The sequence below is a fragment of the Shewanella benthica KT99 genome (genome assembly GCF_000172075.1).
Lineage (GTDB): Bacteria > Pseudomonadota > Gammaproteobacteria > Enterobacterales > Shewanellaceae > Shewanella > Shewanella benthica_A.
The window spans coordinates 1-57,671 of sequence record NZ_ABIC01000008.1 but is presented as its reverse complement, the minus strand read 5'-3'; the positions used below and the strand labels follow the sequence as shown (position 1 = coordinate 57,671).

Genomic DNA, 57,671 nt, shown 5'->3' with positions numbered 1-57,671 from the left:
GCCTAGGCATGCTGCTACTCACCGCCTTAATGACCTCATCTCTGGTAGCAACCTGTGGTGGCATCGGCTTTGTCGGCCTGATGATCCCCCATGTGGTGCGGATTTTGACTGGCTCGGCGAGTGCGAGTTCACTCATCACTACCGCCCTGCTGGGCGCGGTGCTCATGGTTTGGGTCGACTTATTGGCTCGGCAGATATTACCGTCTCAAGAGTTACCGGTCGGAGTGATGACGGCCATGTTGGGTAGCGTCTTCTTCATTGGTTTACTGATTAAACGTAGACATAGGCTAAGAAAATGAAACAGTTAATCATAGGTGGTGCTCGTTCAGGAAAGAGCCGTCTCGCGCAAGAATATGCCCTCGACTGGCAGGCGCGCACCTCGGGTGAGGTTATCGTTATCGCGACCGCAGAAGTCACCGCGGGCGAGATGGCAAAGCGGATCGCACATCATAAAATAAACCGACCTCAAGACTGGAGGCTGGTTGAAACCACGCTGGATCTCACGGTCGCACTGCAGCAGTCAAGTCGCGCCGATAACCTGATTTTAGTTGACTGTTTGACCTTATGGTTATCGAACACTCTATTGAGCGATCGGAACTGGGCACAGGCTAAACAAGACTTACTCGATGTCGTCAGTCAACTTGCTGGTGAAGTGATTTTTATCAGTAATGAAGTGGGTCAGGGGGTGGTACCTCTGGGAGAATTATCCCGCGAGTTTGTCGATGAGTCGGGATGGCTCAACCAAAGCTTAGCGAGCAAGCTTGACCGAGTCACCACCGTCATTGCCGGGTTACCTCTCATATTCAAGTCCTTTGTCGAGGGAGAAAGATGAAAACAATATGGATCATATTGCTCGGACTGCTGAGTTACAGTGTCGTGGCCAAACCGCAACGCTTAGTGGCGTTATCGCCTAGTTCCGTAGAGATGCTGTTTGTCATTGGGGCCGGTGACGGCATCATAGGTACAGTTGCCTATGCCGATTACCCTGAGGTGGCAAAACAGATCCCTCGTATTGGTCGACATGACTTTCTCGACTTCGAAGCCATGCTGTTACTTAACCCGGATGCTGTGGTGCTCGATTCAACTTCGGTCTCACAGTTATTAACGAATCGTCTGCAAGCGCTTGGGTTTAAGCTTATTGATACCCGGGTCACTGAGCTAGAACAAATTCCACAGCGTTTACTGCAACTGGGTTCGCAAACGGGGCACGAAGAGCAAGCATCTCGTGTTGCACGGGAGTTTAGCCAGACGCTGGCGGCACTCAAACGCCAATATCAACACCTAGCCGTGGTGGATGTTTTTTTACAGATATGGCCCGAGCCACTCACGACCTCAGCCAGTAGCTGGATGAATGAGATCATCCAAGGTTGTGGCGGCAACAATGTCTTCGCCAATAGTGTCAATGAATACCCTCAAGTAAGCGTAGAGCAGGTATTAGCAAGATTGCCCGAAGTGATCATCAAACCCGTTCATGGTGACAGGAGTCAAGCCGATACCAAGTGGCAAGCATGGCCGGAAATCCCCGCAGTCGCTAACCATCAAATCGTCAACATTGATGGCGATTTAATCTATCGTACCGGTCCTAGAGTGTTGCAAGGCATGACGCAAATATGTGAAATTATCGACGCCGCTCGTCGGCAGCTCCAACATGATTAGCCTATATATTGGTGGTGCCCGCAGCGGCAAGTCCTCCTTGGCTGAAAAAGAAATTGGCCAATTACGGCAGGCCACAACCTATATAGCGACCGCATTAAACAGTGCCAGCATGCAGGCTCGAATTACACTACATCGGCATCAACGCCCCAGTGAATGGACCACGAGAGAAGTGCCTGTCGAGCTCAGTGATACGCTGCGGGACATTGATTGTGCTAATAGCTGCATCATTGTCGACTGTCTAACGCTGTGGCTCACCAATCAACTCATGGCAAAGGCGTGTTTAGATAGCGAAATAGATCGACTCTGCCAAACATTATCGCGCATGGAATCCCATGTGGTGCTGGTCAGTACCGAAGTCGGTCGGGGCCTTATTCCACTCGATGACATGAGCCAGGAATTTGTCAGGGCTAGTGGTGAAATGCTACAAAAAATTGCCACCATCGCCGATAGTGTGATCTTCTGCCAGGGAGCGCTCCCCTTGATTTTGAAACAACCGGCATTGAAAGCCAGAGGCGAGTGTTCGGTGGTACATGACGGCAGAGAATTATGCTGAATACCACACATTTCATGCTGCTTCGCCATGGTTTGCCTGAACAAGCAGGCCATTTATTGGGTCGTACCAATCCAGCCCTAACGGAACAAGGTTGGCAGCAGATGCGGCGCAGTGCCGCAACGCTTAATTTCGATATCATTATTAGCTCCCCCCTCATACGTTGTCAGCATTTTGCCAGTCGTTTAGCAACAGAGCGAGGAGCCGAATTGCGGGTGTTGCCACAATGGCAAGAACTCGATTTCGGCCTCTGGGATGGAAAGTCCATCGCCAGCTTATGGGAGGATGAACGGCAAGCCTACTCACAATATTGGCACGATCCGTTTATACATACTCCGCCGGAAGGTGAAACAAGCGTCGCGCTCTTGGCTAGGGTTAGTGAGAGTATTAACCAACTCAGTCGGCAATATAGGGGGAAACGTGTGTTGATCGTGACACATTCTGGCGTCATGCGGATCACCTTATCTTGGTTGATGAGTGGGGCGCACCAAGGTAACCCGCATCTGAGCAGAATTCAGTTAGATCATGCCGCGATACTTGAGTTTAATACCTATCTCGACGATGAAGATAAGCTTTGGCCTAGATTACAAGGCTTGCTGAATCCAAGCGTTCCCCCCTCCCTATAATGCTCGATGGAAACCCGTGATGAAAACTATCTGTTTCAACATACTCAATGCCTCGGCGACTCATCTTCCCGATCTGCATAAACTATCAGATGCGGGGGTTGGACGAAATTTGATGCATTATACCCCTACGCGTGATACCGAGCTTATTGTCTGTGGTCAGAGTCAAACCTCCTTACCCGGAGTCAAGGTAAGTGGTGATGGCTTGTTGTTGAATCGAGGTGTCAGTCCGGCAGTCTTGACCCGAGGCTTGCTGAGGATGTTTTACCAGGCTGGTTATAAAATTGAATTTAACAGCTTCAATTTTAATGTTCATCGGCCCAGAGTCACGCAGCAGAGCTGGTTAAGCCAAAACCAGCATTTTGGCGGCCTAGATGCTGACACTTCCACTTTAGTTGGCGAGCACTTACTTCCCACCCTGGTCGAACAATCTGAGCGAGGTTGCATCAGTATTCTGGCCGAGTGCGGCGTCGGTGGTACCACCTTCTCAACCTTCTGGTTGCGGCTGTTGACGGGATTGAAACTCACCCCGGCAGGAAGCACCACAGATCAGCACAAACTGGCCAACAAGGCAGAGATTTTACGGCAATTAGAGAGGCGTTATTTGGCTGGCAATGACTCTGAGTTTAATCTGGATAAACTCCTTGGAGACCCAGAATATCATGACAGTATTCAACAGGCTTTGTGTGAACTGCTTAGCCGTTGGCCAGAAAATATGGCCTTGCCACAATTTTGTGGCGGGATGATGTTTGTGGCTCCCCTGCTCGCTTGTCGACAAGCCAATAAATTGGCTCAAGCCGTTACCATAAACACCACTCGTTGGGTGTTGCAAGGTGATGGTCAGCAGATATTAGACTATATGCAACCTTGGTATCGACTCAACGTTCATAGCACCAACTTCAATACCTCTAAACTCGATTGCCTCAAGATTTATGAACGTGGTCAAGTCGTGGAGGGTTGTGGTCTGGGTGGTTGTCTCGTCTTGGCGGAACAATTGGGCTGGGAGGAAACAGATATTATTCAGGCTTTAGAGCAAGCGGTAGAGCAACACCTCAATCATTTCGAACAGGAAATCTTAGCATGAGTGGATTTAAATTAATGGTGCAAGGCACGACGAGTGATGCAGGCAAGAGCATCATGGTGGCAGGACTGTGTCGCGTTCTTGCTCGAAAAGGCATCCGTGTGGCGCCGTTTAAACCCCAGAATATGGCACTTAACAGTGCCGTTACTGCCGACTGTGGTGAAATCGGTCGCGCTCAGGCCGTGCAGGCACAAGCCTGTAATTTACCCCTGAGCGTGCATATGAACCCGGTACTGCTCAAGCCGAACACAGATACCGGCGCGCAAGTTATTGTTCAAGGTCATGCCATTAAAGACATGGATGCGGTCACCTATCATGCCTTTAAGCCTCAATTATTGAATACAGTATTAGAAAGCTTCGAGATATTAGGCAGAGGCATGCAGGCTAGAATAGTCGAAGGTGCCGGTAGCCCGGCGGAGATCAACTTACGCGATAACGATATCGCCAATATGGGTTTCGCCCTCGCCGCCGACACCCCAGTGGTCATTGTCGCCGATATCGATAGGGGCGGCGTATTTGCTCACCTGTTTGGTACTTTTGAGCTGTTATCCTCGGCTGAACAGAAGTTGGTTAAGGGATTTATCATCAACCGTTTTCGTGGCGATGTGAGCCTGCTGCAAGGCGGACTCGACTGGATCACCGAGAAAACCGGTGTGCCTGTGATTGGGGTAGTACCTTATCTGCATGGCTTATATCTGGAAGCCGAAGATGCGATTAACCAGCAACAATTAGAGGAGGGTAGCCACTTCAAAGTGGTTGTGCCTGGCCTGCCGAGGATCAGTAATCACACCGATTTCGATGCACTTAGGTTACACCCGGGTGTCGATCTTCAATTTATAAAACCCGGTGAAGATCTTCCTCCGGCAGATTTGATCATCTTACCCGGATCCAAGAGTGTTCGTGGTGACTTAAAGGCGCTCAGGGAGCGGGGCTGGGACAAGCAAATCGCCCGTCATGTTCGTTTCGGCGGTAAATTATTAGGAATTTGTGGTGGCTATCAAATGCTAGGTCAAAGCATAGATGATCCACTCGGTATCGAAGGGGAGCCAGGAAAGAGTGTCGGCTTGGGCTACTTGGATGTCCAAACCACTCTCAGCAAACAAAAGACTCTTAAGCAAGTCAGTGGTGAACTCAGGCTCGATGGGGCGACTCACCCGCTCAAAGGCTATGAAATTCATGCTGGGGTGAGTGAGGTGAAGGGGACTCAACCCGTTATGCTCGATGGCCAAGCCGATGGTGCAATTTGCGGCGACAATCAAATTTTTGGCAGTTATCTGCACGGTATCTTCGATGAGCCCCAAGCCTGTGATGCACTGCTTAACTGGGCGGGTTATCAGCATCAGAAAGCTCAAGATATGGTGCAACTGCGTGAAAGTAACCTTAACCGCTTAGCCGACAGCCTAGAGGAATCTTTGGATCTCGATAGTTTATTTGGCAGCATAGAAGGGTGGCATTAATGAGTATTGAAAAGGCATATTGTCCGGCTTTGTTAATTACTGCACCGAGCAGTGACAGTGGCAAGACGACGATTGTTGCCGCAATGGCAAGGTACTGGCGCAATAAAGGTAAGCGAGTCAGGGTGTTTAAAACTGGCCCGGATTTCATCGACCCTATCTTTCACGAGTTTGCCACCGGAGAGCCGGCTTACCAATTAGATCTTGGCATGATGGGGGAGGAAGCTTGTAAGCAGCATCTTTATCTGGCGGCACAACAAGCGGATCTCATTCTCATCGAAGGCGTCATGGGAATGTACGATGGCGCGAATAGCAGCGCCAACCTTGCGGCTAGATTTGGGGTGCCTTTGTTGGCGATTATTCCCGCCGCTAAGATGGCGCAGACTTTCGGTGCCATCGCCTACGGTCTGGCGCACTATCAAGACAATGTTAATTTATTCGGAGTGATTGCTAACTATGTCGGCAGCCCAGGACATGCCAAGATGTTGCAAGCTAGCCTACCCGATGGCATCGAATTTTGTGGGGCTATGCCGCGAGATAGTCGTATTGCCTTACCAGAGCGACATCTGGGATTAGTTCAAGCCCAAGAGATGGAAAGCGTCGAAGAGTGGCTCGAATATGCGGCTAAAGTACTGGGTGAGAGTGTCGATCTGCCCCTGCCAGAACCTATCTGTTTCGAGGCCGCAATAGAGACTGTTGCAGACGCGCCAGCGGTGATAAATAAACTGTTGAGTGGACAAACTATAGCCGTTGCACGTGATGCAGCGTTTTCTTTTCTCTATCGTGACAACTTATCTTTGCTCGAAAGTCTGGGTGCAAAGTTGTGCTTTTTCTCGCCGATTAATGACACCGAGTTGCCTCAGGCCGACAGTTTATATTTGCCGGGTGGTTACCCTGAACTCCACCTCGAGGCCTTGAGCCAAAATACCGCGATGCTCAGCGACATTGCCGCCCATATCCAGGATGGTAAGCCCGCCTTAGCCGAGTGTGGAGGCATGTTGTACCTACTCGCTGGCCTCAGTGATCGCCAGGGGAAGGAGGTGAAACTGGTGGCTGCCTTACCCGGTGAGGCGACAATGGAATCTAAATTGCAGGGCCTAGGCATGCTGACTGCCGATATAGGCACTCAGTCGCTTCGTGGTCATTGTTTCCACTATTCAAAAGCCGACATTGCCTTAACGCCTATCTGTACAGCCTCGCAAGCGGGCAGCATTAGAATGCCAGAAGCTGTTTACTTGCACCACAATACATTGGCCTCTTATGTGCATTGGTATTTGCCTAGCAATCCGACACTGGCGAGTGATATTTTCCTCGGTAAGCTAGCCAGAGCCGTGGAGCAAGCGTGATGAAGCGCCATCTTGGGGCGATATTGGCGGCCATGAGTTTTCTCACCAGGCTGCCAATGCCTAGCTGGGTTGCCTGCGATAGTTGGGCCATCGTCCAAGCCAGCCGCTGGTTTGCCTTAATTGGCTTATTGATAGGGAGTGTGGCAGCTTTAATATTATTATCATTAGCCCCGATAATGGGACAGCCACTGGCAGTTATTATCACCTTAGTTGGGGTTATTTTACTCACGGGCGCGTTCCATGAAGATGGCCTTGCCGATCTCTGTGATGGCTTTGGTGGTGGCTGGGAGAAAGCCCGTAAACTCGCCATCATGAAAGACAGTCAGATAGGGGCTTATGGTGTGTTGGCGCTTGTTTGTGCTTTTGCCTTAAAGCTAGTAACACTCGGGCAAATGCCGTTGGCCATGGCCGCGACTAGCTTGATCATCTGCCATGCAGGCAGTCGAACAATAGCCGGTCTCGTTGCGGTTTACCTACCTTACGCCCGAGATGATAGCAACAATAAAACGCCGCAGAAAGATGCCGAGCTACCGATTAAGAATCGAATAATTTTATGTATCTGTGGTGGTTTACCTCTGCTGATGCTGCCTATTTCGGTGGCCATGACTTTGATCGGCATTTGGCTACTGACATTTATCTACATGATTAAATTGATGAAAAGACACATTCAAGGTTATACCGGTGACGCCTTAGGTGCGACTCAACAGATCATCGAAATTGTCGGACTGGTGTTCTTTGCGATATACAGTTATCAAACCACGGTAATATTATGAGTCATCACCTCAGATAAACCGAGCCGATAACTAATCCAGACTTGCTTAATCTGGTCTTAAATCAGACATGAAAAAAGACCAACCATTCTTATAATAATGAGAAAGGTTATAAACCTCGATTAATAATTCAATTGCTCATCTTGATTATTCATTCTGGGCGATTGATTATCTATACTGCTACATGCCGACAAGAGTATTGCCATCGAGATCAAAGATAATTTTGTGGTGAGCGATGTAGATTTCATGAGATTCTCCTTTCATAGGAATATAGCCATATCCTATAAATACACATCTTCAATGAACAAAGTTTAGTCAAAGTTTGTTCATAATGGAAATCGTTCGCATTAAATTCGTTGGTTGAATAATGAACAGTTGCTTGCCTAGCACCCAGTAAACAGGGTACTTGGAACCCTATCGCTCGCTCACGCCAGCAGCATGGAAGCACTTCCCAGTGCATTTTATGGTTGGTTAGTGCTGGAATCAAGCAATAAGTGCAACACGCTTACCAGTAAAGACCTCGAGGGGTGTTAGCCCGCCTAATATCTTTCTTGGTGTTAAATTTAGTTGCAATATCCTGTTCTCGATTTCCTCCTCCGTCAGCCTAGCCATGTCGAATTTCTTAGGCCAAAACCGCCGAATCCGACCGTTAGTATTTTCATTCGTTCCTCGCTGCCAACTCGCATAAGGTTTGGCAAAATAAACCTTCGCTCCCGTCGCTTCATGAACCTTCATATGGCCTGCAAACTCACCGCCATTATCCAAGGTTATTGTCAATGCAGTATGGTTTTCAACCTTAATCTGTTGCACTTATTGTATTACCTCAGCGTCAGGCCCGCTAAATCATTAGCGAACGAGAACTTGATCTATACCGCACTCGTAGCATCATGCGAAAGCTCGGCCTAGTGGTCATCAAGATTACCTGGTAACGACGAAGTGTAAACACAGTGATAGCGTTGCAGATAACCTACTGAATCAGCAATTTAATCCTATGCAGGCTAATCAGGTTTGGGCTGATGATGTGACCTATTTAAGGACGCATCAAGGCTGGATGTACCTAGCTATAGTGATGGGCTTACATTCCAGTTGAATAGTGGGTTGGGCAATATCAAAACGCATGACCGCATGAATGGCTGTTAAACGTGGTCCATTTAACACGAGAATCAATGACGCTCAATGATAAGGGTAGACAACATTTCGCTACAACAGCGCCAATATTTAATGCCGGATCCTATCACGATTTTGTTAATGACAAGACAGTTAATGCCCCATATTGCGTGCTCCACAGGTCAAAATCATTAACAAGAAGTTATATCGACTAACAACAAATTTAAGTTAAAACAACAAAACAACTGAAGTGGCATAGTGAATTTAGAACTCTTTATTTAAGAATAAGTTGATTCTATCATTGCGTATTTTGTTGCGTTAAATAAAAATCAGGCATAAAAAAAGGGTCATCATTACTGATGACCCTTTTTTTCTGAATTGGTGGAGGCGGCGGGGCTCGAACCCGCGTCCAAAAAGCCTACATCCAAGGCACTACATGCTTAGTCTCTCTTTTAATTAACCAAGTACACTCCGAAAGACAGGATTGCAATTGGCGAGTTCAGTACTATTTCGCGGTTCACCCCTGAACGTGGTTCCCTCGCTATCAAATGTAAGATGACCATCTATAAACCAAACCCATTTGAGAAGTTTCGGCAAGATGGCTAGCTAGCCTAAGCTGCTAGAGAGTAGTTAGAGTCGTTAGCAACTATAACAGTGAGGCTTTTTACGAGGCCAACCTCCCCTCGGCATGCTCCCAGGGTTTCGAGAATCTTGTCGAATCCAGAATCGCCCCCAAGTACAATTTGATTGTAACGCGTTACTACTCTATTACCAAGCGTGTTTTGCAACTCGGTATATCGTTTGTTCGTTATGCGTACGTTTTGCGTGTTTTTATTGTTTTCAGGAAATGATTGGTTATTCATTGTTCGCACCAAGCATTTTATCATTTAAAGCTTCGTTTCATGACCGGACTCCGGCTTAAAAGCATTGCCGGAGAGACGGGAGTGCTATTCACCACGTACGGATTTTTTCATTGTGCGAGATTTTTCAATCTGCCATTCACGATCTTTGGTATCTTCACGTTTATCGTGTTCTTTCTTACCTTTACCTAGACCAATCTCAATTTTGACCCAGGCACCTTTCTGCCAGTACATAGAGATGGGTACGATAGAGTAGCCCTTACGATCGACGAGCCCTTGTAACTTATCAAGCTCTTTTCGTTTGAGCAGAAGTTTACGCGAGCGCATGGGATCACAGACGACATGGGTTGATGCGGTATTCAATGGCGCTATGGTACAACCGAAGAGAAAGGCTTCGCCGTCTCTCATAAACACATAGCTTTCAGACAAGTTAACCTTGCCCATTCGAATAGACTTAACTTCCCATCCCATTAGGGATAGACCTGCTTCCATCTTTTCTTCGAATTTATAGTCGAAGGTTGCGCGTTTATTACGGGCAATCGATGCGGAGGAGTTTTTTGATTTTTTTGCATTTTTCTTAGCCATAGGCAGACTATTATACGCAGGGACAAGTTTTTTTGGAATTGCTGCCGACGAATTATTCAAATATTTCTGCAGAATAATGAGGGTTTGCTTGCTTTTCGAACAAATAAAGCCAGTTTTGAGGGGGAATTAGGCAAACGCTGCTTTTAGGTATCTCACTTTAGGAAGAGGTGAATATGCGTTTTTCTATGATCGTGTTAAAATCCTATCATTAGTGATCATCTTTAGCGTTCGTTTAGGTGATTGTCTTCGACAACTGGTTTAATCAAATTGTTGAGATAAACTGTTTCAGGTAATAGAGTAGAATGCCCAAAATATCCCGCAGTGTGTTAGTGCGCTTTAGTGCAATGCAGATGTATGAAATCGTCAATGATGTTGAATCCTATAAAGAGTTTTTGCCCGGTTGTGTCGGTGGCAAGGTGCTTGAATTTGACGGCGAGACTATGCTCGCATCTGTAGATGTGTCTAAAGCCGGTATTAGTAAAACCTTCACGACTCGTAATCAAGTCATACCGGGTAAGAGTATTCAGCTTTCTTTAGAAAATGGCCCTTTCAAGCATCTGCTCGGCGAGTGGCGCTTCACTGAATTGACCGAAGATGCCTGCAAGATAGATTTCGAGTTAAGCTTCGAATTCTCTAGCTCTCTCGTTGAGCTGGCTTTCGGCAAGGTGTTTAAAGACTTGATGTCATCTATGGTGACGGCGTTTACCAGCAGGGCGAAAGTGATTTATCGATAGTCGTCAGCTACTCGCTAAGAGTTTCTAGCTATAAGCTAGGAGCTAAGTGCTGTTAGCTTGATTCATATTGAAAGAGATAAATTGATGAACATAGAGCAGGAACATTTTGCGGTAGAGATCATCTATGCCTTACCCACACAGCAAAAACGTATCCAGATAAACGTGGCGCCGGGGACTAGCTGTATTGAAGCGGTGGAACTGAGTGGCATGACAACCTATTTTCCTGAAATCGACCTTGAAACGGTCAAGCTAGGGATTTTTAGCCGTGCAGTTAAGCATAACGAAGTCTTAGTACCGGGGCAAAGGGTAGAGATTTATCGTCCCTTGATCGCCGATCCGAAAGATGTGCGACGACGTCGTGCCGAAAAAGCCAAAGAGGAAGGCCGGATAAATAAGATAACGGGCGCAAAGATATAGAATAGAATTGAATGAGTTCCTAACGTCAGATGTCAGGAACTCATCGATTTATTCATTTATTATTCAATTAAACCTCTGCTATTCAAACTTCTTTTCTGCTTGATATTCAGAAGTTTCTTCTTCTACTAATGGCACAGGCTCAGGACGCTGCTCTGGGAGCAAGGGCTCTTCACTGTTTTCAGCTTCAGTTTCTAGCATAGGCGCATCAGGAAGACGACTCTGGTCTAGTGGTGTGTCAAAATCTTCCGCAAGATCGTAATCTCCCACTACTTTAGTCAGCATGTCATTTTCAAAGTGAATGATCAGCTCTTTGTGTATAATACTGGCATCACGTCCACTCTTAAAGTGATACACATAATACCAAGTATCGTCGGAAAAACTGTCATGTAATACGGGTCTTCCGAGTATGTATTCAACTTGCTCCTTGGTCATCTCAATACGCAGTTTCTCTACCTGCTGAGTTTCCATATAGTTACCTTGTGGAATATCTGGCTTATAGATCAACCAGTCAAATACACTACATCCTGTTACTGATAACGAGAGCACAGCGGCGCCCAAAAGGGTAAGACTCTTCTTTTTAATTGTCATTGAATACACTACTTCATAGAAATCTATCGGTCATCATACCCAAGCACAAGCTACTGTGACAAGGGTTGATGGAACATTATTGCGTTAATTTGAGTCCTGCCAATCTCTTGGATAAGACAGCTTGATTCGATCATCATCTTTTCGATTGGTTCAGAATCGTTAGTATTATAGGTTTATCGGTCGATTTTGTGGGTAAAAAATCAGGTGTAAAACTCAGCGATAAGTCAGGTATAAAGAGTGTGTTGCATGTCGAAAATTCAGTCCCCTGTCAGGAGGCTGCAGGCTACATAAGATAGTTTAGATTTAGAACCTTACAAAGTTGTAACAAATGTACCGAGTTGAGTTTTTTAAACTGTTAACTTGAACCGCAACATAATAATTTATTTAACTTTGTTATTCTTAGCAATAAGAACTTGCAAAGTAACAAAAAAGTTACGAGAATGTGTTTCTGATGAGTGATCTCTCTTAGGGAACTTAAATAATGCCGACGCTACAAAATAGTACATGTCATCAAGGTAGCCTGGTTTGTGTCGGTACCGGCTTAAATCTAGCCGGTCAGATAAGTGTCCTTAGCAAGAGTTACATAGAAAATGCCGATGTGGTGTTTTCCTTAGTGCCAGATGGGTTTGCCCAGCGTTGGCTGGGAAACCTCAATAGTGACGTTCGTAGCCTGCAGCCTTACTATGCTCAAGGTGACGAAATTAAGAACCGTCGTGATACTTATGACCAGATGGTGCAAGCCATTCTAAATGCCGTTCGCGATGGTAAGAAAGTGGTTTGTGCACTCTACGGTCATCCAGGGGTATTTTCCTGTGTATCTCACTTTGCTATCGAGCTGGCGAGGGAAGAAGGATACAGCGCTAAGATGGAGCCGGGTATTTCGGCGGAGGCCTGTTTATGGGCCGACTTAGGTATCGATCCTGGTAATTCTGGCCATCAGAGTTTTGAAGCGAGTCAGTTTATGTTTTACAAACATACACCGGACCCAACGACACAGCTATTATTGTGGCAGATAGGCATCGCAGGTGAGCACACCTTGACCGAGTTTCATACTTCATCGGATTGCTTGCGAGTCTTGGTGGAACAGCTCAATGAATGGTATCCACTCGATCATGAAATCATCCTCTACGAAGCGCCAAACTTGCCGATACAGCAACCTAGAATTGACAAGTTACCTTTAAAAGACCTGCCTTTCGCACCGTTAAGCGCCATCAGCACCTTGCTTATTCCGCCGTCTAGAGAGCTTGAGGTTAATCATGACATTTTGGCCAAGTTAGGCATCACCGCAGCGGATTTAGGTTAAATATCATTATTGGCAAGGGTGACAGTTAGCTGCATGAACACAGAGTTATGCATTATCAAGTAAACCGCCAGTTTGCAAAAAAATGTTCAGTTTTAAGAAGAAAGAAGAAAGTCTGGAAGAAGCTATAACAGCGCTGAAGCGCATAATTATTACAAAAAGGAAGTGTTAATGTCTAACTTTAATGATTTTTTTGAAAAACTAGGTTCTGATTCAGATCTGATGGATGCCTATAAGAAAGACCCAGCAGGTGTGATGAAGGCCAATGGATTGAGTGATGAAGAGATTAAGGCCGTCTTGTCTGGTGAGAGTAAGAAGCTTAAAATTCTGTCTGGGGATAAATTGGAAAGCAGATATTTTCAGGTTATTAGTTCACCAAAAAATAAATAGTTTACATGCAGACCTTTAAGCTATTGCTATTAGCACTGCTCACTTTTATTGTTACTTCAGTGGCAGCTGCAAAAGTTGAAGGTTTTGATGGATTATTAGATGATCTAGAGAATTTTATTTTAGATGCTGACAAATCAAACTCACTAATTGAAAACTTAGTTAAAAGTCAGCATGAATTTAATTTAGAACAACATGCAAGATTCCTAGTTTTGCAGGGAACTAGGGAGCTTATAAATGGTAAGTATCAAAGTTCAATAGTTTTCCTTAATGAAGCAGAAAAGCTCCAACCCTCTACCTTAATTAAAACTTCTATCTTCTTGCATAAAGCAACTATTTTCGTAGCCTATCACGAGTATCAGCAAGCATTAGATATTATTTCATTAAATTCTTCTTTGGTAGAAAAATTGAAGGATGTTGAACTGAAGGCTAAAACATATATTCGATTAGCGGGTCTATATTCGGCGATTCAAGCATTTGATGAAGTAAAACAATACGCATTAAAAGTAGTTAAACTAGGTAGTGGTATAAGTTTAAAAAATCAGTGTCATGCAAAGCTGTATTTAGCAGTTTCAGAATTGAAACTTGGGATATTAGATAATGCTTCAAGGGGTTTTGAAGCTAGTAGTCAGTTTTGTCGATTAAATGGATTTCTTCTGATTGATGCTATGTCCATAAAAGGCCTAGGAATGGTTGAGCTTGAAAAAGGTAATTATTCAAATGCGAACCTTTTTTTCATTGATGCTTTATTAAGTTACCAACCTTTCCAATATATGTTAGAAATCAACCATATATATGCTCTTCTTTCTGAAAGCTACTTGGGTCTCAAAAAAATTGAAAAAGCCAAGGAATATGCTGAAATTGTTATTGAACTTCCTGATGAGCCCAGTAACTTAGAGTTTAAGAAGCGAGCAACAAAAGTGTTGGCCGAAATTTATAATAAAAGAGGTGACTTCGAATTGGCTTATCAATATATGGAGAAATATCAAGGTATTAGTACTGCTCTACTCGATGATACTAAAGCCAAGGCGAATGCTTACCAGATGGCTAAGTTTGAAAATGGCGAGAAGAATCGTGAAATTAACCTGCTCAATAAAGACCGTGAACTCTATACGGCTAAAGCTGCTTTGACTGAATCGAAACGAAGAAATGAGCGGATGATGAATACGCTCATTTTCGGTGGCCTAGTTGTATTGGCTATCTTCGCTTTGGTGATGACAGTGCAGAAGCGTAAATATAAACAGTTGGCCCAGTACGATGCACTGACGGGTATCTTTAATCGTGGCACGGCGCAGAATATTGCCGAATACAGTTTTATCAAGACTGCTTCGAAGAGAGAAATGTTTAGTGTCATCATGTTCGATCTCGATCACTTTAAGCGCATCAATGATAACTATGGCCATGGTACCGGAGATTGGATTTTAAAGAAGGTGGCGGAAGTGATCAATAAAGCCAGTCGCAGCGATGATGTTTTTGCACGCTTCGGTAGTGAAGAATTTGCCCTGTTCTTACCTAATACGGATGAAGCTAAAGCGAAAATCATGGCGGAAGAGTATCGCGGCCTTATTCAATCAATAGAGACCAGATTTTCTGGCCACAATTTTGCTATCACGGCAAGCTTTGGCGTATCGACCAGTAGTGAAGATGACTTGAGTTTAGATCCCTTGCTGCACAGAGCCGATATCGCCATGTATCATTCTAAAGAGCAGGGGCGCAACTGTGTCACGCTTTATAAGCCTGAGATAGAGCAGAGTCGCTCAGGTTATCAAAAGAGTAAGATGGCTCTAAGATAGTGGTTTAGGTTACTTCTGCATGAGTAATCCAATAATTCTGATTTTTTTATAAGTTTTTTTAGATTTAACCAATGTTTTCCCCCATGTTGAACGACAAACATACCTTGGTAATTGTTAGTGTGTTGTTGCGCGCCATCTTCTTTGTGTTAACGCTTTCGTAAGCATAAGATTAAAACAATTCGAGCAAGAGCCGCCTTCGATTGATAATATCAGCGAAGCCAACCTGTTTATCCGTGAGCTTTGGCAAACGCTACGTGAGTATGAAGACAGGTTGATGCTCAGTTCTCGTCACTCATCCAAATCACCCTCCTCTGATTCCCCTGCGGATAAGGCCGAGCGAAAAAAGCTCAAACGCCTCGTAGTGGAAATAAGGTTGGCGCTCAACCTGGACATACGGGGCATAAAGACCACTAGCGGAACTCGGCGAAAACGATGAGCAAATCGCTTGTTTGCCAGGGGCCTGTTGCTCCGATTGTGGTGGTGAAGTGACTGCCAATAAGTCTCCCAGTTATCGTCATCAGGTGTTTGAGCTGCCTGAGCCTAAGCTTGATATCACTGAATATCAGCTATTTCATGGACGTTGCCAGCAATGCAATACGGTGAGCAAAGGCACCTTACCTAAGGATACTTCTGATGGCCAGATGGGACCAAGACTGCTTAGCTACGTAGCTGTGCTCAGTGGTTTATATCATCTGAGCGTACGAAAAATTCAACGTTTACTGCAAGACCAATATGGTACTCATTTCTCTACAGGCCTGATTTCTGAGGCTCAAGGACGAGTCAGTAGTATGCTGACGCGGTATTCCAAGTGGTGAAATACTTTCGCAATAAGGATGCCGCCAAATCGGTATTAGGTGCACAGACTCAAGCTATCGTAGTGAGCGACCAATGTCCGAGCTACAACTGGATAGCCCCTGAGCGTCATCAGTTTTGCCTAGCCCAGGTGCTACGCAATTTACAACAAATGGCCGATTATTCAGGAAAAGGCCTCACTGCGAATATTGGTAACCGACTGGTATTGCTTTTCAAGTCCGTATTTCGCATCCAGCATAGATATGAATCCGGTGAAGTTGAGGAAATAATGTGGCGTCGGCGAATGCAACGACTAAGGCGCAGTATTAAGCGCTGGCTTGAGTGCGGGGGAAATGTGCCCGCTTCACGCTATGCTGGCAGATGCCGTCATATTCTCAAATATGAGCAAGGCTTATGGGTATTTCTTAATCACCCAGGCACTCCTCTGACCAATAACGAAGCAGAACGCTGCATACGTGGTAGCGTGGTAGCGTGATCATGCGTAAGATTTGCTATGGCACCCGTTCAGATCGAGGGGAGAAGTTCCGTTCCCGGTTACTGTCAGTGGTTGAAACATGCAAAAAACGGCAGTTATCGCTAATTACAGTGATAAGTAAGATCGTTACAGCCGTTGTAGGCAACAGAGAATACCCAGACGTGTTTGACCTGGTGTCAGCTTAGTCAACGCCCTTCTGGTGAACGCTTACAGTCATTGAAATGTTTTGATGTTATGCTTTTACCTATGGGGAACAACCAAACAGAAGGGTGGAGATAACGGGTCCGGTCGAACGTACTATGGTGATCAATGCGCTTAACGCCAATGCGAAAGTATTTATGGCTGCTTTGCAGCCGTTGTCCCCCGTGCAGTATTCCTACGTGCTGCATGGGTTTTTCATTCTAGCTTAATGTAAGCCGAGTATGATTAAAGAATAACATTGCTACGACAATGTTTGCTTGTGTTTGCGGCTCGATTGGGCCGCATTTTTTTGTCTGTTACTCTCATATCTCTATTTACTTCGTCAGTTATTCTGACAATCCATCATAGTGCAGTCTACATCTTCACAAGTACACAATATGTTCAATAAGCAGGCACCCATGTCGCTAACCACGTCCCAATCAAACTGTTTTGGTATTTTACTTAAGCTCGGCTATGTTTATTGGTATTATTTGTATTAACTATGTTATAAATTTCATGCTTATACTTTAGCTGTAGGTAAAAGCTTATTTAAATTCTTTATCAGCATTTATGAGAAGAGAACGATTTGAATTCCCAAACACAGAGTCAATCTCAGGTTAAATCGAAGGGAGTCGATTATTGGACTAGGCGCATCAGCGATCAGGAGATGCCGGCATTATGCTCTACGGTTAAAACACTGGAGAAGCTGGCTAAAGACGACGTATCTTCCCTGAGATTACTCGGGAAGAGTGTGATGCACGATAATGCATTGACCTCTCGAATATTAAGAGTGGCAAATAGCGTCACTTACAATAAAGGCCAGAACCAGGTGACGACCGTGAGTCGTGCCACTGTGGTGTTAGGTTTCGATGCCATACGTAATATCTGTATTACCGCTAAATTACTCAGTAGCTTACTCGAATCAAAAGGCTTGTCCGAGCCAGTATATCAAAGACTTATCAAGCTGATGGCCCGTGCCTTTCAGGCGGCCATGTTAGCCAAGATGATGCTTAAAGATCATGATGAAGAGTTACAGGAGGAGGTGTTTATTGCCTCCTTATTGTATCACTTAGGTGAAAGCGCTTTTTGGAGTACCGGTTGTGATGAGGCGGTTGTGCTCGATGTGGCTCTGGAGCAGTGTAGCGATAACAAAGCAGAGAAAGGGCTCATTCGTGAGATGTTAGGCACTTCTTTCAATAAGCTCTCTCTGGGTATCGCACGAAGTTGGGGCCTGGGAGATGTGTTACTTAAATCTCTGAGTAATCCCGATGAGCGCACCCCTGAGATCCGCAGTATTTATTTAGCCAATCAAATAAGTGAACTCTTGGCACAAGAAAATCCGGCGCCTGAGGAACTGCAACTTAGGCTAAAGCAAACTGCCAGCATGTTAGGTATCGAGATCGATGAACTGAAACTTCGCATGGTCCGCTGTAGTGACGCCACAAAAATATTAGCCGAAGCCTATGGCGCTAAGGTGCTTATAGAGCATCTGCCCAACCCCATGCATCTTAGCAAAGATCTGCTTGCCGAGATTAATGCCCCCTTGGTTCGTATGCCGAACATGACCTTACAGTTGAAGAAGTTACGCGAACTCACGGATTGTGCCATCAACAAAGCCGACTTTAATCAGGTGATCACCACCACGTTAGAGGGATTGTTAGATGGAGTGGGTGTGGATCGCTGCGGTGTTTTATTGTTATCCCCTAATCGTAAGCGATTGCAGCCGCGTATCGCATTAGGCGAGGGGGCCGAGAAGATGAAGAGCGAATTTATTATTACCCTAGAACGGCCTCAATGCCTTTTTTATGACAGTATCGAGCTCAAACAAGCCATGTTTGTTGATGATCCAAGCTCGCCTAAGTGGCGTCTGTATATGGATCCGGATCTGAAAAGCAAGGTATCAGCCACGGGCTTCATGATCTCCCCCTTGGTGATAGATCAAAAAGTGATAGGTATGCTCTATGCTGACCGCGCGAGTTCGGAGCGTAAATTGACTCGAGCCGAGTTTGATAATTTTACTCACTTCGCACAACTTGCCAACCTGTGTCTCACTGTATCTATGGGGCATTAGCTTCGAGCTCCGAGTCTTGAGCTTCGATCTTTGAGCATCGACTACCGGGTTTCGAGTTACGATTTCCTTGGTTTGAGGGTCGAGTTCCTAGGGCCTCATCCCTCGAACCTACTTTTATCTACTTCTCTGACTTAATCATAAATTTAATGGAACAGGTATAAGCCGAAATAGGTGTCCCAATCTACTCGCGTCGCCGCTTGATGTAATTTGTCTAATACCGCCGCCGCTTTAGGGAAAGGTTTACTGGGCTTGTCTGTTGTTAACTGAGGAGCCGTTACTTGAGCTGCATAGGCTTGGACTGTTACTAAGCTAGCACTGGCGATAACGGTTAATGCTATAACCGATGCCTTAAATAATGTGTTAACTGACGATACCGAAATGGATCTATTGTCATTCTTAACTTGGTCGACTGTGTTTTCTAGTCTTGCTATGGTGACCTCTTTGTTATTATTTTAGCTTTTATTATTCAAGTTTTATTATTCGGACTTCTGTTTTAGTCTTACCTGATTAAAGCTGGATTCCGGCCAAAAGCATGCCGGAATGACGAGGGCTATTAGCTTAAAACTTAAAACTTACCACTTACCGCTTACCGCTTACCGCTTCCCGTTATGGCTCAATGCCAGTTTACCGGATCTAATTTAAAAAATAGGCTCAGCTCTTGATAGAGTTCTCTGTGTTCTTGATAGAAGTCATCGGGTCGCTCGAAGAACACCTCAGTGATCACCGCAAAAAATTCGGCCGGGTTGGTGGCACCATAATAGCTAAACAGTGAAGGGATATCTTGCTCGGCGTTGCGTTGCAGGACATCAAACTCTAGGTTGAGTATTTTTGACCAGGCAGAGTAATCACTCATTCTGTCTAAAATTGGTGCACCGTTGGCGTTGCCATCTTCTTGATCCAGTTGATGAGCAAACTCATGTATGACCACATTACTGCCATCCACCGGGTTGGCAGCATCGGCCTGAGCCGTCTGCCAAGACAAGATAACCTTGCCATCTTGCCAGGATTCACCGGACAGGATACGTTGGCGATCACTCACTACGCCGCCGCTTCTGTGCTCTTGGTTATTGACAAAAAATACCGAAGGGTAGACTAAGATCTGTTTAAGATTTGGATAGAAGTCGGTAGGCCTGTTCAGTAGCAGTAGGCAGGCCTGGGCCGCAATGGTGACACGCATCTCATCATCGATAATGATGCCATCGCAACCGACAAACTCTTTTTCAGAGAGGAAGACTTGGATATGCTTCTTGAGTTGTAACTGAAGGTCTGCCGGGAGAGAGCGAAAGTAGGGCATGCGTCTCTTAATAACCTCCCGCCATGGTTTGGGAAAGGGCACCTGAGTGATGCGCATGCGACGCTGAGCAACACGCCAGTTGCGCGATACTATCCAGCCTATGGCGGCCGATGCGATTAAGCTAACGAGAAAGATGGCGAGCATAATTATACCATTCCATATAAGTATCTATTCCTAATGCATGAGATAAGGGTGATGAGGCTGATTTTCAATCATAGATTGAGTTTAAAGAGAATTAATCGATGAGATAAACAAAGAACAAAAAATGCTGACAGTCCGGAAAGTACGCTTTGGGATAAGAAAGCTGTCAGCTAAGGTTGGGAGAAACAGTTAGAGATTGTCACTAATCGACTATGATGGAATCTTCCTTTTGTTTACGTTTTCTCATTGAGTGAATAGTGATGTTCAATGAGAAAACGTATGAGTTTAGACTTAGCGACGTCGCAGCCACTGGCTATTTCAGCAAGATGAGAGATAGCCGATTCACTCAAGGTGAAGGTGGCTTTCCTGTACGGTTTATCGCCTTTACTTATCTTGAGTACTGCTTGGTTATGATTCTTTTGCCCCTTTAGCTATGGCGGTTTGAACTTTTCAGCTTCAGACCGTACAGATTTTGACTGCATAGGAACCGAGTTGGGTACCGCAAATCTAGCTGCTAAATCCATGATATCTTCCATGGTCGGGTCATTGCTATTGTGACCCGCCGCATACAAGCTGGCATCATCGATAAAGTCATCAATCAAGGCATCGAGAGACATATGCATGGGTCTCTCTTTAGTGATGTCTGACGAGTTAGACTGCGTAGAGTTTTTCTTGAGATCGGCTAGACTCATACTCACCTCGCATCGAATTCATTTTGTTCATATGTATGGTAGCGATACGATTTCTAATTTCGGTGGCATTTTTGGCTTGCAGCATCTCACAGGTGATCCCCCGCATCTCATCAGCTGCCTTACCCTTGGGCTCTATCTCAATCACAGACAGGCCGGACTCTTCACTGTCGTCATAGATGTTACGGCTATAGGTAATAGCATCTAATACGTTAATATCGTATGTGCGGCACACGTCTTTGGCTTCAAGGATTCGGTTCGCCTGATTTGGCAGGCTAGGACATTGAGTGATAACGAAAGATGCTTGCATCTTGGGGTTAATCATCATACAAGTCGCGACTATGTCATCCATATGGCTCACGGTTTTCAAATCCCGGCGCTTGGGTCTAAGTGGCATAAGCACATGTGAGGCAACTGACATGGTGGCACGCAGCGCTAAATTATCTTGTCCGCCACAGTCCACTATCACGAAATCATAGTGTTGCTCCAGACTGAGCAAATCATTGCGTATCTTGCCATAGAGTTGCACACAGTTGATGCTGGGGAGATCCGGGTTATTGTTTCTTGCATGGATCCAATCAGACGTGGTGCGTTGTGGATCACAGTCAACCATGATGATGGATGCACCACACTCGGCAGTTAAAAATACAGCGATATTTTGGGCTAAGCAGCTTTGCCACTGCCGCCTTTTTCGCCTCCGACTAATATGATCATTTAATTCCCCTTATTACTTTAGTCACCTGTATCACTTTGTGCACGGCAAGATCATTATAAATTGAACTTTATGCTCAAGTAGCGATCAGATCACCAAATACTCTTTTTGGTGATGTTAATGACTGCTACTTTTTTAAAACATTTTGATTTGATTGCGGATCCCCGTATTGAGCGTTGTAAAAAACATAACTTATTAGATATTATTTTACTCGCTATAAGTGCGGTTATGTCAGGCTCTGAAGGATGGGAAGACATTGAAAACTTTGGACATCTAAAGCTTGATTGGCTTCGTCAGTATCGTCCTTTTAAAGCAGCTATTCCTCGGCATGACACTATTGCCCGTGTTATCTGCCGATTAAAAGCGGATGAAATAGAGAAAGCTTTTCAAGCTTGGATTTCTTCTCTCCTAGAAGGTACTGGTTGCGATGTCATTGCCATTGACGGCAAAACTGCACTTCATACTGTGAGCGCCTGGAGTTGTCAGCATCATCACGCTCGATGCTATGGGATGTCAAAAAGAGATAGCAAAGCTAATCGTTAAGCAAAAGGCTGACTATATTCTAGCGCTTAAAGGTCATCATTCTGGTCTACAGGGTGAATTGAAACAAGACGTTGTCAGCAAGTGCTGGTTAGTAAAAGTTGGTTAAATAATAAATATCAGTGGGTTGGCTTAAAAAGCATTATCAAAGTGACATCAGACGTACATGAAAAAACGACAGGTAAAGAGACCACTGAAACACGTTGGTACATTAGCTCATTAGATTTAAATGCAGAGCAGGCGTTATCTTCTGTGCGAAATCACTGGCAAGTATGGGTGTTAGATATGACATTCAGAGAAGATGAATCACGGATCCGTAAAGGCCGAGGTCCGCTTGCTTTTAATGTGATGAGAAAAATAGCAATGACCTTGTTCAAGCAAGACCAGACAAAACGCGCGAGTATAGTGGCTAAAAAGAAGATGGCAGGGTTGGACGACGAGTATCGCTCAACCCTGTTAGAGTCAGGGATTAAAATGCGCTAGCCGTGCACATTAATGGCAAAGGTGCGATATTTCCTTGTGATTTTCAACCTGTTCGTTATCCTGCTGAGCTACTTTCTAAGATGAGTCGGGCTCAAAAAGATGAATGAAGAGGTACTACTCGATGCAATTAACCAGAAAATGCCCTTTGGTAAGTATGCCGGAAGGAAGCTGCTTGAGTTGCCAGAGCCCTATTTGGTGTGGTTTCACTCCAAAGGTTTTCCCGAAGGTAAGTTAGGTGAGCAGTTAGCTCTAATGTATGAAATTAAACTTAACGGTTTAGAAGGCATGTTAGAACCTCTATTAGATAAATCGCGGCGGTGATTTAAGTTCCGTAGAAAACGTGAGATTTTTCAATTGTGAGATCTTGCTCTAAAACTTGAACTTTGGCAGTGCGTTTCGTGATTTTCATTAGAGATTTATTATTTTCTCCATGTTCTAATGATGCCATAACGCTAAAAATAAGGAACCCGCAATGATAGCTAAATTAATAAAGTTGACAGTAGTTGCCGCTCTCGCATTAGGCATTTCAAGTGCATGGGCTGCAGGCGTAGTACATGAAGGCATAGTATTAGATACCATGAATGCTGGTGGCTATACTTATGTGCAAATTAAAGAGTCCGATAAGACTTTTTGGGCGGCAGGTCCTCAAGTTGAAGTTAACAAGGGCGACACTGTCGTTGTTCAAGAGCAGATGTGGATGAATGATTTTACCAGTAAGTCATTGGATCGCACCTTCGAAGCACTGCTTTTCGTCGGACGTATCGATAAGAAGTAAGCTTTGCTCAATTTAGTCGAGTATTATTGAACGTGATAAATGGTGGTTTGATTACTTTAGGTAACGGCCACCATTTTTGTGTTTATCTCATGGCATTTCTCATGCAAAATAGCGTCATCCTTTCTTTTTAGCGCTTCATTAATGTATTCAGTGATCCCTTATCGGGCGGCCTACGCTCAAAGTGTCAGTCAGCTTTTTCATGATGCCATTCATGCCATAGATGAGGCGCAATATTCTCTGGCAGATAAATCTGCCTGGTCGGCTAAACCAAGATCAGCCTACCATTGGCATAGGCGCATGATTCGCTCGAAAGCCTGGCTGGTTATTGATACTCGCTCTATGCATGATGGTCTTCCAGTTTGCAGTGGCTTTATCAATATAGAAATGGGATTTCATAGTCGCGGCTATATCGATAGCTTATATGTTCACCCCGAATATCAAGGTAAAGGTGTCGCGAAGATTTTATATCAAGCGCTGGAGCTTTGGTCACGGGAGCAAGGATATAAAGAGCTCAGTGTCGATGCATCCCGTCTGTCAAAGCCCCTGTTTCTTTCCTATGGATTTAACGTTAACCATAGAAGCTATCAGGAAAAGTTAGGCCAGGTGATCATGGGGTATTTGATGAGCAAGTCGTTAGGTTAAATCAAATATTAAGCCGATAACCTCCTCATCGCCTCTAGCCTCTAGCCGCTAAGTGCAAGTGACTCAAGTCTTATGTCTATCATAATGCCGCGAAGCTAGGCTGTGAGTTAATGATTTTATAGATACTTGAATCCAGCATCTGTTTAATTTTCAGCTTCTCTGTGGCTGGTATAACTCACCAGAGGCGATAATTCCTGCTCCAGAGTCTGCTCACGTTTCATGAAGCGAATAAAGGCGTTGGCAAGGGTTAGCTCCTCGAGAGGACGTTGCCACTGGGCCTTGAGCAGTGGATGATAGCCCTCTTTTCCCGAGGCAGTATAGGCCGAAGAAACCCCAACATAATGTTGCTTCTTATCTACCGCTATCCACTTCTCCGGTGCACTGTTCGGGCACAGTATCTCCAGTGTTAGGATGCGTTTTCCTTGTGGTTTTCTGCCGTCGTAGCAATACTTGAGTCCATAGGTATAGGGAAAACTGCCAGCGCCAGTGCCGGTAACGCTGTTATTCGTCGCCGAGTTGATCGCCGACTCTAGGGTTTCGAACAGGTATAGGCCTAAGATTTGATATTTGACTAAGGGAAGATCGAAGGGCAGCAGGCGACCAATAACATCGGCTAAGGTTAATTCACCCTTGCTCAAGGATTGGCGCACTCCACCGGCATTATGCAGGGCAAAATCGACACTTTGGTGTATGCGTTTCACCTCATGATAGATGCCTTTACACACCCAAGGGGCGATTTCACTGCCGTGGGGCAGGGCCTTACTGGGTAGACGGGTGTGAATGAGATCTCTGGGTAGAAAACCTAATACCTGTTTGTCCATCGAGGCGATAGCCGGGCGATATTCTGAGGCAATTATGCGGATGATTTGTGGATCTTCCTGTTGCCAGAGAATCCCCGGGTGTTGCTCAAGCTGGCTACGGATAGCCGTATAATCTTCGGGCGCTACTCCTGCAGCCGACTCGAGAGTAAATTGCTGATCCAGCATGAAATAATTGTGGCCTTGGAGGCGAGTGACTCGACCATTAGCGTCGAACTCTATGTCGGCCAGACCTAAGGTTTCTGCATGCTTACCCGCATGCAGTATAGGTGTGTTGTTGACTCGTTCACCGTAAGTCGTTGCACTCAAGCCTAGTGATCTGAAATCACCCTGCAGGGTATGGCTATGGCCGCCGACGATAAGGCTGATGCCATCCACAGTGTCCGTAAGTAGCCTGTCTTGATCGAGTCCAAGGTGACTCAGCACTATGATATGGTCGATGCCTTGCGACTTAAGGTGTGCAACGGTTTTTCTTGTGGTCTCGATGGCATTAATAAAATAGATGTCTGGATCAGACCGTGCAATTTCCGTCATCTGATCTAAGGTGATACCGATAATAGCCAAAGTCTTATCATGGATCTGTTTGATGAGAACTTTAGCCTTGCCTGTCTGGCTATCATAGTCGAGTAAGCGAGGATGGCCGCTCATGGGGCTCTCCTTACTCGCATCTTCTCGGCTCAAGTCCATATTACCGGCTAGCACTGGGAATTCGATATTATTGAGAAAGGCCAATACCGGGGCGTTACCCGCGTCTATTTCATGATTGCCGAGCACCATGGCATCGGGTTTGAGCAGATTTAACAGATGGGCATTGGCAACGCCCTTGAACTGACGAAAATACAGGGTTCCCTGAAAGCTGTCACCGCCATGGAGGAAGAGAAACGCTTGTTTATCTTGTTTTGCCTGGATTCTTGCTTGATTTATTTGATGGCCAATACGTGCGTAACCGCCAGTGTGACTGTATACATCGAACTTTTTACCGGCATGAGTTAAGCAGAATTTTATGCGGCTGGCATCGAAGTGAGAGTGAGTGTCATTGATGTGGGCAAGTTTAAGCGTGTATTTGCGGGGCATTGAGTCTGTTCTATGTTCCATTCGGGGGACGATAGTATCACCGAACGCGTGACATCAAAAAGGGAAACTTGCGTTCCCCTTTTTGATTGTGTCACTAAGCGTTAAACACTCGGCTTGGTTTTTAGCAGGTTAATACTTTGCCGGGTCACTCTTTGGGGTTTGTAGATAAGACTCGAACTCACCATCATCTGAGAGGCGTATACCTTTGTCGGCCATGCGCTTCTGCCACTGCTTACGCGCGAGTTGCTGCATGTTAGTGACCGGGTCATTGCTGTCAACTATCTCGAGTCCCAACAGAGATTCAATAATATCTTCCAGAGTCACAATACCTTCGGCGGTACCGTACTCGTTGACGACCATAGCGATCTTGGAATTGCGTTTAATTAACAGTTGAAACAGGGGTAAAATCTTAGCTGTCTCAGGCACGATCACCAAATTCCGCTTCAAATTACCGATAGGCGAGTGAGGAGAGTTACGTTCTGCCAGCAAGATATCGTTGCGATTGATAAAACCTATGACATCATCGGGATCTTTATCATAGATAGGAATTCGGCTAAATGGTGTGGCCTTGTGACGCGATGCAAACGCCTCATTCGACAGCGAGGACGGCAGGCTAAACATGACGGTTCTCGGGGTCATAATTGCGGTTACTGGCATCTCTTTCACCGATAGCATCTGAGTCAAAATTTTAGATTCTTGTTCGTCAAGTTCACCGGATTCATGACCTATCTTAGCCATGGCACTCATCTCTTGGCGGATATATTGACCGTCATCACTTTTACCTAACAGCTGGGTGACTTGGCTGGACATCCAAATAAGCGGTTTAGTGAAACGCTCCATCCACAACAGGGCGATCGACACATTTGGTGCCAGCTTACGCCAATGATTTGCGCCAAGAGTCTTAGGTATGATCTCAGATAAAAACAGGATTAAGAAAGTCAGCACAGCAGAAAATACACCGAGCATATCATCACCAAAGACTTTAGCCGCCTGGGCACCTGCGACTGCGGCACCAACCGTATGTGCTATGGTGTTGAGGGTTAGGATTGAAACCAGTGGTGACTCTACATTTTTTTTCTGACGTCCGAGTCGTGCGGCGGCTTCTGGGTTGGACTGAGTTAAATTTGCAATATAGCTAGGCGTTACTGAAAGCAGAACGGCTTCGAAGACACTACAAAGGAAGGAGACTCCGATAGCGACTGCTACAATAGTAATGAGGGTGATCATTTAGGGTATTACATTGACGGACCGATATTAGCCCAAGTGAATTCTATCATAACCCGCAACCACTTCAAGATTAACCAATGTCCCATGGAAGTTAAAATTTAGCGATGATCTAGCCAGCGCTTAGCTAATTGCTTACTAATGTGAACTTGGGTTAGCCGACAACAGGGTAAAATAGTACCGCGAATTTAAACTGAAAGAAGTGTGGATGACTAGCTAATATACGCACAAATCTGTATAATTCGCCGCCCTGTGGCAGGTATTAGAACAGTTAAGTGTTGAGGTTAGTCAAAATGAGTGAAAAGAAGATCAATTTATTGGATCTGGATCGTAAAGGACTGCGAGCCTTATTCACCGATATGGGTGAAAAGCCGTTCCGTGCGGATCAGCTGATGAAGTGGATTTATCATTTTGGCGTCAGTGACTTCGAAGTTATGACTAATATTAATAAGGTATTACGGGCTAAACTTGCCGCGAGTTGTGAAATTAAAGCGCCTGAAATTTCCAGTTATCAGAAGTCAGCAGATGGCACGATTAAATTTTCCATTAATGTGGGTGATGGTCAGGAAGTTGAGACCGTGTACATCCCCGAAGGCGATAGAGCCACACTTTGTGTGTCTTCCCAGGTAGGCTGTGCGCTCGAGTGCACCTTCTGCTCGACGGCCCAACAAGGTTTCAACCGTAATCTGACTGTCTCCGAAATCATCGGTCAAGTGTGGCGTGTCGCCGATTTTATCGGCTTCATCAAAAAAACTGGCGAACGCCCGATCACTAACGTTGTCATGATGGGCATGGGCGAACCCCTGTTAAATCTTAAAAATGTGATCCCGGCTATGGATATCATGTTAGATGATTTCGGCTTCAGCTTGTCAAAGCGGCGCGTGACCCTGTCGACTTCGGGGGTTGTTCCGGCCCTGGATAAGCTTGGTGATGCCATTGATGTAGCCTTAGCCGTGAGTATTCATGCTGCCAATGATGAATTACGTGATGTCTTAGTCCCGGTGAATAAGAAGTATCCTCTGCAGGAGTTCTTAGCCAGTATTCGTCGCTATATTGCCAAGTCCAATGCTAACCGAGGTCGTGTGACTGTTGAGTATGTGATGTTAGATCACATCAATGACAGCACAGATCAGGCTCATGAGTTGGCTAAACTGATGAAAGACACCCCGTGTAAGATTAATTTAATTCCATTTAATCCTTATCCAGGTTCTCCCTACGGTCGCTCTTCTAATTCACGTATCGATCGTTTCTCTAAAGTCTTGATGGAATATGGCTTCACAGTCATAGTGAGAAAGACCCGAGGAGAGGATATCGATGCAGCTTGTGGCCAGTTAGCAGGCGATATTAGAGACAGAACCAAGCGTTTAGCGAAAAAACGCATGCAAGAGAATCAAATATCAGTCACAATAAACTAACTCTCTGAATATTTAGGTAGATATCATTACAATGATACAAGGATTGCTAAGATTTACCCCATTACTTATCTTGTCCTCAAGTCTATTGACTGGGTGTGTGTCTGAGCGAGTGTATACCGGTACTGATATCCCTGTAGTCGAGAGAGTTTTTGATAATGTTTCGGCCGCCAAACAGCGGGCACAACTCGGGCTCAGGTATCTACAGAGAGGCAACAGCGCCCAAGCTAAGTTTAATTTAAATAAAGCGATTAAATTTGCGCCGAATATAGAAGCCGTCAATGTCTCTATGGCATATTACTATCAGACGGTAGGCGAGTTGGATCTTGCCGAGACTTATTATCGCAAGTCCATCAATAGTAGTGATGCGACTGGCGATGGCATGAATAATTTCGGCGTGTTTCTCTGTCAGCAGAAAAAGTATGCGGAATCCGAGAAGGTGTTTCTTAAGGCGATCAAGCTGCCTCTGTATACTCGCGCCGCGGCTAGCTATGAAAATTTAGGCATCTGTAGCCGCAAGGCGGGAAACCTAGAAAAAGCGCAAAAATATTTTACTGTAGCGCTAAAGTATGACCCTAGAAGACGAGTGTCTTTGATTGAATTAACCGAGATCGACGTCGATAGCGGCGATTATATCGAAGCACGTGCTCAACTTGCTCGTTACCACAGAGTCATTGCAGAATCAGTCGAGAGTTTGACGTTAGGAATAACCATTGAGCGAGGCTTAGATGATCCTGATGCAGTAAGGCAGTTTGGTATACTACTGCTAGCCAAATTTCCCGCATCGGTCGAAGCCAAACAGTATCGAGCCAGTATGCAATAATGACAAATAAACAAATCGATATGCTAAAGGATGAAGCAGATACTCACCAAGACAAACCCGATAGCGAAACGATAGGGTCACTGTTAGACATCCCGTGAAAAGATGGGAGCCAGTGTCGCCGATATCGCGGGCAGTTACATTGAGGCCCTGTATCATCGAGGATATTGAAGCTGATATTTTGACCAGATAGCCTATTCCACCTATGTTAAAGGTTATGTAAAGAATTTTGCTCGCATCGTTCAAGCCGATGAAAAGGCTATTCAGCGCTGCTTAGTCAAACAAGTCCCCCGAGCTCCAGATCCACAGATGCAGAGTTTTTCCCGTAAGACGACCCGGCAGGCACGTGATGGCAGGTTGACGTTAGTCACTTACTTGATTGCCTTCATTCTACTGGCTTTGTTAGTGCTTTGGTGGGTGCAGAAATCGGATACATTGTCATCCATCGACTTTTCTCAGCCTACCGCAGAAGAGATTGCCGCCTCACTGAACGAGCCCGGTAGCATTTCCAGTGATTATGATGCGGCTAGCAATTTTGACTCGGGTAGCAGTAACGCCAATACAGGCATCGAAAGTTTAACTCATGATGTGGCTTCATTAGCAGCATCGGGTTTGGAAAGTAAAGAGAGCAAGTCTGCGCTAGTTTCCGCACCGAATGACGAATCGGGCTCATCGATGAATGAGACCGAAACTAAAATTAACACTCAGGCACTCGCGAAGCCAAGCATTCAGTCAATAGGACAATCCACACTCGCCTTGAGCTTGTCTGCCGATTGCTGGATCAAGGTCACCGATGCGGCAGGTAACATATTGATCAACGATCTTAAAAAAGCGGGCAGTCAGCTTAATGTTGCTGGTGAAGCGCCATTTAAATTAACCTTAGGCGCGCCACAGGCTGTGAGCATTGAACTTAACGGTGAAGCCGTAAGCCTTAGGGACTATCCCAGTGGGCGAGTGGCACGATTAACCCTTCCTTCAGTTGGCTGAGCAGTATTCGCGTATAGACGTAATAAATTGAAACTCATCAGTGTAGTCTGATGAATTTCGCTCTAATGATTAGAGCTAAACTTGCCCTTGCATGGGGCAAACAGCATATAGAGTAAATAAGATGTACAACGAAAACCCGATCAAAAGACGTGCCTCTACCCGTATCTATGTTGGAGATGTGCCCATAGGTGATGGTGCTCCGATTGCCGTTCAATCGATGACCAATACCCGTACGACCGACGTGGCCGCCACAGTAGCCCAGATCAATGCGCTTGAAAAAGTCGGTGCCGATATTGTGCGTGTTTCTGTTCCTACCATGGATGCCGCCGAAGCGTTTAAGTTGATTAAACAGCAGACCCATATTCCTTTGATTGCCGATATTCATTTCGATTACCGTATCGCGCTTCAGGTGGCCGAATATGGTGTAGATTGTCTGCGTATTAATCCGGGCAATATCGGTAACGAAGCGCGAATTCGCAGCGTTGTCGAATGTGCACGGGACAAGAATATTCCTATCCGCATCGGTATCAATGGCGGCTCGTTAGAAAAAGACTTGATGGATAAATACAAGGAGCCGACGCCGGCAGCCTTACTCGAATCCGCCATGCGCCATGTAGACATCTTAGATAGACTCAATTTCGATCAGTTTAAAGTCAGTGTAAAAGCCTCCGATGTATTCTTAGCCGTCGAAGCCTATCGCTTGCTAGCAAAACAAATTGTACAACCTCTGCATCTGGGGATCACCGAAGCCGGTGGCGCCAGAGCGGGTTCAGTCAAGTCAGCCGTTGGTTTGGGCATGCTGTTAGCCGAAGGCATAGGTGATACCTTACGTATTTCATTGGCCGCCGATCCTATCGAAGAGATCAAGGTCGGTTTCGATATCTTAAAATCGTTGCGAATTCGTTCCCGTGGTATCAACTTCATCGCGTGTCCATCATGCTCGCGTCAAGAGTTCGATGTGATCTCCACAGTCAATGAGCTCGAGCGACGTTTAGAAGATATTGTTACGCCTATGGATGTCTCTATCATAGGTTGTGTGGTAAACGGTCCCGGTGAAGCTCTGGTATCGCACATAGGCCTGACAGGCGGCCATCGCAAGAGTGGTTATTTCGATGATGGTGTCAGACAGAAAGAGCGTTTCGATAATGACAACATAGTCGATTCACTGGAAGCCAAGATTAGAGCCAAAGCCGCGATGATCGACGCGAGAATTCCAGCCAAAGATCTCAGCAAATAAGTTCTCCCATTAGGCGGATTCAGCATGGTTTATTCATGAGTCTGCCTTTTTGTTTCGAACAGTTGGCAAATTAACAGTTTTGAGTTTGAGAATACCTGCCCTGCAGGATATACTGCGGGGCGTTTTTAATTTTTATAGCTAAATCGGACGAGTCTATATCGTGGCAAAACAGATCCAAGCGATTCGCGGAATGAACGACATTCTGCCTACCCAAAGCCCTCTATGGCAAAAACTAGAAACCGTACTCCGTGAAACCGTGAGTGCCTATGGTTATAGTGAGATCCGTACTCCAATCGTAGAGAGTACAGATCTTTTCAAACGTTCGATTGGTGAAGTCACCGATATTGTCGAAAAAGAGATGTATACCTTCGATGACAGGAACGGTGATAGCTTGACCCTACGCCCAGAAGGTACAGCATCTACTGTGCGTGCGGGTAATCAACACGGTTTACTCTATAACCAAGAGCAACGCCTCTGGTATATGGGTCCTATGTTTAGGCATGAGCGACCGCAGAAGGGGCGTTACCGTCAATTTAATCAGTTTGGTGTTGAAGTTTATGGCATAGGCACTGCGGATGTCGATGCCGAAGTGCTGATGCTTTCGGCCCGCCTATGGGAAAAGTTAGGTATCTCAGACCATGTGACTCTGGAGCTTAATACCTTAGGCGACCCTGCCGAGCGCGCCGCCTATCGTGAAGCGCTTATTGCTTATCTTGAGCCGTTTAAAGAGCAGCTGGATGAAGAAAGTCAGCGTCGTATGTACACCAATCCTCTGCGTGTGCTGGATACTAAGAACCCAGAGGTACAAGCTCTTTTGGTCGACGCCCCTGAGTTGATGGATTACCTTGGCGAAGAAACTCGTGCACATTTTTCACATTTATGTGAACTCTTAGACGCGGTTGGTATCAAATACGTCATTAATCCACGTCTGGTTCGTGGTTTAGATTATTATAATCGCACTGTTTTTGAGTGGGTTACCACAAGTTTGGGTTCTCAGGGCACCGTCCTCGCCGGCGGTCGTTATGATGGACTGGTCGAACAGTTAGGTGGTAAGAACACACCAGCGGTCGGTTTCGCTATGGGGCTGGAGCGTATCGTCTTGATGCTAGAGACGCTTGAGTTGACTGATGATATTCCGGCTACTGTCGATGTGTATGTCACCGCCATGGGCGATGCGAGTAAAGTTGCAGCGATTAAAATTGCTCAGGCTCTTCGCCGCGAGTTACCTGGCTTGAGAGTGATGAGCCATTGTGGTGGTGGAAATTTCAAGAAACAGATGAAACGCGCAGATAAGAGTGGTGCACTCATCGCCTTAATTATTGGTGAAGATGAATTGGCCAGTAACCAGGTCGCGGTTAAATACCTGCGTGAGAAGAAAGAACAAGCATTAGTTGCCCGTGATGGATTGGCAGCTTATATCGCAGAACTGATTTAAAGAGGAAGAACACGTGGAAATTTATAGCACAGAAGAACAACAAGTAGATGCTATCAAACAGTTCTGGAAAGATTATGGCACCTCTATCGTTGTAGGTGCCGTGGTTGGTCTGGGTGGGTTATTTGGCTGGAACTATTATTCCGATCACAAGATTGCACAAGCTGAGTCGGCATCTGAAGCTTTCCAGGCGATGAGCGCCGACAATATTTCTGCTACCAGTATGTTAGCCGCGGCAGAAAATTTTGCCAAAGATCACAGCCAGAAAGGTTATCAGTCACTGCTTGAGCTTATTGTGGCGAAAGCGGCTGTTGAAGCCGGTGATCTGGAGAAAGCGGAAGCCACGCTGAAAAGTGTTGTCTCTTCGGCACCCGATAAAGGTTTAGTCATGGTCGCGACCATGCGCTTAGCTCGCGTTCAAGCGGAGCAAGGCCAAATCACCACGGCCATCACGACGTTAGACCAGGTCGCTGATCCTGCCTTTACGGCACAGAGAGACGAGCTCAAAGGTGATTTTCTGGTGCGTAAAGGGGATGAAAAGCGGGCTAAAGCTGCTTATCAGGCCGCCGTTAAAAACGGTGGAACCAATGTAAGCTCTGGGCTACAGATGAAGCTAGATAATTTGAATAAGGCATAAGGAACGCCCATGAAGTCTTGGTGCAAAACACTCGTCGCATGTAGTCTGAGTATTGGCCTGTTATCTGCCTGTTCATCCAGCGACGTTGAAGAAGAGCCGGTAAGTCCATTACCCGAAATAGAAGCCAGTGTATTTCCTGAAATAAGTTGGAGTGCGAGTGTGGGTAGGGGTGTCGGTGACTATTATTCCCGTCTTCGTCCTGCTGCCAGATATGACAAGCTGTTCGTTGCTGATAGATATGGTCAAGTCGTTGCATTCGATGCAGCGACAGGGGCTAAGGTTTGGAGTCGGGATTTTAGCTCGGCATTTAAAGATAATATCTTGGCCAAGAACAAGGGGGCTAAGTTAGCGGCCGGAGTCACTGCCGCGAGAAATATGGTCTTTATTGGTGGCGAGAGTGGTCTACTCGGTGCTCTTGACGCTGAAACCGGTGAGACTAAGTGGTTGAGCATGGCCAGTGGCGAGCTACTCTCGGCTCCAACGGTTGCAGAAGATGTTGTCGTCGTCAGCACCAGCGCAGGTACCCTGGAAGCATTTAAAATCGAAGATGGTGAAAAGCTGTGGACCTATGAGTCTAAGCTGCCAACCTTGACTTTGCGCGGCACCGGTTCGGCTACCTATGAAGCCGGTGGTTTCTTCGTCGGTACTGCCGATGGCAAGATTGCCGTGGTGATCAAAAATAATGGTCAGGCTGCCTGGGAACAAGCTATCTACACGCCAAAAGGGGGTAACGAGTTTACCCGTATGGCCGATGTAGATATGCAGCCCTTGATCATAGGTGACAACCTGTATGCTGTGAGTTTTAATGGCAACCTGGTATCCATGGAGCTGAGGACGGGACGTGTTGTTTGGTCACGTAAGTACTCAAGTTTCCATGAATTGGCTAATTCAGGTGTGAACCTGTTCCTGGTGGACGATTTTAGTCGCATCTACTCTGTAGATAGACGAAATGGTTTAGAGACTTGGAGTAATATCGAGTTAACTAATCGTAATTTAACCTCGGCAGCCGTCTTTAAAAATTATCTTGTTGTCGGTGACTTCGAAGGTTATCTGCACTTTATAGATAAGTCGACGGGAACACTTGTTGGACGCATCGAAGTGGACAGTTCTGGCTTGTATAGCCAGCCCTTGGTTGTCGGCGATAGCATTTATGTTCAGACTCGTGCGGGAAAAATTGCTAGAATAACGCTTCCGTAAGCTTTATCTGAATTGATATTTAGCCCCCGGACGTCGTTCTGGGGGCTTTTTGTGTTAAGTACCTTATATTAAGCACAATAAACAAGATGTAGTATCGGCTTGGGCTAGTCTTAACTAGGACAAGATCCGAGTTATTGATATTTTATAGATTTGAACACAGTAGATTAGAGGCAAAAAAAATGATTCCAGTTGTGGCCCTTGTTGGGCGACCCAATGTCGGTAAGTCGACCCTATTTAATCGCCTTACCCGCACCAGAGATGCTTTGGTTGCCGATTTTCCAGGGCTAACTCGGGATCGTAAGTATGGTCGCGCCTCCCTATCAGGTTATGAGTTTATCGTAGTCGATACCGGTGGTATCGATGGTACCGAAGAGGGCATAGAAGTTCATATGGCCCAACAGTCCTTAGCAGCGATTGAAGAAGCCGATGTGGTGCTGTTTCTGACCGATGCCAGAGCGGGCTTAACCGCAGCCGACCATGCGATTGCCGAGCATCTTCGTCGACGTGATAAGACCACTTTTGTGGTAGCCAACAAGATTGATGGTATCGATGCCGACTCTGCTTGTGCCGAGTTTTGGGCCTTAGGTCTGGGTGAGGTCTATCAGATGGCGGCATCACAGGGACGCGGTGTCACCAACATGATCGAATACGCGCTGGCACCCTATGCCGAGGCGCTCGGCCTGCATCGCGATGGTGAGGGCGATATAGAGGTTGAAGAGAGAGAATACAGCGAAGAGGAAGCCGAAGCCGAGCAGAAGCGTCTTCAGGACCTGCCTATCAAACTGGCGATTATTGGTAAGCCCAACGTGGGTAAGTCTACCTTGATTAACCGCATCTTAGGTGAAGAGCGTGTGGTCGTGTACGACTCGCCGGGAACCACTCGAGATAGTATTTATATCCCAATGGTGCGAGAAGGGCGTGAATACGTGCTTATCGATACTGCCGGTGTGCGTCGCCGCAGTAAAGTCAATGAAACCGTCGAGAAGTTCTCTGTCATTAAGACACTTAAAGCGGTCGAAGACTGTAATGTGGTGCTATTGATCATCGATGCCCGTGAAGGCATCACAGAGCAAGATCTTGGCTTGTTGGGCTTCGCCCTTAACGCAGGTCGCGCCTTGGTGATTGCCGTCAACAAGTGGGATGGCATCGATCAAGAAATTAAAGACAGAGTTAAGAGTGAACTGGATCGTCGCTTAGGCTTCATCGACTTCGCTCGCATTCACTTCATCTCAGCACTGCATGGTACAGGTGTTGGTCACTTGTATGAGTCGGTAGAAGAAGCCTATGACAGTGCTACGCGCCGCGTAAGTACGTCTATGCTGACACGCATCATGCAGATGGCGCAAGACGATCATCAGCCACCTTTGGTGAATGGTCGCCGTGTTAAGCTTAAATATGCCCATGCCGGTGGTTACAACCCACCAATCGTGGTGATCCATGGTAATCAGGTTAAGAAGCTTCCTGACTCCTACAAGCGTTACATGATGAACTACTACCGTCGTTCGCTTAAAGTCATGGGTACGCCTATCCAGGTGCGCTTCCAGGACGGTGCTAACCCGTTTGAAGGCTTGCACACTAAGAGGCTTACCGTGAGTCAGGAGCGCCGCCGCAAGCGCATGATGACTCACATCAGAGATAAAGATAAAGATAACAAATAGCTTTTAGGAACTAGGTTATAGTTCTTGGGATCTTGTTTTATCGATAGAGGCCAGTTAATTCATGTTAACTGGCTTTTTTGGTATAGGGAATTTGAGGCCTTCGAATGAAGTTTTACTACATTTTCTGATTTAGCTTCTGGCTGAGCTGGTATTGGGAGTGTGTTTGAAGGTCATCCCTGCAATGTGACCTATCACCTGCACTGAGTTTATGTCCTAATACTTGTCATTCCCGCAATGCTTGTGGGCGGGAATCTGGTACTTGGAGTTAGGGCTAGATTGAATACTATTTTAAATTAAGCCAGCCATAGTTAATGGCATACTTACATTCCTCCGACTAAGCTTTAATGATGAGCCTCAGTAGGAGCTTGCTATGCCCCGCCCAAGAAGTACCCAAGTGAGTATTGAAGACACTTCATTCTACCACTGCTGCAGTAGAACCGTTAGACGCGCCCACCTTACGGGAGTAGATGATTTTACAGGGAAATCTTATGATCATAGACGCGGTTGGATAGAAGAACAGATATTCAATTTAGCTGAAATGTTTGCCATTGATGTGGTGGCTTATGCTGTCATGAGTAATCACCTACACCTTGTACTTCATATTGATATTGAGCTTGTTAATGACTGGACAGATAGAGAGGTCGTAGAGCATTGGCATCAACAGTTCAAAGGAACTGAAATCACTCAGAAATTTACAAAAGGTGAGATTGTAGAAAGTTTTGAAATTAATGCGCTAAAGCATTCAATAGCCCAATACCGCAGTCGACTGAGTGATATCTCCTGGTTTATGCGCTGTCTCAATGAGCCAATAGCCAGAAAAGCCAATATCGAAGATAACTGTACAGGGCATTTCTGGGAAGGTCGGTTCAAGTCACAAGCCCTGCTCGATGAAGCCGCAGTGCTAGCCTGTATGGCTTATGTTGAGCTCAATCCCATACGCGCAAAGATGGCCAAAACACCTGAAAGTTCAGACTACACCAGCCTTCAGCTACGAGTGAAAGCTGCATTAAAGGGTAAGCAACCGACAAAGCTACTGTCCTTTATTGGAAATGAGCAACGGAACCAAGCTAAAGGCATCAATTTCTCACTCAAAGATTATCTAGAGCTGGTCGATGGAACAGGTAGAATCATTCGTGATGATAAGCGAGGGGCTATCTCTGATAATGCAGCTAAAATATTAACCAGACTGAATATTTCCGCAGACAATTGGATAAAAATAACGAGAGATTTTGGCAAAATATTTCATGGCCCAGTAGGAACCTTGCAAGAACTCACCAGTTATTGTGAACATCTTGAGAAGCGACGAAGGCATTTCTCTCGGTGCTGTAAATATCTAGAAGCAAGCTGATAACTCAATTAACTCCGTCTTCGCCTCTTATCTTCCTCAATCGCTTGAGGTAATGACCTCTGTCTGAATATCATCATTCTCCCTACTAAATCCCCTTTTCACAAGATTGCTGACTTTGAATATGCCATTAACTTGTCCGATTGGGGTTATGTGGAACAAGCTTATGGATTATTGGCTATAGGCTGGATATCGTATTGATTAGCAATGGGTGGCTTCATTTTTTGCTCATTTTTTTATCTACGCCAAAATAGCATGGCGTGCGGGTTATCAGGTGCAAGTAGATAGTCCCTATCTACCGATGGAGAGGCTGCCGATAACGCCTTTAGCGCAATACTGTGCTGAATTTACTCGCTGGAGAAGCAGTTTTGTTGCCGCAGCCCTCGGGGACTCGGCATGACAAATCGCCGACACCAGTGCGATCCTATTGACCCCAGTCGCGCTAATCGCGTCGAGGTTAGTGGCGTTGATACCGCCGATTGCCACGATAGGCAAGGTGCTCTGCCTCACCGCTGCGGCTAGCCCGGCAATGCCCCACTCTCGGTTAATATTGGTCTTTGTTGGCGTCGCAAAGATGGCACTCAATCCCAGATAGTCCAGGGGTAAATATTCTGCGTCGATCAGCTGCTGCTTATTTTCTATCGACAGGCCGAGTAATTTTTCCTGTCCAATTAAGCGGCGGGCCAGGACGACCGGCATATCCGATTGACCAAGGTGCACACCGTCGGCATCCACCTCCAGCGCCACGTCCACCCTGTCATTGATGATCAAGGGCACGCCGCTGCCTTGTAGAATCTCTTTCACCGCCAATGCTCTTTCTATAAAGGTACGCACATCATTATGCTTTTCACGAAGTTGTACCATAGTCACACCACCGGCAACCGCCTCTGCAACGACGTTTTTTAAGGTATGCAGGTCTTGTCGATCATCTGTGACTAGATATAGCTAGTATGGATTCATGTGCTGCCCCACAGGTAAAAAAAGTTAAACGATTATGATATGTTCAGGCGTTGTACTAAGGTCTCGGTATCTAACTGGTACAATGCATCCAACAAATTAAGCTGTAAACTGCCAGGGCCGCGGGATTCTTGTGCCGCGATTTCGCCGGCCACCCCCATGATCGCCGTGGCCGCTAACCCAGTCTCTTCGCCAACGGCAGCGAATGCCCCGGTGAGGGCGGTCAGTGTACATCCCATTCCCGTGACGTAAGGCATCATAGGATGACCATTGCGCAATTGAACTTGTCCTTCGCTGGTCATCACAAAGTCTGTCGCACCAGAAATTACGACGCTGCAGCGGTAAGTTTCAAGCAAATATTGTGCTGCCCCCACGGCTTGCTCACTGCTTTGGAGGGCATCAACCCCCTTGCTTTGCCCTCGCTCTCCAGCGAGTGCAATAATCTCTGATGGGTTACCACGGATGATTAACTTGTTGGCCGCTTGGGCTATTTCACGTGATATTTCCGTCCGCAATGTACTGGCGCCACATCCAACCGGATTGAGTACAATCAGTTTATTATGTATGTTGGCCTGCTCGACGGCAAATGCCATGCGGGCATGCCAGAGGCTGTCTAAGGTGCCAATATTGATCACCAAGGCGCCTGAAAAAGACAGCATTTCAGCCATTTCATCCCGTGAATGGGCCATGATCGGCGATGCACCAATAGCGAGTAACGCATTAGCCGTGTTATTCATCACCACATAGTTAGTGATATTCACCACTAAGGGCTTTTGCTGACGAACTGCATGTAACGCGTTAACAATTATGTCTATTTGAGTCTGCTTTTTCATCGTTTTTACATCCGTAAGCAAAAATTGTGCGGCTTAAATTAAATGACCGCGGGGATGGCATCTAATCCTTGTTGCCAAAATGCAATTTTCATCCGCGTGGCGGTCCTAAAAACCTCAACCAGGTTACGGCCGCGCTGACTGTGTAAGTTAACTTCCGCCAATAATTCATCGAGTCGCTCTATCCCCTGCGCCGCACTCTGCTGGAAATCTTCACCACTATAGAGCTGGATCCAGTCCAAAAATGGGTTCGCCTCAAGTTTAGTATTTTCATCCGCAACTAGATGTCGACCGATCTCGGCATAACCTATGGCACAGGGAGCTAACGCCGCATAGAGATCGATAATATCGCCTCGCATACCGGCATCCAATACGTAACGGGTATAGGCAACGGTACCGAAATCTTCCGCTTCCGCCTCTAAATCTGACTCCGTCAATCCCCATTTGGCGCAGTAAGTCACATGATAATTAACTTCCGAATTCAGTAACGCCTGCACAGTAGGCAGCGCCTTACGCATATCCGCTAAACTGTCTGCTTTATAAATGGCCAGTGCATAGGCGCGGGCATACTGTTTTAGAAATAAAAAGTCTTGCTTAAGATAATGCAGGTAAGCCGGTTGGGCTAATACGCCTCGGGCCAGTTGTTGCACAAATTCATGCTGGGTGTAGGCATGCCAGTCTTCACGACACGCATTGATTAAGTCTTGGTGATTCATAGTGTTCTCTCGGTGTTATTACTTGGTATAGGACTGCTGAAACATTAAAGATTCGGAACGTAATCGCGTGCCTTCGGCAGAGTTGCGATCACTCGATGCGCATACAAAAATTGGGCGTAGTCATCATAACGCTGCCAATCTACCGCCGCAGGACGCAGTGCAAAACGGGTCAAGGTATCTTTCCAGGCACGTTTATTGAGCTCATTATTCAGTGTGTCTGGCGCGTATGCCACAAACTCTCGCCACGCCGCTTGCGGATGATTAACGATGTAAGTCGTCGCTTGCTCTAACGCCTTATTAAACGCCCTGATTGCGTCTTTATCGTAGTTTTTGGCATTCGCGACCAATACCAGTTCATCATATGTCGGTACACCGTGTTCTTCTGGATAGAAGGTTTTGGTTTGATAACCCTCTAACGCCAGTTGGTTGGTTTCAAAATTACGCTGTCCCCCCCCCAGATAGCATCTACTTTTCCCGAAGGCAGTGAAGACGAGAGCGCCCAACCAACATTGATGATGTGCACATCGGCGAGGCTAACATTCACTGTCTGCAGCATAGTGCCTATGCTTGCGGCTTCATTTCCGGCGATGGAAACACCAATTTTCTTACCTTTTAGATCGGACAAATCATTAATTTTGTTGTTATCGAGCACCATCAATGTATTCAAGGGGGTGGCAATCAAGGTTGCCGCACGGATCAGGGGTAAGCCGGCGGCAACATCAATCGTCAGGTTGGGCTGATAAGAAATAGCCAAGTCGATCTTGTTCGCCGCCACCAATTTTGGTGGCATGCTGGGGTCGGCAGGCTCTAGGATCTCAATATTAAGACCCTGTTGTTGAAAATAACCGCGCTGCTTGGCGATCACAATCGGCCCGTGATTGGGATTGACAAACCAGTCCAGCATCAAGGTCAGCGTTTTAGTCTCGGCTTGAACATGGGAAGACAGGATCGCGGCAGTTAAGGCCAGGGCCGTTAATATAAATTTATGCTTCATTACATTTCCTTGTTGTCTCTTTACGGACGAATATCGTTATTAAACATCGTTAGCGGTAATCGCTAGCTGTGCCACACATTATTGATGGCTATGGCATGGACTAGACTTCCCAGGGGATTAATTTTTTTAACAGCTTATCGGTGACAAAATATAGCGAGACCGACAGTGCGGATAAAATGAGCAGCGCGGCAAACATTTCATCGATCAACATGCGCGCATTCGCCTGTAGCATCAGATAGCCCAAGCCTTCACTGGAACCCACCCACTCTCCAGCCACCGCGCCAATGGGGGCGATCACGACTGCCACACGGATCCCCGATGCCAGCGTAGGCAAAGACGCCGGAAATTGAATATGGCGTAACATTTGCCATCGAGTGGCGCCCATCGTCTGGGCAAGGTCGAGATAACCTGTGGGGGTATTGCGCAAGCCGTCATAGCAACAGGTGGTCACAGGAAAGAAAATGATCAGTGCCGTCATCACAATCTTTGACGCCATGCCATAACCCAGCCAAAGCATCAATACCGGGGCGATGGCGAACACAGGCACCGCCTGGCTGGCAATTAAGATAGGTAACAACCAACGTTTTATCGGGTTAGACAGCAACATTTGCAAAGCAAAAAACAGTCCCATTGCTAAGCCTAACAATAAACCCAGTACAATTTCCTGAGCCGTGACCAATGTATGTTTAAGCAGTACATCATGTCTCTGTATCAGCCTGTCAAATACATCTAAAGGGGCCGGTAATATGAACGACGGCATAGCTAAGATAACCACCACGGCTTGCCGTAAGCCAATAATGACTAACGCGCTGATCATGAGACGAAGCACGGGAGTCATATGCCATTTGTTGTTGTCTTGCTGACAGGGAATAAGGTCAACACGGGTCATATTATTCATGCTTATTGTGCTGCTCCGTCTTCTCGTTCTAAACATGTCATTATCTCTTGCTGCAGTGCGGCGCACTGGGCATCGAACTGACGGGGGGAGGCGAGCTAGGTACGTTCAGGGACTCAGCCACGGCGGGTACTCCTCGCATGATGTAAATCTGATCGGGTAAGCGGATCGTGAGTGATCAACACCACGGTTTTATCGATTAATAATTCGCAGGCCAGATCTTGCAAGCGATAACGCGTCACAGCATCCAGGGCCGAAAAAGGTTCATCCATCAGCACCACAGGCTTGTCTTGCATCAAGGTTCTCACCAGTGCCACCCGTTGACGCATGCCACCCGACAGTTGCGACACCGTGTGACTGGCACTGTCTGCCAGTCACACTTTTTGCAGCAACGCCAAGGATTTTTCGCTTGTTAACTTACGCGCAGAGGTGGACCGTGAGCCTGCAACTTGCTTACCGAATTGATGACTTAACATCACGTACAGATAGCCAAGGCATCAAGAGATCTTGTTGTGCCATATAGGCGATATGAAGGGATAAATCGGCGTGGGAAGGAGTGAGGCTTAATGTCCCTGATCAGTCCACTTGTCGATCGAGTAAACCGGCCAAATAACGCAGTAGTGACGTTTTACCACAGCCACTACGCCCTAAAATACAGGTCCACTGCCCGGCGGGGAAGGTCATATTGATCCCCTCGAGTGTGGCCGCAGTGCTATGGAGATAACGCAAAGAACCGGCCGATATCACCATCCCAATAGCCGGTTTATGGCTGGGTGAATCAACGGACATCGGCATGGCCGGTAAAGAAATGATTGACTGGGCCATGGCCGTGGCCAATCTGTAATTCATCGGCGTGGGCGATAGCCAGAGAAGTATATTGCTTAGCCAGTTTAACCGCCTGCAACATATCATGTCCCTGAGCCAGATACGATGCGATGGCCGCCGACAAGGTACATCCCGTACCGTGGGTGTTGTTGGTGTCGATGCGTTTGGCATTGAAATGGGTTACCCGATCCGCGAATACCAGCAAATCATTGCTGGTTTCGGCTTGCTCTAAGTGACCGCCCTTGAGTAATACTGCATTAACATCGAGTTGGCGCAGTTTATCAAGCATCAAATTCATCGAATTTTCATCACTCGGTATTTCGGCATCGATCAGTGCCGCACCTTCGGGGAGGTTGGGGGTGATCAAGTCGGCAAGTGGCAGTAATGCAGATTTAAGCGTGTCGATCGCCGACTGTTTCAACAATAAATCGCCACTGGTCGCTACCATTACCGGATCAAGCACTACAAACTTAGGACGATACTGTCTTATTTTTGCCGCGACGACGTTAATAATATCGCTATCTGCCAGCATACCGATCTTTACGGCAACCACGTGCAAATCACTAAAAACTGCATCGAGTTGCTTCTCTACATGCTCGAGGGGAATAGGGAAAATGGCAGATACACCTAAGGTGTTTTGCGCGGTAATTGCGGTGATCACCGAACAGGCATAGCCGCCGGTCGCTGAGATTGTTTTGATATCAGCCTGAATACCCGCGCCTCCGCCACTATCGGACCCGGCGATCGTTAGCACTATGGGTGTCGTCGATAAATGCGTACTAGAGGGGGAAATAAAATTAGACATAAATGTTCCTAGAGCTGACGCACTGGAACTTATCGAGCTAATGATTGCGGAGAAGTGGAGAGTAAATCATCGCTAGCAAGACTCATAGTTCCCTACGCCAGTATTAACTGAATCAGGTTCAACGGGTCTCACAAATTGCGATCTCAGCCTGTTCAGGCCCCCCGACTATACATACGCGCCAAGGATAACAAGTTTGGTTAAAAGAGCAATATGTCAATCTTGGTAATGCGATCTTTTTGAGGTTTAAAGCCTAAATTTACATTAAAAATGTTTACCATGTCATCATGGTATTTGTAAATCCATTTACGGTATCGCCGCAGGCTCTAGATTTAACTGAAGCGGGAGTTCATAGCACTGTAGGCAAGGTCTTATTTTGTATGGAACAAAATAGACCATGCAGTCGTATATCGAGAACATTCAACCTAGCATAAAGGGCTTTGCCATTTTCTTTAAACATCAGCCGCACTGCGTGAGCCTCTCAGTGCTTCCACGTCTGTGTTACATTGACTTAAAAGGGAATAACCATTTCCTCAACAATGCGCCGTGAATTAAAAGCCCTGAGAGAGCTCTGAATTGATCATAAATTTAATGGAATTGGTATTTCCATCACCCAAGGTTTCCTTATGAAAATTTCATCGATGTACCAGAGCGAGTATTTGCAGAGATAAATTTGCTGAGTCAATCGCCCGCCAGCACATGGTTCACAATATTAGCGGGCGTTCTCAAGGAAGTTTTATGATTTATTCAACCACAGAAACCATTCCCGGAAGAGAAATAGTCGAAATATTAGGTGTCGTTACTGGTAATGTAGTTCAATCGAAACACATTGGACGTGACATTATGGCAGGTTTAAAAAGTCTAGTAGGTGGCGAAATTAGAGGCTACACAGAAATGCTAACGGATGCTAGAGATATTGCAGTTCAACGTTTGGTTGAAAATGCTAATCAAAAAGGTGCCGACGCCGTCATTGGGGTACGGTTTACCACTAGTGCGATTATGGAAGGTGCTTGTGAAATAATGGTGTTTGGTACAGCAGTTAAACTGAGAACATAACAAACTAATAAATAATGACAAAAAACAGTTTTCTGTTTTTATTTCTCGGCCTTTCAACAAACAATTTCGTGCTCATAGTTTGGATGTTAATGCATATCAGATTGCCATACATTCCCAAATGCCGATAGTCATTTCAGAGCTTCGACTTTAACTCGCTATGTCCAGAAATGAGTTATTAGCCAGTAAAACTGAAATCGAAGAAGCAACTTTCTCGAAACAACAACAGGTGTGAACGCGGCTGTGACCTTCGACAGCATCTTTGCTGTCGAAGGTCACAGGGCCAATTTTGTTCCATACAAAATTTGGCATTTCCTCCGTCCATGGAGGTTAGTGTGCTTGAATGATATCCTATCTAAAGGCCAGTTCAGCTTCCATGCTTCTCGTTCATAGGCACATGGCTACGCCATATTCACCGTGTCACAGAAGTGTTTGCACTTAAGGTCGTTCATTCACATCTGACCCATAGGGATATGGGAAATGTCTTGGGATGTAGGGAACATCTCTGACCATGTGATCACGACATTCGTACATCCTGTATAGCACCCACGGCAGGTGATAGATAACCATGAAGCTAGGGTACTCAGTACGCTAGCAAGTACCCGTTAAGCTAAATGAACCCACGACAGATATTTCAGTAACTTGTTATCCGACAAGTTATTAAATCACTTTTGATTGCACCTCTCCCTCGAGTAATCGAGTCGTTAGCATATCCCCGACGCTAACGTCTGAGGCATTCAGTAGCACCTTGCCATTTGAATATTGAGTGATGCTGTAACCTCGACTGAGTGTGGCTAACGGGCTCACTGTCTGTAACTGATGGGCACTGACGCTTAAGCTTTGCTCGCTGCTGGCTAATTTCTCTTTGATGGAGTCTTTGAGCCTTGAGGTTAAATAGCTCAGTCTCTGGCTCTCTAATTGCAGTTTATTGACTGGTGATTGCTGATTTAAACGATGGCTCAGTTGCTGCTGTTTAAGTGCCAGACTGGTAAGTTTCTTGTCGATAGCGGCATCGAGCCGAAATTGCATCTCATCGAAACTCTGGCCGTATTGCTGCAGGCGGCGGTTGGGATCTTGCCGTTGCAAGCGATGGGTTAAGGTGCTCATGCGGCTGTTGGTTTTTAGCTGATAATGTTGCCAGCTCTGTCTGAGCCTTGAAATAAACAGTTCGAGTTTTTCCCGCTTATTTTCGGTATCTTTAGAGAGTAGCTCGGCGCCTGCGGAGGGTGTGGGGGCTCGCATATCGGCGACATAATCACTGATGCTGGTATCTATTTCATGACCTATAGCGGATACCAGCGGTAAAGCACTATTGTAAATTTCATGAGCAAGTTCTTCACTGTTGAAACACCAGAGGTCTTCGAGGGAACCACCGCCTCGGGTCAGCAAGAGTACATCGACTTCCTGTCTGGCATTCGCCATAGCGATGGCGTTACAAATTTGCTGAACAGCAGGCTCCCCCTGTACTTGGGTCGGGTAGATCACCACTTCGATAGAGGGATCACGTCTGGCTAACACATGGAGTACATCCTTGAGGGCTGCTCCCGTGGCCGAGGTGATGACGCCTATCTTCTGAATATTGGATGGGATAGGGCGTTTGGTGTCCGCTGCAAATAAACCTTCCGCCGCCAGCTTGATCTTCAGCGCTTCATATTGCTGCGCTAGCAGGCCATCGCCGGCGGGAAGCATGGATTGTATGATGAGTTGGTAGTCGCCCCTGGGTTCATAGACACTGATGGAACCTTTAACCAGTACTTGCTGGCCATTAATTGGCTTGAAGGTCACCGAGCGGTTGCGGCCCTTGAACATGGCACAGCGAATCTGGGCCTGGTTATCTTTGAGGGTCAGGTACCAGTGTCCCGATCCCGGCGCGGCGAAATTTGAAATCTCGGCATTGAGCCATATTTTACCCAGCTCGCCTTCCAGAAGTTGACGAACTTCACCGTTGAGGCGTGAAACGGTATAAACATTATTTTTTGGCATTTTCATAGGGATTTAGTGGTTAACTGTACTTTTTTACTATTTTCCATTTACCGAGGCCAATATGCAAGGTATAATCTCGCCGCAATATTTCACTCGAAAATCACTCTGTTTGGGAGATGTTGCCATGCTACGTTTAAAGAAAGAAGCACTCACTTTTGATGATGTGTTACTGGTTCCTGCACACTCGACCGTACTCCCTAATACCGCCGTTCTCAAGACTCGTCTAACTAATACAATAGAACTCAACACTCCTATAGTCTCTGCAGCCATGGATACCGTGACTGAAGCTCGTTTGGCTATTGCCATTGCACAAGAAGGAGGTCTAGGTTTTATTCATAAAAACATGACGATTGAGCAACAAGCCGAAGAAGTCCGTAGAGTTAAGATTTACGAAGCCGGTATCGTGCAACAGCCTGTGACCGTGACTCCAACAACTACCTTGGCCGATCTTAAGGTTTTGACCCTGAAGAATGGCTTCGCCGGTTACCCGGTTGTCAACGATGCCAATGAACTTGTCGGTATCATCACAGGGCGTGACGTGCGCTTTATCACCGACTGGAGCCGTACCGTCGCTCAGGTGATGACACCTAAAGATCGTCTGGTCACCGTCGTTGAAGGCACTCAACTGGATGAAGTGCAAAAATTGATGCACTCTCATCGAATCGAGAAAGTGCTGGTTGTAGATGGTAATTTTAAGCTCAAGGGTCTTATCACAGTAAAAGATTTCCAAAAAGCCGAGCAAAAACCCAACGCCTGTAAAGATGAGCTAGGTCGCCTGCGCGTTGGCGCTGCCGTCGGTGCCGGTCCAGGTAACGAACAGCGTGTCGATGCCTTGGTTATTGCCGGCGTCGACGTTCTGCTCATCGATTCATCACATGGTCATTCTGAAGGTGTACTTCAGCGTATTCGTGATACTCGTGCTAAATATCCTGATTTACAGATTGTCGGTGGCAACGTGGCAACCGCCGAAGGCGCACTGGCGCTGGTTGAAGCCGGTGTTAACGCTGTCAAGGTCGGTATCGGCCCTGGTTCTATCTGTACGACTCGTATCGTTACCGGTGTGGGTGTGCCTCAGATCACCGCCGTTTCCGATGCTGCCGAGGCCATTAAGCATTTAAATATTCCGGTCATTGCCGATGGCGGTATCCGTTTCTCTGGAGATCTGGCCAAAGCCTTAGCCGCTGGTGCTTCATGTATCATGGCCGGTTCCATGTTTGCCGGCACCGATGAGGCGCCGGGCGAGACTGAACTACACAATGGCCGTACCTATAAGTCATATCGAGGCATGGGTTCTCTGGGCGCCATGAACCAAACACAAGGTTCATCGGATCGTTACTTCCAGAGTGACAATGCTGCCGATAAGTTAGTGCCGGAAGGTATCGAAGGCCGCGTTGCCTATAAGGGCAAGCTTAAAGAGATCATTCACCAGTATATGGGTGGTCTACGTTCATGCATGGGCCTGACAGGCTGTGCCACGATCAAAGAGCTGAATGACAAAGCCGAGTTTGTGAAAATCACCTCGGCCGGCATGGGTGAGTCTCATGTACATGATGTGACCATCAGCAAAGAAGCACCGAACTACAGCCCAGGTTCATAATTTAGCTGGCTAACAATTGTTTAAAAATGGGCGGCATTGAGCCGCCTATTTTAAAGATCCCCATTTATGCCGATCTTAGTTCACATGACTAGCGTTAAATTAAGATTGATACCGAAAATTAGATAAACAAATAAGGTTCCCCATGAACAATATTCATGAGCATAAGATACTGATCTTAGATTTTGGATCTCAGTACACGCAACTCATCGCCCGCCGTATTCGTGAGATAGGCGTTTACTGTGAGCTATGGGCCTGGGATGTGAGTGAAGAGCAGATCAAAGGTTTTGCTCCAAACGGTATTATCCTGGCCGGTGGCCCTGAGAGCGTGACTGCTGAAGGTTCACCCCGTGCACCCGAATACGTCTTCAATGCCGGCGTTCCTGTACTTGGGATCTGCTACGGCATGCAGACCATGTCTGAGCAGCTCGGTGGCAAGGTTATTCAAGGCGTAGGCGAAGGTGAATTTGGTTACGCTCAGGTAGAAGTTCAAATCGATTCGCCTCTGTTTAACAGCATAGAAGACGCTGTCAGTGACATTGGCAAGCCACTGCTCGATGTGTGGATGAGCCACGGCGATAAAGTGTCTGAAATCCCTGCAGGATTCGTCAGCGTTGCCAAGACAGAGACTTGTCCTTTTGCAGCCATGGCAAACGAAGAGAAAAAGTTTTACGGCGTGCAGTTTCACCCTGAAGTGACGCATACCCGTCAGGGCAAGCGTATACTTGAGCACTTCGCATTAGATATCTGTCAGTGTGAAGCAAACTGGAAGTCTACTTCTATCATTGAAGATGCGATAGCTAAGCTTAAGCAACAGATAGGTGATGATGAAGTTATCTTAGGTCTGTCTGGTGGCGTCGACTCATCGGTGGTTGCCATGTTGCTGCACCGTGCTATCGGCGACAAGCTGACTTGTGTGTTTGTCGATAACGGTCTGCTGCGTCTCAATGAAGCCGAGCAAGTGATGGACATGTTTGGCGACCATTTCGGACTGAAAATAGTTCATGTGACTGCCGAAAATCGTTTCCTCGATGCCATGAAAGGTGAGGCCGATCCCGAAGCTAAGCGTAAGATCATCGGCCGTGTATTTGTCGAGATTTTCGATGAAGAGTCGAAGAAATGTGCCAACGCTAAATGGTTGGCCCAGGGCACCATCTATCCCGATGTCATCGAGTCTGCCGGTAGCGCCACGGGGAAAGCCCATGTGATCAAGTCACACCATAACGTCGGCGGATTGCCTGATGATATGGAGCTAGGCCTTGTTGAGCCACTGCGTGAACTGTTTAAAGATGAAGTGCGTAAGATAGGTCTTGAGTTAGGTCTGCCATACGACATGCTTTACCGTCACCCATTTCCTGGACCGGGTCTGGGTGTGCGCGTACTTGGTGAAGTGAAGAAAGAGTTCTGTGATCTGCTACGTCTTGCCGATGCTATCTTCATCGAAGAACTGCATAAAGCCGATCTTTATAACAAGGTCAGCCAGGCATTTACTGTGTTCCTACCAGTACGCTCTGTTGGCGTGATGGGCGATGGCCGTAAATATGACTGGGTGGTTTCATTGCGTGCAGTGGAAACCATCGACTTTATGACGGCAAATTGGGCGCATCTTCCCTACGACTTCTTAGGCCTGGTGTCTAACCGTATCATCAATGAAATCGATGGTATCTCACGAGTCGTTTACGATATTTCGGGTAAGCCGCCTGCGACTATTGAATGGGAATAATCAGCGCTTAACAGATACTTAACTAGACTTAAGTGTAAAATAACAAGGGCGCTTCGGCGCCTTTTTTGTTCCTTGAGAAAGGACGTTAATAGAACTGGAATATCCCTTGTCTGAGCAGAAAAAAGAGTCCCAAGAGCAGCCTGATGAAAACGCTTCACAATTAGCGTTAGATAAACACTTCATGTCGATGGCGATGGAGATGGCCCGTAAAGCCGAAGCCGTAGGTGAGGTGCCTGTTGGGGCCGTATTAATCAAAGATGGTGAGCTAGTCAGTGCGGGGTTCAATTATTGTATTGGATTACATGACCCTTCCGCTCATGCCGAGATGCAGTGCTTGCGTCAGGCTGGAAAGGTGATCGAGAATTATCGCCTACTGAACACCACTCTTTATGTCACTCTGGAACCGTGCGCTATGTGCGCCGGCGCTATGGTTCATTCTCGTATTGAACGTCTCGTCTTCGGGGCAAAAGATGACAAGACGGGGGCGGCAGGAACGGTTATCGATCTGGTGAGACACCCGGCATTTAATCATCAGCTGCAAGTCAGTGACGGAGTGTTAGCCGATGAATGCAGTGCACAGCTGAGTCAGTTCTTCAGGCGTCGACGCAAAGAGAAGAAGGAACAGAGGCTGCTAGAGAAAAGGCTTGAGGCTGAAAAGCAGATTCTACATGACTGAACTTAGGTGTTTGTCTGTTTAAATAACGACAAACCCCTTTGCTATTCCGCCGGTGTGATAAACGCGAAGAACATTTTCTGGCGGCTTAGGGTGCGCAAATGTTTGGCTTTTTGCTGTGTTCTTCGTCGGGTAGAGCTAAACTTCATTTTTGATTTTTTCATTATATTTCCGTTAAATCCATTGGTACTACTGAAAGCATAGGTATGCCGATTATTTTGTGTCAGCTTACTGAGGTGGTGTACCCGCTAGTTCACTATTATTTTTATTAGAAAGCTCGACTAGTTGAGTCTCTTCGGCTCTGGCTTTCTCATCTTCTATCATCTGATTATCTACCCAGACTAAGGTGTCATAGTAGCGGCGAATGCTGTCAACATAATGGACTGCCTCGTTGCCGCGAGCATAACCATATCGGGTACGCTCATAGTATTTACGTTTCTGTAATAATGGAAGCACTTTTTTCAGATCTCTCCATGCACTGGGGTTGAGCCCCATAGACTCGGCGAGCTTACGCGCATCTTCCACATGTCCGTAGCCGATATTATAGGATGCTAAGGCAAACCACATACGTTGATTTTCCGGAATGGACTCAGGTAAGCGCTTTAAAATATCATTGAGGTATTTAGCGCCTCCCTTGATGCTCTGTTCTGGATCCAGCCTATTGTCGATCCCTACCTGCTTTGCCGTAGGCAAGGTTAACATCATCAGCCCGCGGACCCCTGTGGGAGAGCGAGCATTAGGGTTCCAGTGAGACTCCTGATAAGCGGTCGCGGCAAGTTTACGCCAATCTATACCCCCGGCATAAAATTGGAATTTTTCTTTGTATCTCGGCAGCTTATTGTCGATGGCTCGCAGAAATGCACGAGTATCGACATAATCGAAGCGCTTCACATGGGCAAAATATTTTTCGTTGAGATGTGCCAGAGTGCCGTTGCGTTTCTCTTGGTGCCAGAAGGTTAACAGATCACTCATCAACTGATCACTTTGATTTGGGGGCAGTAACCAGACTATGGCTTGTCTTTCCTTCAATGTGGGACCGGCGCGGAGTTCTGGCATAAATCGGCGGTTGATATCGAAGGTGGTCGAGTCGGCTATGGTATAGGTTATCTCGCCCCTGGCAATCATGCCCATCAACTCTGCGCTGTCTCTATTTTTTTCTTGATCCCAGAGGAGATCCGGGTACATTTTCTGCAGTTGCGACAGGGTTTCCACGAAGGAAGAATCTGTGATGACCGTGATGTTTTCTTTTAATTGGGAGATATCTTTGGGCACTCTTGTGCCTTGCTTATAAACTAAAACTTGATCTACACGGTAGAGAGGCGGGCCCAGACGAAACTTTTCCCGTCGAGTCTGTGTGTCCGCAAGACCTGCCGCAATAAAGTCGATTTCACCATTATCGAGTGCAGTGTAAAGCTCACCTATGTTGGGGTAAGGTTTCATCTCTAAATCGAGCTCTAGAAAATCGGCGAAAAGTGCAGCCATCTCATAATCGAAACCAGCTTCACCTTGTCCTGTGGTAACGAAGATTTGTGGACCATAGAGAGTACCAACATTTAATTGTGTTTTAGCTACAGGCTCGGGCATCACTTCAGTTTGTTCGACAGCCACTCTCTGGCAGGCTGCCAGTAGAGTAAGTGTAAGTAAAACAAACAGAATTTTTTTCATTTATCGCTAAATCATCTAGTTATTGTCGTAGACATAGCAGGCAATTATATCATATTGCTCGCGAACCGAATAAAAACAGCATTTTTGTACAAAAAGTAATCATGCCGTGGCGAAGTGTTAGTTAATATTATGAGTGAAATTTTCGATTAATTCTCGTTTTCGAGTCGGCTAGGAACAAAATTTATACAAGGCTATTTTTCGTTACACAGAACACTGTTTTCGCCAGACACTACGGGTGCTTTGTGGGTCATCTTTCCCTATAATGTCGCCAGTTCTGACCCTGCAATTATAATATATAAGGTGAAATGACGTGATGGAGATCATCCGCGGAGCCCCAGCTTTATCAGCGTTTAGAGTGCAAAAGTTAATGGAAGCTTGTAAAATCGCTGCGCTTCCTGTTTCTGGCATCTATGCTGAGTACATACATTTAGCCGATTTAACTGAGTCTCTTAACGAGAACGAGACCCAGCAACTTGCAAAACTCCTCACCTATGGCCCGGCCATCGAAGCCCATGCGCCACAAGGAACACTTCATTTTGTCACACCACGGCCAGGTACAATTTCTCCTTGGTCTTCTAAGGCTACCGATATTGCCCATAACTGTGGTCTCAATAAAGTTAAGCGATTAGAGCGTGGTATTGCTTACTATGTAGAATTTGATGTGCTAACGACCGAGCAAGAGCAATTACTGACAGCACTCTTGCATGACCGCATGGTCGAAGTCATCCTTGCAGGCTTCGAACAGGCGGCGGTGCTTTTTGTGCGCACCGAGCCGGCAGTCGTCAAGAGCGTCGACATTTTAGGTGAAGGCCGCAGTGCGCTTGAGCTTGCCAACACACAGCTTGGTCTAGCCTTAGCCAACGATGAGATCGATTATTTAGTCGAAAACTTCGTTAAGTTGGGCCGTAACCCAAATGATGTCGAGCTGATGATGTTTGCTCAGGCAAACTCTGAACATTGTCGGCATAAAATCTTCAATGCAGATTGGACCATCGATGGTGAAGTTCAGCCAAAATCCTTGTTCAAGATGATTAAGAATACCTTCGCCGTTACTCCGGATGGTGTGCTTTCTGCTTACAAAGATAACTCCGCCGTGATGGAAGGCTATACCGCGGGTCGCTTCTTCCCGGAAGATGATGGTGTATATAGTTACCACACCGAGCCGATGCATATCCTGATGAAGGTCGAAACCCATAACCATCCAACGGCGATCAGCCCATACTCGGGTGCCGCAACGGGTTCTGGTGGTGAGATCCGTGATGAAGGTGCGACCGGTCGTGGTTCTAAGCCAAAAGCCGGTTTAACGGGTTTTAGCGTATCTAACCTTAAGATCCCGGGTTTCGTTCAGCCCTGGGAAGCCGATTACGGCAAACCTGAGCGGATTGTCACGGCGCTGGATATCATGACCGAAGGCCCATTGGGCGGCGCGGCATTTAACAATGAATTTGGTCGTCCGGCACTGTTAGGTTATTTCCGTACCTATGAGCAGGAAGTCAGCAGCCATAACGGCGTCGAAGTGCGCGGCTATCATAAGCCGATCATGCTTGCCGGTGGTCTGGGCAATATTCGTGGCGAGCATGTACAGAAAGGTGAGATCACCGTCGGCGCTAAGCTGATTGTACTGGGTGGTCCGGCGATGAATATCGGACTCGGAGGCGGCGCAGCCTCTTCGATGACATCCGGTGAGTCAAACGAAGATCTCGATTTCGCTTCGGTGCAGCGTGAAAACCCTGAGATGGAGCGTCGTTGTCAGGAAGTGATCGACCGTTGTTGGCAGATGGGTGATAACAACCCGATCCAATTTATCCACGATGTGGGCGCGGGTGGTTTGTCTAATGCATTCCCTGAGCTGGTGAACGATGGCGAACGTGGTGGCAAGTTCGAATTAAGAGATGTGCCATCGGATGAGCCAGGCATGAGCCCGCTTGAGATCTGGTGTAACGAGTCCCAAGAGCGTTATGTGATGTCCGTCGCACCAGAGGATCTCGATACCTTCATTGCTATATGTGAACGCGAACGTGCGCCTTTTGCTGTGGTCGGTGTGGCAACACAAGAGCGTCACTTATCACTGAGTGATGCGCATTTTGATGATAAGCCAATCGATCTGCCACTGGAGCTGTTATTAGGCAAAGCACCTAAGATGAGCCGTGATGTGGTCAGTGCCAAAGCCGAGTCACCTGCAGTCGATCAGAGTAAGATTGATATTAAAGGTGCTGTTCGGCGCATACTCAGACTTCCAACTGTTGCCGAGAAGACCTTCCTTATCACTATCGGTGATAGAAGTGTGACCGGTCTGGTTAACCGCGATCAGATGGTGGGCCCTTGGCAGGTACCCGTTGCCGATTGCGCCGTGACGGCCGCGAGTTTCGATTCATATACTGGTGAAGCCATGTCTCTGGGTGAGCGTACCCCGCTGGCACTGCTGGACTTTGGCGCCTCGGCACGTATGGCCGTTGCCGAAGCAATCATGAACATAGCCGGTACCGATATCGGTTCATTCAAGCGTATCAAGTTGTCTGCCAACTGGATGTCTGCTGCGGGTCACCCGGGTGAAGATGCTGGCCTCTATGAAGCCGTTAAAGCCATCGGCGAGGAGCTGTGTCCTGAGCTTGATTTGACCATTCCCGTCGGTAAAGACTCGATGTCGATGAAGACAGCATGGCAAGATCAGGGCGTCGATAAGTCGGTGACCTCTCCTATGTCACTGGTCATTACCGCGTTCGGTGCAGTACAGGATATCCGCAACACAGTCACGCCAGAGCTGCGCAGCGATAAAGGTGACACTGAGCTGTTATTGATTGACTTGAGTGCCGGTAATAACCGCCTCGGTGGTTCATGTCTTGCGCAAGTATATAGTGTGCTTGGCGATAGTGCGCCGGATCTGCAAGACTCGAGTTTGCTGCGTGGCTTCTTCGAGGTGATACAGCCACTAGTCGCGCAGCGTGATGTTATTGCCTATCACGATCGCAGTGATGGAGGTTTATTTACCACCTTGGTTGAGATGGCGTTTGCGGGCAACACAGGTCTTAATATCGACCTTGCCGATGTTGACGGCACCGATATAGAGCGACTCTTTAATGAGGAGCTTGGTGGTGTCATTCAGGTTAGCTGCGCACAAAGTGAAGCCATCATTGCTAAGTTCAATGCAGCGGGCGTTGCCTGTCACGTTATTGGCAGCTTAACGGCTGACGATACTATAACCATCAATGATGGTGACAGAGCAATACTGGTCGAGTCTCGTACCGAGCTAAGGACTATCTGGGCCGAGACCACGCATCAGATGCAATCACTGCGGGATAACCCTGAGTGTGCCGATGAAGAGTTCAAGCTTAAGCATGATGCAAGTGAGTCTGGCTTGACTGTGGATCTTAAATTCGACCCAAGCCAAGATGTTGCCGCGCCGTTTATCTTGAAAGGTGCTGCACCTAAGATGGCTATCTTGCGTGAACAAGGGGTTAACTCGCATCTGGAGATGGCTGCGGCCTTCGACAGAGCAGGTTTTGAGAGTCGTGATGTTCACATGAGTGACATCCTCAGTGGTCGGGTAACTTTAGATGAGTTCCAGGGCTTAGCGGCTTGTGGCGGCTTCTCTTATGGTGACGTGCTGGGTGCTGGTGAAGGTTGGGCTAAATCAATCTTGTTTAATACCCGTGCCCGTGAGCAGTTTACTCAGTTCTTCGAGCGTGAAGACAGTTTCTCTCTGGGGGTATGTAATGGTTGTCAGATGTTATCTACGTTGAAAGAGATCATTCCTGGCACCGAGCATTGGCCACGTTTTGTACGTAACCGCTCCGAGCGTTTCGAGGCTCGTGTCAGCTTAGTGGAGATACAGAAGAACCCTTCAATCTTCTTCGAAGGGATGCAAGGCTCGCGTATGCCTATCGCAGTATCACATGGAGAAGGCCGTGTCGAGTTTGCATCGCCTGAAGCCATGGCATTAGCCGAAGCCTCTGGCACCATAGCGCTGAGATATGTGAATGGTCAAGGCGAGATCGCCACTAAGTACCCGCAGAATCCTAACGGCTCGCCGAATGCACTATCGGGAATATGTAGCACAGATGGTCGTGTGACCATCATGATGCCACATCCTGAGCGTGTGTTTAGAACCGTGGCAAACTCATGGCATCCCGATTCATGGGGAGAAGACAGTCCTTGGATGAGAATGTTCAGAAACGCGCGAGTAAAATTGGGTTAAATTGATATTGAGCCAGATCTAAACTTGGCTTGGTTTTTTAACTTCAACTGCAGCAAATCTGCTGAAAAAGAGCATCGAAAATTTTGGAGCTCTTTTTTTTAGAGAAAATAGTTATATTTTATTCCCTATTAAATAGAGAGTTAGGATTACATTAGAGAGTTAGGGGGTACTAAACCGTGATAAATACACAGTTAGCTGTAGATCTATTGGCAAGAGTGTAATTGGAGCGCTAGCGATGAGTAATAGACTCAACCAGCATATAAGTGTTTGCTTGATTAGGCTTTAGATGAACTGTGCAATCAGGGGATTTTGAAAGGCTTAGATATGAAAAAGCCACCTAGCTGAATCAGCTAGGTGGCCGTTTTGCGCTAACAAAACTTCAAATAAACCTGTCTAGTCTAGTGGAAGTTTAACGTTCTCTAGCAGTATAAAGTTCAACAAAAACACGCTTATAGTTGTTTGCTAAACGATTCAAGAATTTTTTCATAATGGTATCTCCACACAGTTAAAGGGTTATGTGAGCGGAGTTTGACTAGGCCGGGCTACTTCACCGGATCACATTAGTCGCTCCTGAGCACAAGCCGTATATTATTCCTGTATGGATTAATCATCAAACGAGAAAAATTATAGTTAGTCATTACTAAAACTAATTAATATTACAAGTAAACTCTTGATACAATAGTGTGTTTGGTGTTAGTTGCTATAATAACAGTGTGTTAGGTGTTTATCTTGCAATCGTGCGTTTAATATATTTGATGTTTCGCCTGTTTACATTGATTTTATTCGGGTGATTTTGAAATTTGTGTAGAGGAAAATTCTTGTTATATCCGAGGGATGTGCCTAACACATACCTAACTTG

General features: G+C 46.4%; 50 protein-coding genes, 1 other RNA gene, 7 pseudogenes and 1 riboswitch (1 of these 59 running past the window's edge). Of the genes and pseudogenes, 35 read left to right on the top strand and 23 right to left on the bottom strand.

Annotated elements, in window-relative coordinates:
- The 9 genes in view from KT99_RS05320 to cobS are tightly spaced (at most 19 nt apart) and all read left to right on the top strand, a layout consistent with a single transcriptional unit that may run on beyond the window.
- Positions 1-299, top strand: partial view of a FecCD family ABC transporter permease gene (locus KT99_RS05320; RefSeq protein ID WP_100067617.1) — the 3' portion only. The gene continues 715 nt to the left of window position 1, outside the view; 299 of the gene's 1,014 nt are visible here — the last part of the coding sequence; the start codon falls outside the window, past its left edge; its stop codon occupies positions 297-299.
- Positions 296-832: a bifunctional adenosylcobinamide kinase/adenosylcobinamide-phosphate guanylyltransferase gene (gene cobU, locus KT99_RS05315; RefSeq protein WP_005497766.1), complete on the top strand. Its 537-nt coding sequence runs from the start codon at positions 296-298 to the stop codon at positions 830-832. The genes KT99_RS05320 and cobU (KT99_RS05315) overlap by 4 nt, the downstream gene beginning before the upstream one ends.
- Positions 829-1,656 (top strand): cobalamin-binding protein, encoded by an 828-nt coding sequence (locus KT99_RS05310; protein ID WP_005497765.1) that lies wholly within the window; start codon positions 829-831, stop codon positions 1,654-1,656. Before cobU (KT99_RS05315) ends, KT99_RS05310 begins: the two co-directional genes overlap by 4 nt.
- Complete coding sequence (gene cobU, locus KT99_RS05305; protein WP_005497758.1) at positions 1,649-2,209, top strand: bifunctional adenosylcobinamide kinase/adenosylcobinamide-phosphate guanylyltransferase; 561 nt, start codon at positions 1,649-1,651, stop codon at positions 2,207-2,209. The genes KT99_RS05310 and cobU (KT99_RS05305) overlap by 8 nt, the downstream gene beginning before the upstream one ends.
- The gene (locus KT99_RS05300; RefSeq protein WP_005497757.1) at positions 2,203-2,832 is read left to right on the top strand and encodes a histidine phosphatase family protein; all 630 of its coding nucleotides are present in this window, start codon (positions 2,203-2,205) and stop codon (positions 2,830-2,832) included. The genes cobU (KT99_RS05305) and KT99_RS05300 overlap by 7 nt, the downstream gene beginning before the upstream one ends.
- A gap of 19 nt (positions 2,833-2,851) precedes the next feature.
- Positions 2,852-3,913: a hypothetical protein gene (locus KT99_RS05295; RefSeq protein WP_005497756.1), complete on the top strand. Its 1,062-nt coding sequence runs from the start codon at positions 2,852-2,854 to the stop codon at positions 3,911-3,913.
- Positions 3,910-5,367: a cobyric acid synthase gene (locus tag KT99_RS05290; protein ID WP_005497755.1), complete on the top strand. Its 1,458-nt coding sequence runs from the start codon at positions 3,910-3,912 to the stop codon at positions 5,365-5,367. The genes KT99_RS05295 and KT99_RS05290 overlap by 4 nt, the downstream gene beginning before the upstream one ends.
- A complete protein-coding gene (locus KT99_RS05285; protein ID WP_005497754.1) occupies positions 5,367-6,710 on the top strand; it encodes a cobyrinate a,c-diamide synthase in 1,344 nt (447 codons plus the stop codon). The genes KT99_RS05290 and KT99_RS05285 overlap by 1 nt, the downstream gene beginning before the upstream one ends.
- On the top strand, positions 6,710-7,483 hold the full coding sequence (gene cobS, locus KT99_RS05280) for an adenosylcobinamide-GDP ribazoletransferase (protein ID WP_005497753.1): 774 nt from the start codon (positions 6,710-6,712) through the stop codon (positions 7,481-7,483). The genes KT99_RS05285 and cobS overlap by 1 nt, the downstream gene beginning before the upstream one ends.
- 119 nt (positions 7,484-7,602) lie before the next feature.
- On the opposite strand, the gene KT99_RS23245 is transcribed toward cobS, so the two are convergent.
- Together KT99_RS23245 and KT99_RS05275 are read right to left on the bottom strand one after the other, a co-directional pair.
- Positions 7,603-7,728 carry a hypothetical protein gene (locus KT99_RS23245; RefSeq protein WP_269764041.1) on the bottom strand — a complete coding sequence of 42 codons (126 nt, stop codon included), beginning with the start codon at positions 7,726-7,728 and terminating at the stop codon, positions 7,603-7,605.
- Positions 7,729-7,963: 235 nt separating this feature from the next.
- Positions 7,964-8,266, bottom strand: a pseudogene (locus tag KT99_RS05275) (IS30 family transposase); the annotation flags it as partial.
- A gap of 133 nt (positions 8,267-8,399) precedes the next feature.
- Here KT99_RS05275 and KT99_RS23515 point away from each other — a divergent pair.
- Positions 8,400-8,567, top strand: a pseudogene (locus tag KT99_RS23515) (IS3 family transposase); the annotation flags it as partial.
- 399 nt (positions 8,568-8,966) lie between these two features.
- On the opposite strand, the gene ssrA reads toward KT99_RS23515, so the two are convergent.
- Together ssrA and smpB are read right to left on the bottom strand one after the other, a co-directional pair.
- Positions 8,967-9,321: a transfer-messenger RNA gene (gene ssrA / locus KT99_RS20525) on the bottom strand.
- A gap of 213 nt (positions 9,322-9,534) precedes the next feature.
- A complete protein-coding gene (gene smpB, locus KT99_RS05265; protein WP_005497750.1) occupies positions 9,535-10,032 on the bottom strand; it encodes an SsrA-binding protein SmpB in 498 nt (165 codons plus the stop codon).
- A 302-nt stretch (positions 10,033-10,334) separates the two neighbouring features.
- Here smpB and KT99_RS05260 point away from each other — a divergent pair, with 302 nt between their 5' ends.
- Both KT99_RS05260 and KT99_RS05255 read left to right on the top strand, forming a co-directional pair.
- On the top strand, positions 10,335-10,766 hold the full coding sequence (locus KT99_RS05260; protein ID WP_005497749.1) for an SRPBCC family protein: 432 nt from the start codon (positions 10,335-10,337) through the stop codon (positions 10,764-10,766).
- 84 nt (positions 10,767-10,850) lie between these two features.
- A complete protein-coding gene (locus KT99_RS05255; RefSeq protein WP_005497748.1) occupies positions 10,851-11,183 on the top strand; it encodes an RnfH family protein in 333 nt (110 codons plus the stop codon).
- A 78-nt stretch (positions 11,184-11,261) separates the two neighbouring features.
- Here the strand turns inward: KT99_RS05255 and KT99_RS05250 are convergent, their stop codons facing one another.
- Entirely contained in the window at positions 11,262-11,771 is a 510-nt protein-coding gene (locus KT99_RS05250; RefSeq protein ID WP_005497746.1) for an outer membrane protein assembly factor BamE, read from the bottom strand.
- A gap of 481 nt (positions 11,772-12,252) precedes the next feature.
- On the opposite strand from KT99_RS05250, the gene KT99_RS05245 reads away from it, so the two are divergent.
- The 5 genes and pseudogenes from KT99_RS05245 to KT99_RS05225 all read left to right on the top strand — a co-directional run bounded on the left by KT99_RS05245 (position 12,253) and on the right by KT99_RS05225 (position 18,790).
- Positions 12,253-13,074: an SAM-dependent methyltransferase gene (locus KT99_RS05245; protein WP_005497745.1), complete on the top strand. Its 822-nt coding sequence runs from the start codon at positions 12,253-12,255 to the stop codon at positions 13,072-13,074.
- Between the two features lie 168 nt (positions 13,075-13,242).
- Positions 13,243-13,461, top strand: coding sequence for a hypothetical protein (locus tag KT99_RS05240; RefSeq protein WP_005497743.1), 219 nt, complete (start codon positions 13,243-13,245; stop codon positions 13,459-13,461).
- Between the two features lie 5 nt (positions 13,462-13,466).
- Positions 13,467-15,251 (top strand): tetratricopeptide repeat-containing diguanylate cyclase, encoded by a 1,785-nt coding sequence (locus KT99_RS05235; protein ID WP_005497742.1) that lies wholly within the window; start codon positions 13,467-13,469, stop codon positions 15,249-15,251.
- Positions 15,252-15,414: 163 nt separating this feature from the next.
- A pseudogene (locus KT99_RS05230) lies at positions 15,415-16,724 on the top strand (DUF6444 domain-containing protein).
- A 662-nt stretch (positions 16,725-17,386) separates the two neighbouring features.
- A complete protein-coding gene (locus tag KT99_RS05225) occupies positions 17,387-18,790 on the top strand; it encodes an HDOD domain-containing protein (protein ID WP_005497736.1) in 1,404 nt (467 codons plus the stop codon).
- 613 nt (positions 18,791-19,403) lie between these two features.
- On the opposite strand, the gene KT99_RS05220 is transcribed toward KT99_RS05225, so the two are convergent.
- The 4 genes and pseudogenes from KT99_RS05220 to KT99_RS05210 all read right to left on the bottom strand — a co-directional run bounded on the left by KT99_RS05220 (position 19,404) and on the right by KT99_RS05210 (position 21,628).
- Positions 19,404-20,228, bottom strand: coding sequence for a zinc-dependent peptidase (locus KT99_RS05220; protein ID WP_005497735.1), 825 nt, complete (start codon positions 20,226-20,228; stop codon positions 19,404-19,406).
- Between the two features lie 199 nt (positions 20,229-20,427).
- Positions 20,428-20,599 (bottom strand): annotated as a pseudogene (locus tag KT99_RS23510) (CopG family transcriptional regulator); the annotation flags it as partial.
- A 57-nt stretch (positions 20,600-20,656) separates the two neighbouring features.
- Entirely contained in the window at positions 20,657-20,848 is a 192-nt protein-coding gene (locus KT99_RS22680) for a hypothetical protein (protein WP_005497733.1), read from the bottom strand.
- Between the two features lie 28 nt (positions 20,849-20,876).
- Positions 20,877-21,628, bottom strand: a pseudogene (locus KT99_RS05210) (AAA family ATPase).
- Between the two features lie 118 nt (positions 21,629-21,746).
- On the opposite strand from KT99_RS05210, the pseudogene KT99_RS20515 reads away from it, so the two are divergent.
- From KT99_RS20515 to KT99_RS05185, 4 genes and pseudogenes are all read left to right on the top strand, one after another.
- Positions 21,747-22,649, top strand: a pseudogene (locus KT99_RS20515) (ISAs1 family transposase).
- 99 nt (positions 22,650-22,748) lie between these two features.
- Positions 22,749-22,970 (top strand): DUF3820 family protein, encoded by a 222-nt coding sequence (locus KT99_RS05195; protein ID WP_005497729.1) that lies wholly within the window; start codon positions 22,749-22,751, stop codon positions 22,968-22,970.
- Between the two features lie 151 nt (positions 22,971-23,121).
- Positions 23,122-23,424: a hypothetical protein gene (locus KT99_RS05190; RefSeq protein WP_005497728.1), complete on the top strand. Its 303-nt coding sequence runs from the start codon at positions 23,122-23,124 to the stop codon at positions 23,422-23,424.
- A 141-nt stretch (positions 23,425-23,565) separates the two neighbouring features.
- On the top strand, positions 23,566-24,066 hold the full coding sequence (locus KT99_RS05185; protein ID WP_005497726.1) for a GNAT family N-acetyltransferase: 501 nt from the start codon (positions 23,566-23,568) through the stop codon (positions 24,064-24,066).
- A 143-nt stretch (positions 24,067-24,209) separates the two neighbouring features.
- On the opposite strand, the gene KT99_RS05180 is transcribed toward KT99_RS05185, so the two are convergent.
- Both KT99_RS05180 and KT99_RS05175 read right to left on the bottom strand, forming a co-directional pair.
- The gene (locus KT99_RS05180) at positions 24,210-25,958 is read right to left on the bottom strand and encodes a bifunctional metallophosphatase/5'-nucleotidase (RefSeq protein WP_005497725.1); all 1,749 of its coding nucleotides are present in this window, start codon (positions 25,956-25,958) and stop codon (positions 24,210-24,212) included.
- A 129-nt stretch (positions 25,959-26,087) separates the two neighbouring features.
- Positions 26,088-27,185 carry a CNNM domain-containing protein gene (locus KT99_RS05175; RefSeq protein ID WP_005497723.1) on the bottom strand — a complete coding sequence of 366 codons (1,098 nt, stop codon included), beginning with the start codon at positions 27,183-27,185 and terminating at the stop codon, positions 26,088-26,090.
- Between the two features lie 290 nt (positions 27,186-27,475).
- Between KT99_RS05175 and KT99_RS05170 the strand changes: the two genes are divergently transcribed.
- The 9 genes from KT99_RS05170 to KT99_RS05130 all read left to right on the top strand — a co-directional run bounded on the left by KT99_RS05170 (position 27,476) and on the right by KT99_RS05130 (position 37,910).
- Positions 27,476-28,597 carry a bifunctional tRNA (adenosine(37)-C2)-methyltransferase TrmG/ribosomal RNA large subunit methyltransferase RlmN gene (locus KT99_RS05170; protein WP_005497721.1) on the top strand — a complete coding sequence of 374 codons (1,122 nt, stop codon included), beginning with the start codon at positions 27,476-27,478 and terminating at the stop codon, positions 28,595-28,597.
- A 31-nt stretch (positions 28,598-28,628) separates the two neighbouring features.
- The gene (gene pilW, locus KT99_RS05165; protein ID WP_040571635.1) at positions 28,629-29,417 is read left to right on the top strand and encodes a type IV pilus biogenesis/stability protein PilW; all 789 of its coding nucleotides are present in this window, start codon (positions 28,629-28,631) and stop codon (positions 29,415-29,417) included.
- 306 nt (positions 29,418-29,723) lie between these two features.
- Positions 29,724-30,401, top strand: coding sequence for a RodZ domain-containing protein (locus KT99_RS05160; RefSeq protein WP_005497718.1), 678 nt, complete (start codon positions 29,724-29,726; stop codon positions 30,399-30,401).
- Between the two features lie 121 nt (positions 30,402-30,522).
- Positions 30,523-31,638, top strand: a complete 1,116-nt coding sequence (gene ispG, locus KT99_RS05155) for a flavodoxin-dependent (E)-4-hydroxy-3-methylbut-2-enyl-diphosphate synthase (protein WP_005497717.1) — start codon at positions 30,523-30,525, stop codon at positions 31,636-31,638.
- Between the two features lie 160 nt (positions 31,639-31,798).
- Entirely contained in the window at positions 31,799-33,073 is a 1,275-nt protein-coding gene (hisS, locus tag KT99_RS05150; protein WP_005497716.1) for a histidine--tRNA ligase, read from the top strand.
- 13 nt (positions 33,074-33,086) lie between these two features.
- On the top strand, positions 33,087-33,707 hold the full coding sequence (locus tag KT99_RS05145) for a YfgM family protein (protein ID WP_005497714.1): 621 nt from the start codon (positions 33,087-33,089) through the stop codon (positions 33,705-33,707).
- A gap of 9 nt (positions 33,708-33,716) precedes the next feature.
- Positions 33,717-34,904 (top strand): outer membrane protein assembly factor BamB, encoded by a 1,188-nt coding sequence (gene bamB / locus KT99_RS05140; RefSeq protein ID WP_005497712.1) that lies wholly within the window; start codon positions 33,717-33,719, stop codon positions 34,902-34,904.
- Positions 34,905-35,083: 179 nt separating this feature from the next.
- Positions 35,084-36,562, top strand: coding sequence for a ribosome biogenesis GTPase Der (gene der, locus KT99_RS05135; RefSeq protein ID WP_005497710.1), 1,479 nt, complete (start codon positions 35,084-35,086; stop codon positions 36,560-36,562).
- Positions 36,563-36,932: 370 nt separating this feature from the next.
- On the top strand, positions 36,933-37,910 hold the full coding sequence (locus KT99_RS05130; protein ID WP_040571634.1) for a transposase: 978 nt from the start codon (positions 36,933-36,935) through the stop codon (positions 37,908-37,910).
- Between the two features lie 288 nt (positions 37,911-38,198).
- Here the strand turns inward: KT99_RS05130 and thiE are convergent.
- From thiE to thiD, 9 genes and pseudogenes are all read right to left on the bottom strand, one after another.
- Positions 38,199-38,840 (bottom strand): annotated as a pseudogene (thiE, locus tag KT99_RS05125) (thiamine phosphate synthase); the annotation flags it as partial.
- A 59-nt stretch (positions 38,841-38,899) separates the two neighbouring features.
- Positions 38,900-39,697, bottom strand: coding sequence for a hydroxyethylthiazole kinase (gene thiM, locus KT99_RS05120; RefSeq protein ID WP_005497705.1), 798 nt, complete (start codon positions 39,695-39,697; stop codon positions 38,900-38,902).
- 38 nt (positions 39,698-39,735) lie between these two features.
- Positions 39,736-40,410 carry a thiaminase II gene (gene tenA, locus KT99_RS05115; RefSeq protein WP_005497704.1) on the bottom strand — a complete coding sequence of 225 codons (675 nt, stop codon included), beginning with the start codon at positions 40,408-40,410 and terminating at the stop codon, positions 39,736-39,738.
- Positions 40,411-40,454: 44 nt separating this feature from the next.
- Positions 40,455-40,913 (bottom strand): ABC transporter substrate-binding protein, encoded by a 459-nt coding sequence (locus KT99_RS23240; RefSeq protein ID WP_269764040.1) that lies wholly within the window; start codon positions 40,911-40,913, stop codon positions 40,455-40,457.
- Positions 40,823-41,404 (bottom strand): ABC transporter substrate-binding protein, encoded by a 582-nt coding sequence (locus KT99_RS23235; RefSeq protein WP_005497701.1) that lies wholly within the window; start codon positions 41,402-41,404, stop codon positions 40,823-40,825. Before KT99_RS23235 ends, KT99_RS23240 begins: the two co-directional genes overlap by 91 nt.
- 100 nt (positions 41,405-41,504) lie before the next feature.
- Positions 41,505-42,293 (bottom strand): ABC transporter permease, encoded by a 789-nt coding sequence (locus KT99_RS05105; protein WP_420038531.1) that lies wholly within the window; start codon positions 42,291-42,293, stop codon positions 41,505-41,507.
- A 122-nt stretch (positions 42,294-42,415) separates the two neighbouring features.
- Positions 42,416-42,649, bottom strand: a complete 234-nt coding sequence (locus tag KT99_RS22675; protein ID WP_005497693.1) for an ATP-binding cassette domain-containing protein — start codon at positions 42,647-42,649, stop codon at positions 42,416-42,418.
- 226 nt (positions 42,650-42,875) lie between these two features.
- A complete protein-coding gene (locus KT99_RS22670; RefSeq protein WP_005497692.1) occupies positions 42,876-43,088 on the bottom strand; it encodes an ATP-binding cassette domain-containing protein in 213 nt (70 codons plus the stop codon).
- Entirely contained in the window at positions 43,078-43,929 is an 852-nt protein-coding gene (thiD, locus tag KT99_RS05095) for a bifunctional hydroxymethylpyrimidine kinase/phosphomethylpyrimidine kinase (protein ID WP_040571633.1), read from the bottom strand. Before thiD ends, KT99_RS22670 begins: the two co-directional genes overlap by 11 nt.
- A 72-nt stretch (positions 43,930-44,001) precedes the next feature.
- Positions 44,002-44,103, bottom strand: a riboswitch (TPP riboswitch).
- A 561-nt stretch (positions 44,104-44,664) separates the two neighbouring features.
- On the opposite strand from thiD, the gene KT99_RS05090 reads away from it, so the two are divergent.
- Positions 44,665-44,982 carry a heavy metal-binding domain-containing protein gene (locus KT99_RS05090; RefSeq protein ID WP_005497689.1) on the top strand — a complete coding sequence of 106 codons (318 nt, stop codon included), beginning with the start codon at positions 44,665-44,667 and terminating at the stop codon, positions 44,980-44,982.
- 147 nt (positions 44,983-45,129) lie between these two features.
- On the opposite strand, the gene KT99_RS21930 is transcribed toward KT99_RS05090, so the two are convergent.
- Complete coding sequence (locus KT99_RS21930) at positions 45,130-45,291, bottom strand: hypothetical protein (protein ID WP_157752181.1); 162 nt, start codon at positions 45,289-45,291, stop codon at positions 45,130-45,132.
- 348 nt (positions 45,292-45,639) lie between these two features.
- On the bottom strand, positions 45,640-46,968 hold the full coding sequence (gene xseA, locus KT99_RS05085) for an exodeoxyribonuclease VII large subunit (protein ID WP_005497687.1): 1,329 nt from the start codon (positions 46,966-46,968) through the stop codon (positions 45,640-45,642).
- Between the two features lie 118 nt (positions 46,969-47,086).
- Between xseA and guaB the strand changes: the two genes are divergently transcribed.
- From guaB to tadA, 3 genes are all read left to right on the top strand, one after another.
- Positions 47,087-48,559 (top strand): IMP dehydrogenase, encoded by a 1,473-nt coding sequence (guaB, locus tag KT99_RS05080; RefSeq protein ID WP_005497683.1) that lies wholly within the window; start codon positions 47,087-47,089, stop codon positions 48,557-48,559.
- Positions 48,560-48,701: 142 nt separating this feature from the next.
- On the top strand, positions 48,702-50,279 hold the full coding sequence (gene guaA, locus KT99_RS05075) for a glutamine-hydrolyzing GMP synthase (RefSeq protein WP_005497682.1): 1,578 nt from the start codon (positions 48,702-48,704) through the stop codon (positions 50,277-50,279).
- Positions 50,280-50,385: 106 nt separating this feature from the next.
- Positions 50,386-50,955 carry a tRNA adenosine(34) deaminase TadA gene (gene tadA / locus KT99_RS05070; protein WP_005497680.1) on the top strand — a complete coding sequence of 190 codons (570 nt, stop codon included), beginning with the start codon at positions 50,386-50,388 and terminating at the stop codon, positions 50,953-50,955.
- A 225-nt stretch (positions 50,956-51,180) separates the two neighbouring features.
- On the opposite strand, the gene mltF is transcribed toward tadA, so the two are convergent.
- Positions 51,181-52,617, bottom strand: coding sequence for a membrane-bound lytic murein transglycosylase MltF (gene mltF / locus KT99_RS05065; protein WP_005497679.1), 1,437 nt, complete (start codon positions 52,615-52,617; stop codon positions 51,181-51,183).
- A gap of 313 nt (positions 52,618-52,930) precedes the next feature.
- On the opposite strand from mltF, the gene purL reads away from it, so the two are divergent.
- The gene (gene purL, locus KT99_RS05060; protein ID WP_005497677.1) at positions 52,931-56,812 is read left to right on the top strand and encodes a phosphoribosylformylglycinamidine synthase; all 3,882 of its coding nucleotides are present in this window, start codon (positions 52,931-52,933) and stop codon (positions 56,810-56,812) included.
- The last annotated feature ends 859 nt before the right edge of the window (positions 56,813-57,671 follow it).

What these genes read in the sequence shown, in the direction of transcription:
- cobU (WP_005497766.1), top strand. Translation starts at nt 296, where the DNA reads ATGAAACAGTTAATCATAGGTGGTGCTCGTTCAGGAAAGAGCCGTCTC.
- KT99_RS05310 (WP_005497765.1), top strand. Translation starts at nt 829, where the DNA reads ATGAAAACAATATGGATCATATTGCTCGGACTGCTGAGTTACAGTGTC.
- cobU (WP_005497758.1), top strand. Translation starts at nt 1,649, where the DNA reads ATGATTAGCCTATATATTGGTGGTGCCCGCAGCGGCAAGTCCTCCTTG.
- KT99_RS05300 (WP_005497757.1), top strand. Translation starts at nt 2,203, where the DNA reads ATGCTGAATACCACACATTTCATGCTGCTTCGCCATGGTTTGCCTGAA.
- KT99_RS05295 (WP_005497756.1), top strand. Translation starts at nt 2,852, where the DNA reads ATGAAAACTATCTGTTTCAACATACTCAATGCCTCGGCGACTCATCTT.
- KT99_RS05290 (WP_005497755.1), top strand. Translation starts at nt 3,910, where the DNA reads ATGAGTGGATTTAAATTAATGGTGCAAGGCACGACGAGTGATGCAGGC.
- KT99_RS05285 (WP_005497754.1), top strand. Translation starts at nt 5,367, where the DNA reads ATGAGTATTGAAAAGGCATATTGTCCGGCTTTGTTAATTACTGCACCG.
- cobS (WP_005497753.1), top strand. Translation starts at nt 6,710, where the DNA reads ATGAAGCGCCATCTTGGGGCGATATTGGCGGCCATGAGTTTTCTCACC.
- KT99_RS23245 (WP_269764041.1), bottom strand. Translation starts at nt 7,728, where the DNA reads ATGAAATCTACATCGCTCACCACAAAATTATCTTTGATCTCGATGGCA.
- smpB (WP_005497750.1), bottom strand. Translation starts at nt 10,032, where the DNA reads ATGGCTAAGAAAAATGCAAAAAAATCAAAAAACTCCTCCGCATCGATT.
- KT99_RS05260 (WP_005497749.1), top strand. Translation starts at nt 10,335, where the DNA reads ATGCCCAAAATATCCCGCAGTGTGTTAGTGCGCTTTAGTGCAATGCAG.
- KT99_RS05255 (WP_005497748.1), top strand. Translation starts at nt 10,851, where the DNA reads ATGAACATAGAGCAGGAACATTTTGCGGTAGAGATCATCTATGCCTTA.
- KT99_RS05250 (WP_005497746.1), bottom strand. Translation starts at nt 11,771, where the DNA reads ATGACAATTAAAAAGAAGAGTCTTACCCTTTTGGGCGCCGCTGTGCTC.
- KT99_RS05245 (WP_005497745.1), top strand. Translation starts at nt 12,253, where the DNA reads ATGCCGACGCTACAAAATAGTACATGTCATCAAGGTAGCCTGGTTTGT.
- KT99_RS05240 (WP_005497743.1), top strand. Translation starts at nt 13,243, where the DNA reads ATGTCTAACTTTAATGATTTTTTTGAAAAACTAGGTTCTGATTCAGAT.
- KT99_RS05235 (WP_005497742.1), top strand. Translation starts at nt 13,467, where the DNA reads ATGCAGACCTTTAAGCTATTGCTATTAGCACTGCTCACTTTTATTGTT.
- KT99_RS05225 (WP_005497736.1), top strand. Translation starts at nt 17,387, where the DNA reads ATGCCGGCATTATGCTCTACGGTTAAAACACTGGAGAAGCTGGCTAAA.
- KT99_RS05220 (WP_005497735.1), bottom strand. Translation starts at nt 20,228, where the DNA reads ATGCTCGCCATCTTTCTCGTTAGCTTAATCGCATCGGCCGCCATAGGC.
- KT99_RS22680 (WP_005497733.1), bottom strand. Translation starts at nt 20,848, where the DNA reads ATGCATATGTCTCTCGATGCCTTGATTGATGACTTTATCGATGATGCC.
- KT99_RS05195 (WP_005497729.1), top strand. Translation starts at nt 22,749, where the DNA reads ATGAATGAAGAGGTACTACTCGATGCAATTAACCAGAAAATGCCCTTT.
- KT99_RS05190 (WP_005497728.1), top strand. Translation starts at nt 23,122, where the DNA reads ATGATAGCTAAATTAATAAAGTTGACAGTAGTTGCCGCTCTCGCATTA.
- KT99_RS05185 (WP_005497726.1), top strand. Translation starts at nt 23,566, where the DNA reads ATGTATTCAGTGATCCCTTATCGGGCGGCCTACGCTCAAAGTGTCAGT.
- KT99_RS05180 (WP_005497725.1), bottom strand. Translation starts at nt 25,958, where the DNA reads ATGCCCCGCAAATACACGCTTAAACTTGCCCACATCAATGACACTCAC.
- KT99_RS05175 (WP_005497723.1), bottom strand. Translation starts at nt 27,185, where the DNA reads ATGATCACCCTCATTACTATTGTAGCAGTCGCTATCGGAGTCTCCTTC.
- KT99_RS05170 (WP_005497721.1), top strand. Translation starts at nt 27,476, where the DNA reads ATGAGTGAAAAGAAGATCAATTTATTGGATCTGGATCGTAAAGGACTG.
- pilW (WP_040571635.1), top strand. Translation starts at nt 28,629, where the DNA reads ATGATACAAGGATTGCTAAGATTTACCCCATTACTTATCTTGTCCTCA.
- KT99_RS05160 (WP_005497718.1), top strand. Translation starts at nt 29,724, where the DNA reads ATGCAGAGTTTTTCCCGTAAGACGACCCGGCAGGCACGTGATGGCAGG.
- ispG (WP_005497717.1), top strand. Translation starts at nt 30,523, where the DNA reads ATGTACAACGAAAACCCGATCAAAAGACGTGCCTCTACCCGTATCTAT.
- bamB (WP_005497712.1), top strand. Translation starts at nt 33,717, where the DNA reads ATGAAGTCTTGGTGCAAAACACTCGTCGCATGTAGTCTGAGTATTGGC.
- der (WP_005497710.1), top strand. Translation starts at nt 35,084, where the DNA reads ATGATTCCAGTTGTGGCCCTTGTTGGGCGACCCAATGTCGGTAAGTCG.
- KT99_RS05130 (WP_040571634.1), top strand. Translation starts at nt 36,933, where the DNA reads ATGCCCCGCCCAAGAAGTACCCAAGTGAGTATTGAAGACACTTCATTC.
- thiM (WP_005497705.1), bottom strand. Translation starts at nt 39,697, where the DNA reads ATGAAAAAGCAGACTCAAATAGACATAATTGTTAACGCGTTACATGCA.
- tenA (WP_005497704.1), bottom strand. Translation starts at nt 40,410, where the DNA reads ATGAATCACCAAGACTTAATCAATGCGTGTCGTGAAGACTGGCATGCC.
- KT99_RS23235 (WP_005497701.1), bottom strand. Translation starts at nt 41,404, where the DNA reads ATGAAGCATAAATTTATATTAACGGCCCTGGCCTTAACTGCCGCGATC.
- KT99_RS05105 (WP_420038531.1), bottom strand. Translation starts at nt 42,293, where the DNA reads ATGACCCGTGTTGACCTTATTCCCTGTCAGCAAGACAACAACAAATGG.
- KT99_RS22670 (WP_005497692.1), bottom strand. Translation starts at nt 43,088, where the DNA reads ATGTCCGTTGATTCACCCAGCCATAAACCGGCTATTGGGATGGTGATA.
- thiD (WP_040571633.1), bottom strand. Translation starts at nt 43,929, where the DNA reads ATGTCTAATTTTATTTCCCCCTCTAGTACGCATTTATCGACGACACCC.
- KT99_RS05090 (WP_005497689.1), top strand. Translation starts at nt 44,665, where the DNA reads ATGATTTATTCAACCACAGAAACCATTCCCGGAAGAGAAATAGTCGAA.
- KT99_RS21930 (WP_157752181.1), bottom strand. Translation starts at nt 45,291, where the DNA reads ATGCCAAATTTTGTATGGAACAAAATTGGCCCTGTGACCTTCGACAGC.
- xseA (WP_005497687.1), bottom strand. Translation starts at nt 46,968, where the DNA reads ATGAAAATGCCAAAAAATAATGTTTATACCGTTTCACGCCTCAACGGT.
- guaB (WP_005497683.1), top strand. Translation starts at nt 47,087, where the DNA reads ATGCTACGTTTAAAGAAAGAAGCACTCACTTTTGATGATGTGTTACTG.
- guaA (WP_005497682.1), top strand. Translation starts at nt 48,702, where the DNA reads ATGAACAATATTCATGAGCATAAGATACTGATCTTAGATTTTGGATCT.
- mltF (WP_005497679.1), bottom strand. Translation starts at nt 52,617, where the DNA reads ATGAAAAAAATTCTGTTTGTTTTACTTACACTTACTCTACTGGCAGCC.
- purL (WP_005497677.1), top strand. Translation starts at nt 52,931, where the DNA reads ATGGAGATCATCCGCGGAGCCCCAGCTTTATCAGCGTTTAGAGTGCAA.